At 42.6% G+C, this 57671-nt stretch carries 51 protein-coding genes, 1 CRISPR repeat array and 1 riboswitch (2 of these 53 cut by a window edge); of the genes, 20 read left to right on the top strand and 31 right to left on the bottom strand.

The annotated features are described in order from the left end of the window. The 10 genes from trxC to pbpG form a co-directional block, all read right to left on the bottom strand. A protein-coding gene (gene trxC, locus PQR79_RS07240; protein ID WP_238106800.1) for a thioredoxin TrxC crosses the window boundary here: on the bottom strand, positions 1-133 show its 5' end (the start). 290 nt of this gene lie to the left of the window's left edge; only the first 133 of its 423 coding nucleotides appear in the window; it begins with the start codon at positions 131-133; its stop codon lies off the left edge, out of view. Positions 134-336: 203 nt separating this feature from the next. Continuing rightward, positions 337-705: a PH domain-containing protein gene (locus tag PQR79_RS07245; RefSeq protein WP_238106799.1), complete on the bottom strand. Its 369-nt coding sequence runs from the start codon at positions 703-705 to the stop codon at positions 337-339. 371 nt (positions 706-1076) lie between these two features. Then, positions 1077-2054, bottom strand: a complete 978-nt coding sequence (locus PQR79_RS07250) for a transposase (RefSeq protein WP_238107201.1) — start codon at positions 2052-2054, stop codon at positions 1077-1079. 174 nt (positions 2055-2228) lie between these two features. Then, entirely contained in the window at positions 2229-2765 is a 537-nt protein-coding gene (locus PQR79_RS07255) for a type II secretion system protein (RefSeq protein WP_238106798.1), read from the bottom strand. A 216-nt stretch (positions 2766-2981) separates the two neighbouring features. Next, positions 2982-3626, bottom strand: coding sequence for a YitT family protein (locus PQR79_RS07260; RefSeq protein WP_238106797.1), 645 nt, complete (start codon positions 3624-3626; stop codon positions 2982-2984). Positions 3627-4017: 391 nt separating this feature from the next. Beyond that, positions 4018-5304 carry an acetyl-CoA hydrolase/transferase family protein gene (locus PQR79_RS07265; RefSeq protein ID WP_238106796.1) on the bottom strand — a complete coding sequence of 429 codons (1287 nt, stop codon included), beginning with the start codon at positions 5302-5304 and terminating at the stop codon, positions 4018-4020. 375 nt (positions 5305-5679) lie between these two features. Continuing rightward, positions 5680-6156 (bottom strand): hypothetical protein, encoded by a 477-nt coding sequence (locus tag PQR79_RS07270; protein ID WP_238106795.1) that lies wholly within the window; start codon positions 6154-6156, stop codon positions 5680-5682. A 42-nt stretch (positions 6157-6198) separates the two neighbouring features. Then, on the bottom strand, positions 6199-6549 hold the full coding sequence (locus PQR79_RS07275; protein WP_238106794.1) for a HopJ type III effector protein: 351 nt from the start codon (positions 6547-6549) through the stop codon (positions 6199-6201). A 193-nt stretch (positions 6550-6742) separates the two neighbouring features. Continuing rightward, positions 6743-7387, bottom strand: coding sequence for a cupin domain-containing protein (locus tag PQR79_RS07280; RefSeq protein WP_238106793.1), 645 nt, complete (start codon positions 7385-7387; stop codon positions 6743-6745). A gap of 217 nt (positions 7388-7604) precedes the next feature. Then, entirely contained in the window at positions 7605-8513 is a 909-nt protein-coding gene (pbpG, locus tag PQR79_RS07285; protein WP_238106792.1) for a D-alanyl-D-alanine endopeptidase, read from the bottom strand. A gap of 289 nt (positions 8514-8802) precedes the next feature. Here pbpG and PQR79_RS07290 point away from each other — a divergent pair, with 289 nt between their 5' ends. The 3 genes from PQR79_RS07290 (at position 8803) to rpiA (ending at position 11675) form a co-directional block, all read left to right on the top strand. Next, positions 8803-10128: a hypothetical protein gene (locus PQR79_RS07290; protein ID WP_238106791.1), complete on the top strand. Its 1326-nt coding sequence runs from the start codon at positions 8803-8805 to the stop codon at positions 10126-10128. A gap of 11 nt (positions 10129-10139) precedes the next feature. Next, the gene (locus PQR79_RS07295) at positions 10140-10952 is read left to right on the top strand and encodes a mechanosensitive ion channel family protein (RefSeq protein WP_238106790.1); all 813 of its coding nucleotides are present in this window, start codon (positions 10140-10142) and stop codon (positions 10950-10952) included. 63 nt (positions 10953-11015) lie between these two features. Then, positions 11016-11675, top strand: coding sequence for a ribose-5-phosphate isomerase RpiA (gene rpiA, locus PQR79_RS07300; RefSeq protein ID WP_238106789.1), 660 nt, complete (start codon positions 11016-11018; stop codon positions 11673-11675). A gap of 72 nt (positions 11676-11747) precedes the next feature. On the opposite strand, the gene PQR79_RS07305 is transcribed toward rpiA, so the two are convergent. Beyond that, a complete protein-coding gene (locus PQR79_RS07305) occupies positions 11748-13610 on the bottom strand; it encodes a methyl-accepting chemotaxis protein (protein ID WP_238106788.1) in 1863 nt (620 codons plus the stop codon). 279 nt (positions 13611-13889) lie between these two features. On the opposite strand from PQR79_RS07305, the gene PQR79_RS07310 reads away from it, so the two are divergent. From PQR79_RS07310 to PQR79_RS07320, 3 genes are read left to right on the top strand one after another with little or no spacing between them, the layout of a single operon-like run. After that, positions 13890-14444, top strand: a complete 555-nt coding sequence (locus tag PQR79_RS07310) for an RNA polymerase sigma factor (RefSeq protein WP_368389126.1) — start codon at positions 13890-13892, stop codon at positions 14442-14444. Then, positions 14441-15037 (top strand): hypothetical protein, encoded by a 597-nt coding sequence (locus PQR79_RS07315; protein WP_238106787.1) that lies wholly within the window; start codon positions 14441-14443, stop codon positions 15035-15037. The genes PQR79_RS07310 and PQR79_RS07315 overlap by 4 nt, the downstream gene beginning before the upstream one ends. Then, positions 15034-15969, top strand: coding sequence for a DUF4097 family beta strand repeat-containing protein (locus PQR79_RS07320; RefSeq protein WP_238106786.1), 936 nt, complete (start codon positions 15034-15036; stop codon positions 15967-15969). The genes PQR79_RS07315 and PQR79_RS07320 overlap by 4 nt, the downstream gene beginning before the upstream one ends. Before the next feature lie 77 nt (positions 15970-16046). Here the strand turns inward: PQR79_RS07320 and rsuA are convergent, their stop codons facing one another. Next, positions 16047-16739 carry a 16S rRNA pseudouridine(516) synthase RsuA gene (gene rsuA, locus PQR79_RS07325; RefSeq protein ID WP_238106785.1) on the bottom strand — a complete coding sequence of 231 codons (693 nt, stop codon included), beginning with the start codon at positions 16737-16739 and terminating at the stop codon, positions 16047-16049. 301 nt (positions 16740-17040) lie between these two features. Between rsuA and PQR79_RS07330 the strand changes: the two genes are divergently transcribed. The 4 genes from PQR79_RS07330 to PQR79_RS07345 all read left to right on the top strand — a co-directional run bounded on the left by PQR79_RS07330 (position 17041) and on the right by PQR79_RS07345 (position 21176). After that, complete coding sequence (locus PQR79_RS07330; RefSeq protein WP_238106784.1) at positions 17041-19128, top strand: M13 family metallopeptidase; 2088 nt, start codon at positions 17041-17043, stop codon at positions 19126-19128. Positions 19129-19338: 210 nt separating this feature from the next. Beyond that, positions 19339-20118 (top strand): RelA/SpoT domain-containing protein, encoded by a 780-nt coding sequence (locus PQR79_RS07335; RefSeq protein WP_238106783.1) that lies wholly within the window; start codon positions 19339-19341, stop codon positions 20116-20118. Positions 20119-20242: 124 nt separating this feature from the next. Next, positions 20243-20644: an SMI1/KNR4 family protein gene (locus PQR79_RS07340; protein ID WP_238106782.1), complete on the top strand. Its 402-nt coding sequence runs from the start codon at positions 20243-20245 to the stop codon at positions 20642-20644. A gap of 31 nt (positions 20645-20675) precedes the next feature. Beyond that, the gene (locus PQR79_RS07345) at positions 20676-21176 is read left to right on the top strand and encodes a DUF4447 family protein (protein ID WP_238106781.1); all 501 of its coding nucleotides are present in this window, start codon (positions 20676-20678) and stop codon (positions 21174-21176) included. 116 nt (positions 21177-21292) lie between these two features. Here the strand turns inward: PQR79_RS07345 and PQR79_RS07350 are convergent, their stop codons facing one another. Both PQR79_RS07350 and PQR79_RS07355 read right to left on the bottom strand, forming a co-directional pair. Then, complete coding sequence (locus tag PQR79_RS07350) at positions 21293-21910, bottom strand: glutathione S-transferase family protein (RefSeq protein ID WP_238106780.1); 618 nt, start codon at positions 21908-21910, stop codon at positions 21293-21295. A 79-nt stretch (positions 21911-21989) separates the two neighbouring features. Beyond that, on the bottom strand, positions 21990-24554 hold the full coding sequence (locus PQR79_RS07355; protein WP_238106779.1) for a TonB-dependent receptor: 2565 nt from the start codon (positions 24552-24554) through the stop codon (positions 21990-21992). Positions 24555-24787: 233 nt separating this feature from the next. Here PQR79_RS07355 and PQR79_RS07360 point away from each other — a divergent pair, with 233 nt between their 5' ends. The 5 genes from PQR79_RS07360 (at position 24788) to PQR79_RS07380 (ending at position 30383) form a co-directional block, all read left to right on the top strand. Further along, a complete protein-coding gene (locus PQR79_RS07360) occupies positions 24788-25327 on the top strand; it encodes a PH domain-containing protein (protein ID WP_238106778.1) in 540 nt (179 codons plus the stop codon). Positions 25328-25341: 14 nt separating this feature from the next. Then, positions 25342-26604 (top strand): Nramp family divalent metal transporter, encoded by a 1263-nt coding sequence (locus PQR79_RS07365; protein ID WP_238106777.1) that lies wholly within the window; start codon positions 25342-25344, stop codon positions 26602-26604. A gap of 11 nt (positions 26605-26615) precedes the next feature. Next, positions 26616-27656 (top strand): serine hydrolase domain-containing protein, encoded by a 1041-nt coding sequence (locus PQR79_RS07370; protein ID WP_274408431.1) that lies wholly within the window; start codon positions 26616-26618, stop codon positions 27654-27656. 84 nt (positions 27657-27740) lie between these two features. Further along, on the top strand, positions 27741-28205 hold the full coding sequence (locus tag PQR79_RS07375) for a YehS family protein (RefSeq protein ID WP_238106775.1): 465 nt from the start codon (positions 27741-27743) through the stop codon (positions 28203-28205). Positions 28206-28694: 489 nt separating this feature from the next. After that, complete coding sequence (locus PQR79_RS07380; protein ID WP_238106774.1) at positions 28695-30383, top strand: NAD-dependent malic enzyme; 1689 nt, start codon at positions 28695-28697, stop codon at positions 30381-30383. 69 nt (positions 30384-30452) lie between these two features. Here the strand turns inward: PQR79_RS07380 and PQR79_RS07385 are convergent, their stop codons facing one another. Further along, positions 30453-30887 (bottom strand): DUF3069 domain-containing protein, encoded by a 435-nt coding sequence (locus tag PQR79_RS07385; protein WP_238106773.1) that lies wholly within the window; start codon positions 30885-30887, stop codon positions 30453-30455. Between the two features lie 450 nt (positions 30888-31337). On the opposite strand from PQR79_RS07385, the gene PQR79_RS07390 reads away from it, so the two are divergent. Both PQR79_RS07390 and queG read left to right on the top strand, forming a co-directional pair. Beyond that, on the top strand, positions 31338-33164 hold the full coding sequence (locus PQR79_RS07390) for a tetratricopeptide repeat-containing diguanylate cyclase (RefSeq protein ID WP_238106772.1): 1827 nt from the start codon (positions 31338-31340) through the stop codon (positions 33162-33164). Between the two features lie 40 nt (positions 33165-33204). Then, on the top strand, positions 33205-34431 hold the full coding sequence (queG, locus tag PQR79_RS07395; protein WP_238106771.1) for a tRNA epoxyqueuosine(34) reductase QueG: 1227 nt from the start codon (positions 33205-33207) through the stop codon (positions 34429-34431). 151 nt (positions 34432-34582) lie between these two features. After that, a CRISPR array of direct repeats spans positions 34583-37740; the repeat unit is 33 nt; unit sequence GTTTCAATCCACGCGCCTGCGGGAGGCGCGATT. Positions 37741-37913: 173 nt separating this feature from the next. Here the strand turns inward: queG and cas2 are convergent. The 9 genes from cas2 to PQR79_RS07440 all read right to left on the bottom strand — a co-directional run bounded on the left by cas2 (position 37914) and on the right by PQR79_RS07440 (position 47230). Continuing rightward, positions 37914-38207 (bottom strand): CRISPR-associated endonuclease Cas2, encoded by a 294-nt coding sequence (gene cas2, locus PQR79_RS07400; RefSeq protein ID WP_238106770.1) that lies wholly within the window; start codon positions 38205-38207, stop codon positions 37914-37916. 12 nt (positions 38208-38219) lie between these two features. Then, positions 38220-39251, bottom strand: a complete 1032-nt coding sequence (gene cas1c / locus PQR79_RS07405) for a type I-C CRISPR-associated endonuclease Cas1c (RefSeq protein ID WP_238106769.1) — start codon at positions 39249-39251, stop codon at positions 38220-38222. Next, entirely contained in the window at positions 39248-39871 is a 624-nt protein-coding gene (cas4, locus tag PQR79_RS07410; RefSeq protein ID WP_238106768.1) for a CRISPR-associated protein Cas4, read from the bottom strand. The genes cas1c and cas4 overlap by 4 nt, the downstream gene beginning before the upstream one ends. Continuing rightward, a complete protein-coding gene (gene cas7c / locus PQR79_RS07415; protein WP_238106767.1) occupies positions 39871-40740 on the bottom strand; it encodes a type I-C CRISPR-associated protein Cas7/Csd2 in 870 nt (289 codons plus the stop codon). Before cas7c ends, cas4 begins: the two co-directional genes overlap by 1 nt. A 16-nt stretch (positions 40741-40756) precedes the next feature. Then, entirely contained in the window at positions 40757-42724 is a 1968-nt protein-coding gene (cas8c, locus tag PQR79_RS07420; RefSeq protein ID WP_238106766.1) for a type I-C CRISPR-associated protein Cas8c/Csd1, read from the bottom strand. After that, positions 42721-43425 (bottom strand): type I-C CRISPR-associated protein Cas5c, encoded by a 705-nt coding sequence (cas5c, locus tag PQR79_RS07425; RefSeq protein ID WP_238106765.1) that lies wholly within the window; start codon positions 43423-43425, stop codon positions 42721-42723. Before cas5c ends, cas8c begins: the two co-directional genes overlap by 4 nt. A 31-nt stretch (positions 43426-43456) precedes the next feature. Then, entirely contained in the window at positions 43457-45940 is a 2484-nt protein-coding gene (gene cas3 / locus PQR79_RS07430) for a CRISPR-associated helicase Cas3' (protein WP_238106764.1), read from the bottom strand. A 139-nt stretch (positions 45941-46079) separates the two neighbouring features. Continuing rightward, positions 46080-46901, bottom strand: a complete 822-nt coding sequence (locus PQR79_RS07435; RefSeq protein ID WP_238106763.1) for a WYL domain-containing protein — start codon at positions 46899-46901, stop codon at positions 46080-46082. 122 nt (positions 46902-47023) lie between these two features. Continuing rightward, positions 47024-47230 (bottom strand): dodecin, encoded by a 207-nt coding sequence (locus PQR79_RS07440; protein ID WP_238106762.1) that lies wholly within the window; start codon positions 47228-47230, stop codon positions 47024-47026. A 380-nt stretch (positions 47231-47610) separates the two neighbouring features. Between PQR79_RS07440 and PQR79_RS07445 the strand changes: the two genes are divergently transcribed. Further along, entirely contained in the window at positions 47611-48516 is a 906-nt protein-coding gene (locus tag PQR79_RS07445; RefSeq protein WP_238106761.1) for a LysR family transcriptional regulator, read from the top strand. Here the strand turns inward: PQR79_RS07445 and PQR79_RS07450 are convergent. The 6 genes from PQR79_RS07450 to PQR79_RS07475 form a co-directional block, all read right to left on the bottom strand. Beyond that, positions 48496-49236 carry an HDOD domain-containing protein gene (locus tag PQR79_RS07450; protein WP_238106760.1) on the bottom strand — a complete coding sequence of 247 codons (741 nt, stop codon included), beginning with the start codon at positions 49234-49236 and terminating at the stop codon, positions 48496-48498. The two genes, PQR79_RS07445 and PQR79_RS07450, sit on opposite strands and share 21 nt — an antisense overlap. Before the next feature lie 116 nt (positions 49237-49352). Continuing rightward, entirely contained in the window at positions 49353-51344 is a 1992-nt protein-coding gene (locus tag PQR79_RS07455; RefSeq protein ID WP_238106759.1) for a TonB-dependent receptor, read from the bottom strand. A 129-nt stretch (positions 51345-51473) separates the two neighbouring features. Further along, a riboswitch (cobalamin riboswitch) is annotated at positions 51474-51654 on the bottom strand. Positions 51655-51800: 146 nt separating this feature from the next. Further along, on the bottom strand, positions 51801-52463 hold the full coding sequence (locus PQR79_RS07460; protein ID WP_274408432.1) for a hypothetical protein: 663 nt from the start codon (positions 52461-52463) through the stop codon (positions 51801-51803). Positions 52464-52582: 119 nt separating this feature from the next. Beyond that, the gene (locus tag PQR79_RS07465; RefSeq protein WP_238106757.1) at positions 52583-52894 is read right to left on the bottom strand and encodes a DUF3622 domain-containing protein; all 312 of its coding nucleotides are present in this window, start codon (positions 52892-52894) and stop codon (positions 52583-52585) included. Between the two features lie 126 nt (positions 52895-53020). Beyond that, positions 53021-54937 carry a peptidase U32 family protein gene (locus PQR79_RS07470; protein ID WP_238106756.1) on the bottom strand — a complete coding sequence of 639 codons (1917 nt, stop codon included), beginning with the start codon at positions 54935-54937 and terminating at the stop codon, positions 53021-53023. A 154-nt stretch (positions 54938-55091) separates the two neighbouring features. Continuing rightward, a complete protein-coding gene (locus tag PQR79_RS07475) occupies positions 55092-55658 on the bottom strand; it encodes a phosphoribosyltransferase (RefSeq protein ID WP_238106755.1) in 567 nt (188 codons plus the stop codon). Positions 55659-55957: 299 nt separating this feature from the next. Here PQR79_RS07475 and PQR79_RS07480 point away from each other — a divergent pair, with 299 nt between their 5' ends. Continuing rightward, positions 55958-56650: a DNA-J related domain-containing protein gene (locus tag PQR79_RS07480; RefSeq protein ID WP_238107199.1), complete on the top strand. Its 693-nt coding sequence runs from the start codon at positions 55958-55960 to the stop codon at positions 56648-56650. Between the two features lie 114 nt (positions 56651-56764). Then, positions 56765-57421, top strand: a complete 657-nt coding sequence (locus tag PQR79_RS07485) for a thiol:disulfide interchange protein DsbA/DsbL (RefSeq protein ID WP_238106754.1) — start codon at positions 56765-56767, stop codon at positions 57419-57421. Between the two features lie 65 nt (positions 57422-57486). Here the strand turns inward: PQR79_RS07485 and PQR79_RS07490 are convergent, their stop codons facing one another. Beyond that, positions 57487-57671: the 3' portion of an aldo/keto reductase gene (locus tag PQR79_RS07490; RefSeq protein WP_238106753.1), read on the bottom strand. 787 nt of this gene lie beyond the right edge of the window; the window shows 185 of its 972 coding nt (coding positions 788-972); its start codon lies off the right edge, out of view; its stop codon occupies positions 57487-57489.

A 57671-nucleotide genomic window follows, 5' to 3' on the forward strand; every position in this document is an offset into this window, starting at 1 on the left:
AATTAGCCGCGGTGAGTTCAACGGGTTCCCCCACAAACACCGGCTTTTTACAATGACCACAAGTTGGTTGTTGTTCAAGACGTTCATCTGGCACCCGATTTAAAGTCGAGCAATGTGGGCAAGCAATTATCATGATATGACCTCATCAACTTCATCATTGAGACGATTAAATCATAAACTAAGTTGAGGCAAAGAACGATGATTCATTGATCTTTCTCATTAGCATTTTTCGTTAGCATATGATGACTTACAACCACATGCGCCTCTGATTCAACATCATTTGAACAATCGTCTCATGAGCCGCATAGATAACCTCCATCCTGTCACCTAAGCAGTTTATAATAAGTAGCTCGATATTATTTTTGATATTTCCAACATTGAAGATTTTCCCGTGAACTCAAATTTCACTTTGCCGATAGCCGAGAAATAGATTTCTAATTCAGAATCAAGGTCAAACGTGCCTGATGTCTCAATCGAATAAGCGACAATATTTTTGTAAGGCAAAGAGGTAAAATCTTTTTTACTGCCCGTAATACCTTGAACATTCACCGCAATAATCCGTTTATTGGTAAAAACAACACCATCACGCATGGTTTTATATGAGTCGACTATTCGCTCATCATCTAGCAGTAAATCAGTTACTTTTTCTGCAAAATCAGGGTTTTGCTTAAGCTTAAAAAAGCCTTTATTGTTAAAATCGATCATAAAACATCCTTTTTCTATCTAAAAACCGCATTTAGCTAAATAAACTTCTGACGCAGACACATTTTTTATACAAAAACTTAGGCAATATTTTTCAAATATCTTTCCAATCATGCCACCCATAATTAAATCGTGAGTATAAATTGAATATCTCTTCTAAAATGCCACCCATAGTTAGATCTAACAACATAACGCCTTTCGATTTGAGTTACCAACATTGCTTGTTCTTTTCTCAAAAAGCCAAATCAGCCAAATCATTTACAGCTTCTCACTTAAAATTCACAAAATCAGACGTTTGCCTAAACACTACACAGCAGAAGGGCTTGATATTAATCAAGTATTAAAATGAGAGGTATTCAGGGTGATATTAGCGCTTAAGCACACAGCCAGCGCTGGCAGTTTGATGCACCTTGTCGTCGTTTTCGATCTAAATGCTCGCAATATTCAGTTAATGCGGGTAATGCACCTACGGCACCTTTGAATAAAGCGCCAAACTCTGTAGTAATTTTAAGCCAATTCTCAGCAGGAATATTGAGTCTATTTAAGATATCTTGGCTACTTGAGCTTATCGCGCCATGCTTATCCTCTCGTATAATTCTGCCAGTATCATCAATCAGTTTGATGTAGTCTTTGACATTGAACTTTAGCCCATTAGTCATGTTTAAATGTTCATTACCAACAAAGGGTAATAATTCGGTTGGTTGCTCACCTTTTATCGCTGAATTAATTCGGCGTTGAATGCTGGTGTAATCTGAAGTTTCTGGAGTAGCAGCCACATTGGCGCGAATAGGGTTTAAATCGACATAAGCCATACAAGCCAATAATGCGGCTTCATCAAGCAGTGCTTGAGACTTGAATCTTCCTTCCCAGAAACGACCAGTACATTCATCTTCTTTATTGGCCATTCTTGCTATTGGCTCACTGAGGGAGCGCATAAACCAGCTAATATCAATTAAACGTTTACGATATTCTGTAACGCACTCATCAACTGTTTGGCGTTCAAATTGGTTAAGAGCTTCACCTTTAAGATACTTTTGAGTTAGTAGTGTACCCTTAAAGCCCTTGTGCCACTGTATAAGCACTTCTTTATCTGACCACTGCTTTGCTTTGTCAGTATCAACCTTTACCACCACATGCAAATGGTTACTCATCACTGCGTATGCACAAATATCAATAGCAAAGATGGTCGCCAACTCCAGAATGCGTGAATCGACCCACTCGCGTCGATGCTCAAAATTCTCGCCGGTCACGTTATCAATGCCACACAAAAAGGCTTTACGGACGACACGTGAACAGCAGTGATAATAAGGTGTATCTTCTAAGCTAACGATAGTTTGTCTGGGTCTGGCCATCATTCATTACCTGCAAATAAATAAGGATGTTCAAAGACTAGACTAACGATTAAATATCCGCCAGAAATCTTGGGTGGCCATGTTTAAGAAAGAGGAAAGTTAACATAATACCTCTTGTTTTGGTGGGATAAACGCTACGGCCTTCATGGCCGTAGATTATAAAAAGGCGCGGTGTTAACACCCTGTGGTTGCGGTCGTAATCTCTGGTTCACCTGCACTTTTCCAGTGGTATTGGAAATAACAATTGGTCGCGATAACTTCAGTTGAGGTGGGTTGTGCAACATCCAGCACCAACGTTGGCGCAGCGACAACGGCATAACTGCTGTTTGATACATAAATTCGATACGCCCACTCATTCATGTCTAGACCTGCGGCCTCAAAAATTTCAGAGGGTGTGGTGTAACCAGCATTAAAACCACTGCCGCTGGTATTCGCGGCAGCAGCCCAAGGTTGATAATTACTGCCTTTCACACCCGAAAACTCAACGGTGTCAGTCATCGCACTGCCAGAAGTTAAGGTTTTTGTTTTGAATAATGTCACCGCGGTTTTAATTGACCCAACCGCCCCATTAATCGCTGATATGTGGGCATCAGTCTTTAAATTAATAAACTTAGGCGCTGCAACAACAGCCAAAAGACCTAAAATAATAATAACCACAACCAACTCAATCAGTGTAAAGCCTGCCTGCCCTGAACTAGTTAATTTATTCATATAGCGATACAACCTCAACTCTTAAAAACAGGCCAATTAACCGTTAATGAGCCATTAAAAACATTATATGAGCAATTCTAACCCAATTTTCATTCATAATTACATGGAATTAAGAATAAAAATACATAATGTGATATCGATAAATGATCAATAACTCAGGGGGCAATTAAACCAATTTAGATTGAATTAACAGTAAATAAAGAGACAGGTTTACGCTTATTCTGGGTTTAAACCCACTGTGCTTTTTGGCTTTTTAGGTTCAACATAAGCTTGATAACGGCCAGGCTTATGATTAATCGCAATCAACACATTGAGCATGGCTGCGCCCATGACCGATAAAATGACCACTTCAATCGGGAACATCAACAATGACGAACTTAAAATGATGGTGTCGACTAATAAACCAAAATTCCCCGCACGAATTGAATACTTGTTTTGCAGATACAAGGCTAAAATACCCAAACCGCCTAGGCTCGATTTATGCCTAAACATAATCAGCATGCCAACACCTATGAGCATCCCGCCAACAGTTGCAGCAAATAAAGGATGTACATTGTCGATATGAACAAAGACCGGCATGTAATCTGTCATTACTGAAATAATCGATACGGATATAAAGGTATTGATGGTGAAACGTTTAGATAGTTTGGTCCAAGCAATATAATAAAAAGGCACATTCACGATAAAAAATAACACCCCAAAACTTAACGATGTCATGTGCATTCCTATGATAGCTAAACCAGCCGTACCACCAGTGATCAATTGATTACTGTTGTAGAGCGTTACGCCCAAAGACACCATTACACCTGCACAAAACAAAGCCATAATGTCTTCGTAAAATCGGTGCGTCGGGAATTGCATGTTATGTTTATCCTTCTTTAACCAATGTATTTACACATCATTTAAACCGGTGATGTGCAATGCAACACCACCTCGAAGGCGCGCAGTTTACAGAAATACAGTCGATTTAACAGTGAATAAAAAAAGACAAAAGTTGAATAATAAGCCATCAGCGTACAAAAATGTTTACGCACGGTATGCCGCAGTAAATTAAATGATACACGAATGTGATTTATCAGGTAAAAAGTACGATAAAACGATGCTTCAGCACATAGTTAGGGCATGAATTGCGATCTGCATAATTAATGTAAAAATATTTGTCGTTATAGATCAACAACGGCTCAATATACCGGCCTTGTTTAAGCCCTTTTAAACTCTCGCTGAGTGATTCACTTATTAACGCGAAATGGTATTAAACCCTAAGCTGCCACATTTCAAATGCTTCTTGGCACAGCTGTTCTCTAAACTTAGGGTGAGCAATGTCAATTAATGCCCGAGCTCGTTCACGTAATGATTTAGCGCGTAAATATGCACAACCATACTCGGTAACAATATAATGAACATGGGCTCGAGTCGTCACAACGCCCGCTCCCGGAGAGAGTACTGTCGCAATCCGTGAAACAGTGCCGTTAGCGGCTGTGCTAGGAAGAGCAATAACAGAACGCCCCCCCTCCGACAGTCCTGCGCCACGAATAAAGTCCATTTGCCCGCCCACGCCAGAGTATATTTTTGTCCCCAAAGAATCGGCACAAACCTGGCCCGATATATCGACTTGTAGCGCAGAGTTTATTGACATGACATTAGGGTTTTTACGAATGATAGCCGTGTCATTAACCTGTTCAATATCCATAAAGATCACTGACGGATTATCATCGACAAAATCGTAAAGTCGTTGACTACCAAGTGCAAAACCCGTCACGGTTTTACCTGGGTGTACTTTTTTAAGGCTATTATTTATCACCCCTAACTCAACTAAATTCAGTACACCATCTGAAAACAACTCAGTATGTACACCTAAGTTTTTATGCTGTGTTAAGCACGACAACACAGCATCAGGAATGGCACCAATGCCCATTTGTAAACAATCACCATCGCGCACTAACTGAGCCACATGCTGGCCAATTGCTTGACTGGTTTTATCACTCGAATTAATTAAATGTTGCGGTAATGGCATGCTCTGTTCAAAAACCGCAGCCAACTTGTTGTAGTGAATAAATCCATCACCATGAGTACGGGGCATCATAGGATTAATATGAGCAATAATTTTACCCGCCACCTGACAAGCTGCGAGTGTGGCCTCAACCGAGATCCCTAAAGAACAAATACCATGCTTGTCTGGCGGCGACACTTGGATAATAGCGGTATCAATTTTTTGCTCGCCCGAACGAAATAACTTAGGCACTTCAGACAAAAAAATCGGTACATAATCAGCTTCACCTTGCTGTAAAAGCTCACGCGTTGGTGCGCCACCAAAATAGCAGCGATGACGAATATGCGGTTTTAAATGATCAGCGCTCAATGATTCGGCCCGCTCAGTATGCAACTGTAGCAAGGTCAACCCTTGCTTTGTTAAGGCATGCAGTGCCAGTGCATCGAGCAATACCTTTGGCGTGGCTCCCATAGAATGAGTCCATAAGGTTTCATTGCTTTCAATTAACGAAACTGCTTCTAACGCACTGTGGCAAATAATGGGTGTCATCAATATAACTCAAGGTAATTAAGCTACTTGTAGTGTAAGGAGGAACATCAAGATTTAATAGTTTTTAGCGCAAAGTCGCAGAGTTAATCGCAACAGTTGAGAATGATATCAACCAAATGAATTATTTGAGAGGTCTGCCACAGACTAGCCATTAATCATTCACCATCGCTAATCCCAATAAATTTTCGAGTTATCGGTGATGGGTGATTCGCTGCGGCATAAGCACAATAAAAACACAGTAGAAAGGACACTAAAACAATAGTTGATGCATCCAATCTATTGGAAAGTTAAATAGACTCGATGACTCGCAGCACATTGCGGAGTGAGCTGGGCTTATTTGTTTAAGCCCAGCTCACTCAAGTTGATGATTTAATCTTAAAAGATATCATTAAGGTCTTGGATTGCGTCAATCACCATACCAGTACCTATGCTAATCAATAGCAAATCGGCCCCTACACGGACAATTTTTTGCCCTTCAGGTATGCGACCTAATTGCACGATCAGCTCTGGTTGCACATCATAATAAATCACATCAGAGGGTAAAGGCTGACCTTTACGCCATTTTTTTACTTTTCCAGGCGCTTTACAGCCATTGTTTTTCTTCGCTAATCCTGGTGGGCAACTCTTTGCATCACGACGGGCATAATAGTAATTATTAATAATGACTTTACGATCAGCATTAAAGTAAACCTTATTGTTATCATCTTTATCGTGATTTTTATTTTTTTCATATTTTTCAGACTTGTGTTTACTGTCATCGTCTTTCGAGTCGTTATCTTTTGCAAAGCTAGCTCCCGTAAAACACAGCAAAGTGGTGCTTAACAACATTAACGGCAAAAACTGTAGATTCATTTGAGCCAATCCTTAAACGATATAACAAAATGTGTGGCACGACTATTTTGGCGTTAGCGCCAACTGAGAGAACAATATCCCAGCCCACCCATGTTGCATAAATTGACGAATATTTTGATGGTCATCTCCTTGCGGTGTGGCAACCACATCACGATAATGTTGACCAAATAACTGCAAGGTTTGCTGCTCAGTCAACTGTTGTATTTGCCCAAATGCAAATACTTTACAAGATCCTGAATTTTGCCCAGCTTCATTTAACTGTTCGCCATTTTTAAATGCACTTGGCGCAAAGTCATAATGCGCATCAATCAATGCCATCGTCTCTTCAAACCGCAATTCATTTGCACGTTGGTATAAGGACTCAATAAACAGAGTGATATTACTTGAAACCATAAACAATTTTAGCCATTGATAATGTTATACATCACAGAACTATACATCAATTTAAGCCAGTAAAGATAATACATGCTATTACAATCAGAACCATATATGCCCATGGGCAGCACTGTTTAAACACATAGTTACCTGCAACAGTAAGCTGTTAATCATATATCATTGTCACGCTATATTTAAAGAAACCATCCACTTACAAATGCCCCACTTTCACTAAAATCACCGTGTCTTGTTCTACATAAGGATTATGCTGGCTTAAATGCGGACTGCGGATCCAAGTACCAGCGGGATAACGGCCTAATTCATCAATAAACTCACCTTTTATTACGTAAATCTCTTCACCACCAAAATGGCGATGCGGCTGAAAATGAGTTCCAGCGGGCCACATGACTAACGCGGTCGATTCAGTGCCGTGCTGATGCAATGGCATGACCCGTAATTGCCCATGTCCAGGTAACCATGGCGCTGTATTGGTGTCGATTGCGACTTGTTCATTATCAGTAGGTTGAAACTGATGTAATTTAACCAATAATGTGCAACCTTCAGTACTAAACGGCGCATGTTCAAATCCTTCTGGATTGCGTAAATACGTGCCTGCTGGGTAATCGCCCGTTTCGTCAGAAAACACCCCGTCGAGCACTAAAATCTCTTCACCTAAAGGATGAGGATGCGAGTTAAATTTAGCGCCAGCTTCATATTTAACAATACTGGTAGCATGACCACGCTCAGCCTCTTCACGCGCAAGGCGTTTGCGTAACACTCCCACTGCCGGGCTATTTTGCCATTCCATATCATGAGTGTTGATGACCACTCGTTGACTAAAATCCATATTCAACATACTAAATACCTCACAAACGATGAATGGCAACAGTGTAAAGTGTTAATACGTGATAAAAAAGTAGGTACTTTTTGGTACCTATATACATGACACTGTAGTTGGCCAGCCTGATAATCTCATTATTGTGATTGGCCATATCAGCGAGCTTATGGGATTTTGAATCATAAAAAGCCCACTCAACAAAGGTGACTGGGCTTTAATGCGTTGCGAGTTGGTATTAAATATTGTTTCTTTGTGCTGCTTGACGCTGCTGCTTATAGGCTTTAGCCGATGCAGGGATAGGTGTTGTGCGTCCGGTTTCTAACCAGTTTTTTAAGCGATTTGCATCAGCCATATGAGTGTACTTGCCAAACGAATCTAACACGACAAATGCCACTTTTCGTTTATTCATTTCGGTTAACATAACCAAACAATGACCCGCTTTATTGGTAAAACCAGTTTTAGTTAAGGCAATGTTCCAATTATTTTTAAACACTAATTTATTGGTGTTTTGAAAATCTAATGCATAACGTGGGGACGAGAAATAAACATGCTTTTTAGTAGTAGAACTCAGCTCGCCTAACAACGGATAAGACTGACTCGCTTTAAGAAGTAAAATCAAGTCATTGGCACTCGACACGTTGTCTGGCGACAAACCGGTAGGTTCTACGTAATGAGTGTTTTTCATCCCTAATGCAGCGGCTTTATCGTTCATGGCTTTCACAAACATGTTAAAGCCACCAGGATAATGATGTGCCAATGACGTTGCTGCACGGTTTTCAGACGACATCAACGTCAGCAACAACATGGTTTCACGGCTTACCTCACTGCCTATTCGTACTCGTGAATACACATTACGCATAATGGGTGAGTCGGTAATTTTTATTGATATTTTTTCGTCTAGCGGTAATTTGGCATCAAGTGTCACCATGGCCGCCATTAATTTAGTTACTGAAGCAATCGGCACTGATTGATGTTGATTACTGGCATATAACACTTCGTTAGTGGCTAAATCGACTAACATCGCACTGCCTGATGCAAGCTCTTGTTGAGGAGTGCTTTGAGAAACGGAGGCAGCAAAAGAAACCGCACTAACTAATGTGGTTGAACACAGTAAAGCGCAGGCAAAAAGAAAACGAAACTTCATCACACTCACTTGAAAAAATAGGGCTAATAATCATTGAGTATACGACAAAGGTTTGGCTCAACAATAGATAAATACTACTTTAGAGTAAGTTTTTAGCCATTAATTAACGTAGATCAAGCGTTCAAATTTAGTTATGACTAATATTCGTACAGTTTAGGTCATTAGTCAGGTGAGTCGATGCGCTTAGGGTTAACGTTGATAGCAAGAATGATGAGCCAAATACCGCTTTTGTTGTCTTCATGTTAAGATGAAAATAATCGTTTAAAAAGAATGATAAAAGAGAGTGTAAATGGATATTAACTTGCGTTTATTTAGTCGATTTGGCCACTGGGCAAGCAATTTATTAGCCCCTAAGCGCTCATTAAAATCTGAGTCTGATGATGCGCAACAAGGGCTAATTTCACTCAAAACTATCGCCAATCAATATCCATTGCAAATCGGCCAAGGACAACTTACAGAAGCCGTTCCAACCAGACCATTTTACTCAAGCGATCGTTTCGTAGGGCGAGAGCAGCAGCTTAATCAAATGACAGAAGTCATCAATTTGTGGCGAAATCATCATGGTGAAATCAGTGCTATTGTTGCCCCCGCAGGAGCGGGGTTGTCGGCTTTTTTAGGCTATATGCCAACGCTTTTACAACAGATCCAAGATAATACAGAGCATGCGGTCCCAACCAACGCAAAAGCCCTGCCAAACACTTGGTTAATAATGAGTTTTTATCAAGCACCGTTAAGTGCCTTTGCTGCAATCACCAATTTATGTCATTGCTTTAATATCGCCCCACCGAAGCGCATTTCTGACAGCAGCATTACTGACACCATCTACGCGATTAACCAACAAGCGCCACAGCTCATCATTATTGATGACTTACACAAGTTGATGTTAAGAATGATGGGCAATTACCAAGCATTAGTCACCTTTGCCACCATCATAATGGAAACAAGAAAGCACCATTGTTGGATTTTAGGCTGTGAAAAATATGCTTGGCAACGACTCAGTGCTCAATATCAAATTACTCATTTTATTAAACATATCATCAATATTGATTATTTTAATGCCCAAGAACTGGCTAACATTCAAACCCAACAATTGGTCGAATTAGGTTTAATCAGTGCCGACTACCTTAAACAAAAACCAGCAGAAAAGCCTAATAATCATAAGTCTGACACTCCAGATGACACCAGCGAAACAGGTGTCAACCCTTACGATGAGCAGTTAAAACAACTGCATACCATTAGCCAAGGGCATCCAAAATTAGCGGCGTTATTGTTGCAGCATTCACTTAAGCATCAAGTAGAGACAACATCAGACAACAAGCATAAAATCGACATTTGTAAAATCAACTCATCCGCCTTACAACAGTGCCAAGACAATGATTTATTCTCATTGGCTGAAATTTACGTCCATGGTGGCCTAAAAGTAGAGCAACACGCACATATTTTTGCGCAATCTATTGAACAAAGTAGCTTACAGTTAGCTTACTTAGCCCGTCACGGCTTAATCATTGCCCAATACTCACAGCAAGATTTTGCCCAACATTTTTATTTTATTACTCCTACGTTAACAAAAATTATCGCCAGCCATTTGGTCAACAATAACAAGCTGTTTAATTAAACGAGGCGAACATGGACAACTCTCGCGAGGCGTTAAAAGCATTTTTAGATATTATTTCATTCGATCGTATTTTAAGTATTTTATTGCTGTGCTTATTTGCGTGGCTGTTTTTGGTATTAGTGCAATTTTGTTTAAACCAACTCAACAACAAACTGCCTAAATACCGCCTAATTTGGAACCGGTCTTACCCTTTTGTACGCCTGTTTGTTTGGTTAGGTGTGATCATTTATTCCATCATCGGCATTATAGATCCCCATGAAAACCTAATTTTAGCTGTAGTCGGCTCTATCAGTATTGTGGTGGGCTTAGCCACACAAGAGCCGGCTAAAAATTTGATTGCTGGATTTATTATTATGCTCAACCCACCGTATCGGGTTGGTGACATGGTAACTCTGGCAGGCCATTATGGTGAGGTTATCAAGCTTGAATGGAGCGTAACTTGGCTGCGTACCTTTGATGACAATACCGTCATGGTTCCAAATGCCGAGGCATTAAAAACAGCGGTGTCGAATGCGAACAGCGGTGCATTAGATGAAATGGTCGTGGTCAAATTTACCCTGCCCATGAGTGTGGACCACAATAAAGCCATTGCCCTAGCCCGCGAAGCCACGCAATGCTCACCTTACACCTTTTTAAATAAACCCATCATTGTCAATTTAGGTAATGACTACTCATTTGGGCAATATCAACAAACCATTATCGTTAAAGCTTATGTTATGGACGTAAGGCTCGAAAAAAAGTTTGTCAGTGACATTAATATCAGGGTGTTAAGTGCGTTTAAAAATGCACATTTTTATGATGAACAACAAACGCCACCAACTTAATTTGCGCTATAATCGCGCCAATTAAGTTTAACATTTTAAAAATGACCTACTGGGGATCAAATAATGACACAAGATGAAATGAAAAAAGCCGCTGGCTGGGCTGCACTACAATATGTCAAAAAAGATACCATTGTTGGTGTTGGCACAGGCTCTACCGTTAATCATTTTATTGATGCATTAGCCACAATAAAAGATGATATCGAAGGTGCGGTATCAAGCTCTGAAGCATCAACGAAAAAACTCAAAGAGTTGGGCATTGAAGTATTTGACCTCAACAGTGTTGACGCTATCGATGTGTATGTAGATGGCGCAGATGAAATTAACGACCGCATGGACATGATTAAAGGCGGTGGCGCCGCATTGACTCGTGAGAAAATTGTCGCAGCTGTGGCTAAACAATTTATCTGTATTGTCGACAACACCAAGCAAGTGTCGATTTTAGGTGAGTTTCCATTGCCAGTCGAAGTCATCCCAATGGCGCGCTCTTATGTCGCTCGTGAGTTAGTAAAATTAGGCGGCGATCCGGTTTATCGCCAAGGTGTTGTTACCGATAACGGCAACGTGATTTTAGATGTTTACAACATGCAAATCTTAGATCCCAAAGTGATGGAAACCAAAATTAACGCCATCGTGGGTGTGGTGACCAATGGTTTATTTGCAAACCGCGGCGCAGACGTATTACTCGTTGGTACACCAGAGGGCGTAAAAACCGTTACTTTGTAATGTACCCACAACATTGTTAAACAAAATGGCCTAGCAAACACGCTCGGCCATTTTTTATCTCGCTCAATACCACTAGACTTTAAATTGGCTTACCGCCTCATTCAGTGCTTTGGCACGAATACGCACATCCTCTGATGCTGCGGCATTTTCTTTCGCCGCCTGCGATGATTCATCAGCAATATCACGAATTACCACCACATTTTTATTAACCTCTGCTGCGACCATGCTTTGCTCTTCAATAGCCGCGGCAATTTGGGTGCTCATGTCCATAATGTTAGTCACATCACTGGTAATTTGACGTAAAACCTCACCTGCAATTGCCGCCTGTTCAGCACTTTGTCGCCCTTGTAGCTGACTGTCTTGCATCAGTTCAACTATCGAACGGGTCCGCTCTTGCAAGGTTGAAATAATCGTGGTGATTTGCTGAGTTGAACTTTGTGTTCGCATGGCTAGTGAGCGAACTTCATCTGCCACAACGGCAAAGCCACGGCCTTGCTCCCCAGCTCTGGCAGCCTCAATGGCAGCATTTAACGCTAATAAGTTAGTTTGCTCCGCAATGCCCCTAATCACATCGAGCACGCTGCCAATTGTCACGCTATCGCGCTCAAGTTCAGACACCACAGCTGCAGAGTTGGTTAATTGTTTTGCCAGTAAATTGATCTTAGAAATAGTTTGTTCAACCCCTTGCTGGCCAGCTTGAGCATTGTCGTGGGTTTGGCTTGCTTTGGTCGCGGCTAACTCTGTATTTTGGGCAATTTCATCAATTGTCGCGCCCATTTCTGTCACTGCAGTCGCCACCATATCGGTTTCATTCACTTGTCGTAAAACACCCTCTGAAGCGGTAATGGCATTTCTTGATAAATCATGGCACGAGGCATTCATCGCAGTCACAGATTCATTCACTTGCTGAATCAACGCCTGAAATGTCATCACCATACGATTGAAATGCTTAGCAACAAGCGCTAATTCGTCATCACCAGACTCATCACAGCGCATCGATAAGTTTTTGCTTTGCTCAATTGAAACCATCACCGATGTAATACTTTGAACCGGCTTAATAATGCTACGAATAATCAATAAAGTAGAAATGATGAGCGCCACAGTAATCAGCAAAAAAATACTTAATCCAATCACAAAGGCTTGATTTTTACCTGCGCTAATTTCAGCCAACGTTTGCTGGCGCAATACAATAGTGTCTTCATCGGTTTGATGAATGGTATCGCGTAGCGTGGCCATAATGCCGTCATTATCGGTTAAACCAAATTGCATTTCTTTATTAACAAGATTGCTAAAGTTGACTTGGTAATTTTTAATGTCTGCGGTAATTTCCTGCTTTTGATCAAAGGTCAACGAAGACGCCTGCAATTGCGATAAGAACGAGATAATCCCTTGATCAAAAGCCTGCACGTATTTTATATCTCGGCGCAGCATAAAGTCTTTCTCGCTGCGGCGTAGTTGCAGCATATTAACCATTAATGCCTCTTCGTTATGTTGACTCAATAACGTTTCAACTTTTTTTACCGCTGCTCGTAAATCACCATACAAGCCCGTTTCTGGCGTTAAACCAATGGCGAGTTTAAGTGCCACTACTTCTTTAAAAATAACGTTATATTGATTGAGATTTATTTTGAAATGATCTAAAGCCGCAACATCCATGTTTTGGTGTTCTAATGCGGCACGCACATCAGCCATATAAACCAAAATATCAGTCATGCTTTGAGTAAACTTGTCGACATACTCAATATCTGCACGATGGAGAAAATCTTTTTCCTCTGTTCTCAACTCAAGGACTTTTCTTTCTATTTCGACAATATTATTTGATGTGGTTGATAACTCAGATAAAACTGACTCTGAATAGTGTTGTAATACAAACATAGCAAGAACGGAAATGACAGAAATAGTCGCGCTTAACATCAGTTTAGAACGAATAAGCATATTAATTACCACCTAAGAGTAAAATGCATAAGTCCTTTTAAATTGATTGAAATTAAAACGATCTACCGAAGTGAATCTATCTGTTTGATAATGCCTGTGAACGATAGACAATACATATTTTATTTGTCTACCCTTCCCAGTATAGAACATCGGCTAGCAAGCCTAAAAATAAATAACATCTTACTTACATATTTTTTAACTTAAACTAAACCTTTTACCGACTTACACCTGTCAAATACACAATCATAATGGACCATTTGGAATATTAAGGATGCCGGTATCAATCAGCCTAATTCACAGCCACTAAATCACCTCGCGCAGTTAGACGACAATCAACTTGTCGCCATTGCGACGACTGGGTGTCCGCAGGCATTTGAACAACTGTATCGCCGGCACCACCAGCGAGTATTCGCGATATGTTTTCGGCTAAGCGGCCAAACAAGTTTGGCTGATGATATGACCCAAGCGTGTTTTATTCGCCTGTGGAATAAGTTGGCGCAATTTAAGGGCGATAGTCAATTTACCACTTGGCTTCATCGGTTATGTGTTCGCCAAGCCATTAATGAACTCAAGGCGCAGCAATCGTTATGGCGACGCTTTTTGCCAGCAGAAGAGATAGCCCATCAAGAGATGCCTAGTGTTGAGTTAACCGATTATCATTTACTCGACAAGTGTATCGCCAGATTACCGCAACGAACCCGCATTGTGTTTGTGTTATGTGCAATTGAAGGTTATCAACACAACGAAATAGCAACACTGCTGAACATTGCCGTCGGCACGAGTAAGGCGCAATATCACAATGCCAAACATTTATTACAGGAGATGCTTACATGACCACTAAAAAGCATGACCTAGACCATTTAATTGGCACTTTACCGCCTGAGATTGCGCCAACAACAGATTTATGGAATGGCATAAAGCCACATTTAACGCCGCCACAAACGCCTCAGCACAGTGTCGTTCGCCCCTTATGGGCCATGGCAGCAACACTCGTGGTGTGTTCAATATTATGGTTAACGCAATGGCACGACAAACCAGAGCCAACTCAGGTGCAAACGACAAATGACAGCATGGCAACAACAGGCACATCAACATCAATTGAAGTCGATAATCACTTAATTGAATTGATAAACCAAGTTGCCCAAACCCATCAAAGCCAATTAAATGGATTTATTCGCAATCAATATACCGTGAGCTGGCAGTTATCAGCAGACCACAATGAGCACATTCAAACCGACATTGCCAAAGCACTCGCAGAGCTAGAAAGCGCATCTAACCAAGTACAAGCAGCATTAACACAACAGCCGACTAATCAACAACTTTGGCAATTATGGCGCTGGATAATGCAGCGTCAAATCACCTTACTACAACAAGGGCAAAAATTGCCTTTTACCCAAACACGCCCATCACAAGGAAATACCCTATGAGCAGCATTAAATACGCACTGCTAGCACCACTTATGGCCATAAGCGCTTTTACCATGGCAGCTGAGCCGGTTGACCAACAACAAGATGTTGCAGCTAACCCCAACGTCAGTGTCAAAGTACAGCGTGGCAATGTGTCGTTTGTGAGTTGGGACAAAAACAGTATCCAAGTTAAAGGCGAACTTGACGAACTAAGCGAAGGTTTTATATTTGATGTAAAAGGCAATTCAGTAGTAATAGAGGACAAGCTGCCTCGAAGCTATCAAGGCAACAATAAACAAGGTTCACAATTAACTATCTATTTACCCTCACAGTTAAATTTAAACGCACAAGGCGTATCGACCGAAGTCACCCTCTCTAAACTCAGCGGCCAAATCGCCATCGCACTCGTCAGCGGTAATATCGGGGCTACACAACTGAATGGCAGCAACAAGTTGACCACTGTGTCGGGTAACATTAACAGCAAACAACTCAGTGGAAAAATCAATCTCGAAACCGTATCTGGCGACATTGACGACAATAGCAGTCAAGGCGAGGCAGAATTTAGATTAGTCAGTGGTGAACTAGAGACTCACAGCGACTTTACACAAGTAAGCATTGACCAGGTCTCTGGCGATATAGAGGCGACGCTAAAGCAAATAAACCAGATTAATTTGGTCACCATCAGCGGAGATGCAAATATCAACCTCGGTGTACAACTCAGTAAAGCCCACCTAGAAACCATTAGCGGTGATTTAACAATGGCATTTAGTGCAGCACCTAATCTAAGTTTTATGATAGACGGCGGCCCGGGTGGCAAAATTAATAATCAATTAACTGACGATAAACCCATAAAACAAAAGTACTCATCAAGCCAAAGCTTGCAATTTAAAAGCTTGTCTGGTGATGGTCAGGTCAATATCAACACCATTAGTGGCCGCATTAGCCTGAAGTAATAGCGTAAAATGCCCAGTGATAATCCTATCACTGGGCATCGTTAACCTTAACGAGAGTTCGCTTAATCAAACAAGCATTACTTAACAGAAGTCACTTCTTCATCGGTTAAATAGCGCCATTCTCCGGGCGCTAAATCAACATCTAATTCAATACTGCCTACCGCTTCACGGTGAAGGTTAACCACTTTATTACCCACTGCAGCAAACATGCGTTTTACTTGGTGGTATTTGCCTTCACTAATGGTTAAACGCACCTGAGTTGGCGCAATAATCTCAAGCACAGCGGGTTTTGTTAACCCATCTTCATTACGCAGTTCAATGCCGTTAGCAAACACAGAAATTAAGCTGTCATCGACAGGGTCAGCTAGCTCAACTAAATACCGCTTACCGCAATCTTTTTTCGGTGAGGTGATTTTGTGCGACCATTGGCCGTCACTGGTAATTAACACTAAACCAGTAGTATCAGCATCTAAACGTCCAGCAATGTGTAACGTGTCGGCTTTTTCGATGTCCATTAAGCTCAGTACCGACGGATATTGCTCATCAATGGTGGAACAAATAGTGTCTACTGGCTTATTCATCATCACATAACGATCGCCAACAATACTGATAGACTGACCGTCTAAACGCACATCCATTTGTGGTGATACCTTAAATCCAGAATCTTTAACCACCTCACCGTCGCAGGTCACATCACCACGATGCAGGGCCCTTTTGGCTAATGAACGGGTTAACTCGGTACTTTCACAGATAAATTTGTCTAAACGCACAATGGACCACTCAATCTAAAAATAATGGCACTATTATGCTGCTTACACGCCTAAATAGAAATCAATCAATGATCTTTTTACCCGCGGCGGTAATTTTTGGTTACACATCCGCGCCGCTTCTTGGGCAAAAATGACCAAAAGTGCCTTGTTTTATGGCCTCCTAAGGCCTTAACATAGTATTCACAAAAAAAGTGTTGGTTTTTTCCTTACTAAGTAGCATTTAAGGACCAACAATATAATAAAAATATAAAAATGCTCATACGCCTAAATTAGGCGCCTTAAACAAAGCAAAGGAAACACAATGAAAAAGTTGGTTATTGGAGGCCTTTGTGCCTCACTTATCGCTGGCCTAAGTGCATGTAGCGACGACAAAGCAGTAGTAGTCCCGGCGGCAGACGTAGCAAAAACAGCTGCAGCCGTTGCCGTTGAAAAAGCACTGACATCAGGCATTACTTTCGACAACATCGATAAATCAGTTCGCCCACAAGACGATTTTTACATGTACGTAAACGGTGCATGGATGAAAACAGCTGAGATCCCTGGCGATCGCACTAACATTGGCGCATTTTACGACTTACGTGAACATGCCCGTGATGACGTTAAAGCCATTATTGAAGACTTAAGCGCCACACCTAATCTAGCCGATGGCAGCGACGAGCAAAAAGTAGCTGACTTATATCGTTCATTCATGGACGTTGAAACCCTCAATAAATTGGGTATTACGCCAATTCAAGCTGACCTAGATAAGATTGCCGCATTAAAAGACAAAAAAGAGTTAACCGCGTTTTTTGGTGAAAGCCAAGCAAACGGTGGCGGCACCCCATTAGCATTTTATATCTCTATCGATGCTAAAGACTCAACCCGTTATGCCACTCACATTTGGCAATACGGTCTAAGCCTGCCTGAAAAAGATTACTACTTTAATCAAGAAGAACGTTTCGTTAATATCCGTAAAGCCTTTGTTGAGCACATTGAAAAAATGTACAACCTAGCAGGCTTACCAGATGCAAAAGCAAACGCCGAAGCCATTCTTGCACTCGAAACCCAAATTGCTGAGCAACATTGGGACGTGGTTGAAACGCGCGACAGCACTAAAACGTACAATTTATATCAAGTTAAAGACCTTGCAACACTAGCACCTGACATCAACTGGGAAGGTTATCTTGCAGCGTTAGGTGGCGACAAGCAAACTGACATCATCATTAACCAACCTAGTTTTGTTCAAGGGTTAAATGAAGTCATCAAGACCAATGATCTTGCTGCATGGAAAAACTACCTAACCTGGATGACCCTAACTCATAATGCCAGTAACTTGTCTGAAGCATTAGACAACGAAAACTTTGCGTTTTTCTCTAAAACCTTAAACGGTCAAGAAGAACAAGAACCACGTTGGAAGCGTGGTGTGAGCACAGTAAGTGGTACCTTAGGTGAAGTCGTTGGTAAAGTGTACGTTAAACGTCATTTTGCTCCAGAAGCTAAAACACGTATGGAACAATTAGTTGAAAATCTACGTGGTGCTTATGGTTCGAGCATTGATTCATTAGACTGGATGAGTGCTGACACTAAAGTGGCTGCCAAAGAAAAACTGGCTAAGTTTACCCCTAAAATTGGTTACCCTAACAAGTGGGAAGACTACAGCCAATTAACCATCAAAGCTGACGATTTAGTGGGTAACGCTAAGCGCGCTGCGGTAGTACAGCACACTAAAGAAGTCGCGAAATTGGGTCAACCAATTGATAAAGACGAGTGGCACATGACGCCACAAACTGTTAACGCTTACTACAACCCAACCATGAATGAAATCGTGTTCCCTGCAGCGATTTTACAGCCGCCATTCTTTAACCTAGAAGCAGATGACGCGGTTAACTACGGTGGTATTGGTGCGGTTATCGGCCACGAAATGGGCCATGGTTTTGACGACCAAGGTGCTAAGTTTGACGGCGAAGGTAACATGCGCGACTGGTGGACAGAAGCTGACTTAAAAGCGTTTGAAGCGAAAGGTAAAGCGTTAATTTCTCAGTACGATGGTTATCAAGTATTTGACGATTTACACGTTAACGGTAGCCTAACGTTAGGTGAAAACATTGGTGACTTGTCAGGCGTAACTATCGCTTATAAAGCTTATAAAATGTCACTCAATGGCCAAGAAGCACCGGTTATTGACGGCCTAACTGGCGACCAACGCTTCTTTATGGGCTTTACCCAAATTTGGCGTGTGAAGATGAAAGAAGAAGCAATGCGTAATCGCGTAGCAACTGATCCACATTCACCAGGTCACTTCCGTGCACTTGGCGCATTGTCAAACATGCCTGAGTTCTATACCACTTATGACGTGAAAGAAGGCGACAAAATGTATATCGCCCCAGAAAACCGCGTTAAAATCTGGTAATCAATACTGTAAAAGCTGACCTTGGTCACATTTACACACAAAAAGGGCATCATTTGATGCCCTTTTTCATGCCAAAATATAACGTAAGCAGCTGATATTAAAAATTTTAAAGTGTAGATAGCTGCTTTATGATTAAACCTTGTTCATTAAGCCCCTATTCAGCTAAAAAACGGTAAAGTGATTTCACAGACATTACGCTGGAGCTATTCAATGAATAAGTTGTTTCGTACCTTTTTTATCTTTTTAATTTTACTGTCTACCCGCGGCGCGATTGCTCAACCTAACGAAGTTAAATATAACAAGTTAGCCGAGCCATCTGATTTCAGTCAAAAGTCATATAATGACATTGAGCAATTAATCAGCTTAAGCGAGCAGCATACCGCGCTTGCACAACAAGACACTCAAGATTTGGATGCCTTAATGGCACGTGCCCCACAAGCGCAACAAGAGCTTATTGAGCTACTTAATCATATCAACCACGCGAGTCATACCTCAGCTGTAATCCCAGCAACAAAAAGTTACGCTCGTGCAGCGCAAAAAGTGCAATTAAAGTTTAATGGTGACGCTAGCCAATTAACCGATATCGCACGTGCGAGTGTGGTCGCCAATGATGTTAATAGCCTACTAACCAGTTACCAACAATTACGCGAGTCCACTGATGTGGTGCAATTAAAAAACCGTTTTGCTGAACCAAAAACCTCAGGGTATCGCGACTTAAACGTATTGGTTAAGTTGCCACAAAGCCAAATGGTGGTTGAAGTACAGTTTCATTTAAATGATATCGCCGAGATAAAAAGTGGCCCAGAGCACCAGGTGTATGAGCAAATTCAAGCCATTGAACTGAAAGCGAAAAAGGAACGTAGAACGTTAAACGACTTTGAGCGTGCCAGCATTGCTAAATTACGCCAAGATTCGCATAAGCAATACCACAAAGCTTGGTTGTATTATAAACGCCAAAGCTTGTATCCATCGACCATTCAAGCGGCTTAACCTCCCGTATTGAATCACTCTTTCCACCCTTTAGCGCTCATTGAGCGCTTTTTTTTTACCGAAGAAACTCAGCGTCATTCACATCTGCTATACTCGCGCCAGAGACTAGCTGTCGGACATTGTCATGAACGAAATTATTGACCAATTGCAAGAACTAAGCGAAACCGTACCGGTGCCGCTCGAACTACCAACATTCGAACAAATTGTTGAAGTTGAAGAACAAATCCTAATTGGATTACCTAATGATTTAAAAGAATACCTATTACATGCCAGTGATGTTATTTACGGTGCTTTTGAGCCTGTCACCATTGCCGACCCGTACTCGCACACCTACCTGCCAGAAGTCACCAGTTACGCCTGGTCCATTGGCATGCCACGTGATCAAATTGCCATTTGTCAGGTCGGTGACAGTTTTTACTGTATCGACGAAGAAGGCCAAGTGCAGTTTTGGGAAGACGGCGATTTTGACGAACAGGTTTGGGAATCGTTTTGGGATTGGGTTGAAGACGTGTGGCTTGAGCAATAACCCACGTTAATCATGATTAAAGAGAACACACATGGCTAAAAATACCGGCTTAAACGCCATTGAAATGCAATACTTACGCTTGTCTTTAGGCTTAACGACAGAACAAGTTGCCACGATGACCACGACCAGCAACGAAGACGTACTCGCGTGGGAAACCGGCGAAAAAGACGCGCCAGTACCTGTGCAAAAAAAGCTACTCGACATTGATGACATCATCGAAATGCAGGTGCTTAATACCTGTGATGGCATTGAGGAGCTGTTTAAAAAAGAACCTAAGCGCCGCTTAGCGTTTGTGGTTTATCCAACTCAAGCAGTGTACACCCAGTATAATCCAGAGTTTTTAAGCTCATTACCATTAGCAGAGCTATACAATACCTCTGCATGGCGTATCAAAAAAGAGTGCAAACTGGTGCTTGAAGTCGATGTGACTTTAGTGGCACTAGATGCCGAAGCCTATAAAGCTTATCGTGCAGAAAACGGCATGAGCGAAAACCGTGAAAGCCGTGCTAAATGGGCTGCAACTAAGCTTTAGCTATAGCTTTAACTCAGGCTTTAACTCAGTGTTTAAACCGCGGTAATAACACGCCAGCATCTAAACGGAGCCTTCACACTCCGTTATCATTTAAGAAGCCAATATTGGCTTCTTTTTTATTTTGGGGCTGTTTTTGCTAATGCAGCAGCCAGCGCTGGTCGGTCTTTCACTCTGTCGCGGTAAGCTGACAATTTAGGTCCAATGGATTGTTCAAATCCTAATGCCCAACCTAAGGTTTGGGTTAATAGTATATCGGCAATCATTGGCTCGCTGCCGCACACAAAGCCAGACTCAGGTATCCATTGCTCGGCGATAGCCGCCGCCTGGGCAAACTCCCACTTGGCTACATTTTGCATAGCCTCAAGTCGCCACTCTTTTGGCAAGGCAAAACGGTGTTTTCCCATATTCCATAAGGGCTGTTCAAGTTCGCTAATCACAAAACTCACCCAGCGTTCATGAATGCCCGATGCCTGAGCCCCCGGTGCGGGCAACCAATGGCCTTGACCATATTTTTCAGCAAGATAACGCATAATGGCGGCAGATTCGGTTAGCACAAAGTCACCATCGGTAAGCACGGGCATCTTACCACTTGGGTTTAACGCCAAAAATGACTCGCTTCTATTCTCACCTTTGGCAAAATCAATAAAATGAAACTGCCATTCAATTCCTAATTCTTCTAATAGCCAAGAAACGCGTAACGCACGACTTTTTTGAGTTCCGTATAAGGTAATCATGAGGCCTCTTCTTAATTGATAAAAAAAGCCACATCGCACCTAAGTGAATGTGGCTATTGTTTATATTATGACGCTGAGATTAGAACTTCATTGTGACTTTAGTATAAATGAAACGTCCTAGTGGGTTATGTACTCCCATTGCGTAACCATAAAGGTCAGCATCACCATCGCCAATAGCAAAAGATGGGTCTTCGTCAAACACATTGTTCACACCCACCGATAACTTAATCATCTCGTTGAAACGGTATGAACCTGACATATCAACAAGCAACTGCGCATCAACGGTGCGCGTTTTGTTATAGTCTTCAAACTCACCGATATAACTTAAGTTAATGTTGGCAGCAAAATCATCCATCATCCAGTTAGTTGTTGCTAACCAACGGTGTTCTGGGTATTCATACTCGCCAGTGTAATCAATCGTTTCGCCATCAATTTCTTTTTCAAAACTGATTAAATAACTGTACTCAAGGCCAAACTTAACATCACCATAGCTGTTTAACCCTAGGCTGTAGTGTGCAGACAAATCTACGCCTTGTACTTCTTGTGAGCCAATATTCACAAACGCTGAGTTAATGACGTCAATTGAACCAAAGGTTTCACCTGCTTGCGGCGCATTACGCACACATACTGTGCTGTTTTGATCGCCACAAAATTCATCGTAAAGATCTTGGTTCTGCAATGAATCAATTTTGTTGTCTTGCACAATATTGAATAAGTCAAAGCCGATATCGAACTCTTGGCTTGGTGCCCAAATCACCCCCACGTTCCAGGTTTCAGATTCTTCAGCTTCTAAATCTGGGTTACCAGCAAACACAAAGTTATAATCTAATAATTCACAATCGACGTTGTCAGCAGCACAGCGGTAGCTATCAACTAAAAAGTCACTCTTTTCTGAAGGCCCTAAACCAATTTGCGCAAGCGATGGTGCACGGAAACCTGTCGACCACGAACCACGTGCCGTTAACTCATCACTCACGCCCCATTGGAAAGCAATTTTAGGGTTAGTGGTTGAGCCAAAATCACTGTAGCTGTCGTAACGGCCAGCAAGTTGTAGCTCAAAATTATCAGTAACAGGGATAGAAAACTCAACGTAAGCAGCATGTTGATCACGCGAACCAAACGCCGATACCGCTTCGGTACCAAAAATTAAACCGCGTTGGAACTGCTCATCTGGTACATCACTGACACTTTCTTCACGGTACTCAGCCCCCGCAGCCATCATGATGTCGCGATCGCCAATGGTAAAAGCATGGCCAGAAATACTCGCATCATAAGCGGTAATGCTCGACTTACCTTGTCTGACTAAACTGGTGGTAATACGATCAATGACATCTTGTGAGTTAACAGCTGCGCCAAATGGGTTGTAATTACCGGCATCAATTTCAGCTTGTAAGTAGTCTGTTCTTACCCAACCTTGGGTACGGTCGCCCGTTTGAGTTGATTCGCTACGGCCACGTTGCGCCGACACTTCCCAGTCCCAATCGTTAATCACACCACGAAGCCCCGCCACAATACGCATGGTATCAGACTCGATATCCCAACGACGTGCACCTGCATCAACGGTACGGTAACGGCCGATATCAATGTCTTGCCCAAATGGATTGTCAGGGTGCGTACCTGGAACGGTTAAGCCTGCATCCTCATCTAATGGTGTTGGCGCACCACCAGCTTCAGAGGTGTTGTGTTGAACTGACAACTCTAAAAATGCCGTTAAATCATCAGTCAACATGTAATCAAATTGGCCAATAGCGCCCACGCGCTCAGAGGTCGGAATAGTCATGTTGTATGGACCATAATCAAACAAACAGCTACCGCTAGCGGTCGCGCTGTCAGCTGGGCAATCTGGGTCAATGGTTTTCACGCCATCAACATAAAAGTAGCCAGGATAACCACGAGATGAACGGTAATCTTCACCGCCGTACGGCGATTGATTTGCCGTACCAAAACGGCCCATATCTTCTGCCGATAAGGTGCCATTGGTAAAATAATCTAAAATGATAGACGCACTGCCTTTATCAGCTTTTACGCCCCATACCAAGCTGGCAGTGGTTTCATCATAGCCGGTGCCGCTGTCATCGCCATAACCTAAATTAATTTCAATGCCTTCGATGTCTTTTTTCAACACGATGTTAACCACACCCGCAATCGCGTCAGAACCGTAAATCGCTGACGCACCATCTTTTAAAATGTCGATACGTTCAATGGCAGAAACAGGAATGTTGTTAATATCAACAAATGAGTTTGAAATGCCTTCAGCAAATGCACTCGAGCCAACACGGCGACCATTGATCAATACCAATGTCGCATCTGGGCCTAAGCCACGTAAACTGATTGACGCACCGCCATTTGCGGTAGAATCTTGACTATTACCGCGGGTAGAAAACGCACCAGAGCCATTAGCAGGCATGCGCTCAAGTAATTGCTGCAGGTTGTCAAAACCCATGTTAGCAATATCATCTTTATTGAGTGATTGAACCGGAGATGGGCCTTCAATATCAGTCCGTTTGATACGAGAGCCCGTTACTTCTATACGTTCAACTTTAGCTTCAGCAGTGTCTGCTGCATGTGACACAAAAGCGATAGGGGCAAAAGAGAGTGAAACAGCGATAGCGCATGCATTGCGCAAAAGGTTAGGTTTTTTCATGATCATCCTTAACGTTAATTTATTGTTTTATATCCATGATTACTGCAAACTGCGGTAACAATATTACCGCCTACTACTTTCGCGAAAGCTAATCTACCAGCTTAAGTTAAGTCAAAATTTAACAATGTCAATACATTGTCAAGATAGTGCAGTAATGTAATTGCCATTATCGAGTTAAGCAAGAATAAAAAGTTAAAAAAAGTGAATTTATATTTAAAGCTTAAGGAGGCGTCATGAGTGAAAAAACATTAGTTAGTGCCCACTTTCATCCAAAGCTAGGGCTTTACTGGTTAGTGTCTGGCGCAATATTAATTTCTGTTTCTGTTGTGGGTATTCCCTTGTTATTAATATGGTTTCCCATCGGTTTACTGGCGACTAGTCGCTATATTGCCAACATGAGTGCAGAATTAACCGAAAAGAGACTGATCGTACGTAAAGGCCTCTTAACTCGAACAGAAAATACCGTTCCATTAGATAAAATCACCGATATGGCGCTTATTCAAGGTCCACTTATGCGTTTGTTTGGTATTTATAAGCTCACCGTAGAAACCGCTGGACAATCGGGTACCGGCTCATTGATCAACTTAGTTGGCGTGCTCGATGTGCAAGCATTCAGAGAACAGGTTTTACAACAAAAATCATTACTGACAGAACGCCAATCTACGGTTGTTGATAACGTCGATATCGATCAATTATTGCTTGAGAACCTGCAACAAATGAATGCCACTTTGCAGCGTATTGAACAAGCGTTAACGTCACACTCTCCACAATAGGTTTTTTGCTGTTTATGATGTCGAATACAAATAGATCCAGCTCTTTTGCAGCTCAAATAAATACTTTATTAAAAGCCACAGGTCCGGGAGTGTTAATGGCTGCTGCAGCCATTGGTGCATCACACTTAGTGGCATCGACTCGTGCAGGGGCCGAGTTTGGTTGGCAATTAGCCTGGCTCATTTTGTTAGTTAATATTGTAAAATATCCGTTTTTTGCCGCTGGCGCGCGCTACACAGCTGCCACCGATGAAAGCCTACTACAAGGCTATCAAAAGCAAGGTCGCGGTTATTTAATGCTCTTTACTGGACTGAATGTCATTGCTGCCATCGCCAGCACAGCTGGGGTATGTATGTTAACGGCCGCCATGTTGACTCAGTTTGTCCCGTTATCTATTGATGTATTGGCCTTAATTGTCTTATTGAGTTCATTAGCCTTATTAATTTTTGGCCATTACAAATTACTCGATAAACTCACAAAAGTGATTATGCTTGCCCTCACCTTGACCACATTAACGGCAGTCGCATTGGCGTTTAATCACCAAACAGGGTTTGCCACACCACACACAAGCGAATCTCCTTGGCAATGGGCGTATGTGGGCTTCTTAGTCGCAATGATGGGCTGGATGCCAGCGCCGATTGAAGTCAGTGCCTGGAACTCATTATGGCTCGTTGAAAAACGTAAAAGCCAAACCGTCACTGCAAAACAGGCTATTTTCGACTTCAATTTAGGCTATGTCACCACTGCGATTTTGGCGATTGTATTTTTAGCGCTTGGCGCATTAGTGATGCACGGCAGTGGCGAGCGTTTCTCAGACTCTGGGGCGGTATTTGCCTCACAACTTATTACTCTCTACAGCCAAGTGATGGGCAATGAAACCCGCTACTTAATTGGGATTGTGGCTTTTTTATGTATTTTTAGTACCACAGTTACCGTGATTGACGGCTACAGCCGCACTTTAGACATGGGCTGGAGGCTACTGTCTCACAGCAACTCACCACGCAGTTATTTAACCCCGGTCATGTTAGCGGTAAGTGCCTTGGGTTTATTGCTCATTTTATTTTTTAAAGGCGCTTTATTGCCACTGCTTGAGTTTGTGATGATCCTTGCCTTTATGACCACGGTGATTTTTGCCTGGTTAAACTTCCGCTTAATGACCAGTCAAAAATTACCCAAACAACATCGTTATGGCCCTGCAATGGTCGCGCTGTCTTGGTTGGGTTTAGTGTATTTAATTGGCTTTGCACTGTTGTTTATTTATTGGTATTTAACCAAATGAGTTATATAAAAATGATAAGTAAAATAACAATGCGAGTTTACGCATTACTATTACTAAGCTGCTGCCTAGTGTCATTTTCTGCGTTGGCATTAAATATCACCAACACCGATGTACAAACGATCATCGACCAGAGTTCAAGACCGTTTACAGGACAAATTTTAATCAATGATAACCAACAAACTTATGTCGACCTAACCCGAGGAGAAGGCATTAATGCCGACAGTCGTTTTTTAATTGGTTCTATTTCTAAAACCATCACCGCCACTCTGGTATTACGCGCTGTTGATCAGCAAAAAATATCCTTAAACGATGACATAACTGATTATCTGAATATAGTGACCGAACACCCAATCACTATCGCGCAGTTACTCAATCATACCTCGGGTATATTGCCGCCTAAATCACCGAGCCTTAACGCACAATCGCAGTTTATGCCTAGTAGTCAATTTAGCTACTCAAACTATGGCTACAAACTGCTTGGCGATATTATTAGCCAGCGTTACCAACTGCCCTACGCAGATCTGGTCAATCAATTTGCAGCGCAATATCAACTAGACATCAGTGCTGATGTGGGTGAAATAACCGACTTATACACACAACAACCACGATTAGTGCACGGATTTATGGAGCAACAACAGCAACAAGTGCTGTTAGATGAGTTCACCATAGATAATGGTTTTATTGCTTTTGGTGCAATGCAAGCCAGTAGCCAAGGCATTGCTGCATTTATTGCAGGCCTTAAACAACAGCAGTTTTTATCTGCCACGAGTTTAAAAGCAATGACCTCACCTAGCGCCAAAAGACTGCATCGTTGGGGTGAGCTCGATTATGGTTATGGCTTGCAAATTAATCATCGGGATGGGCTAATCGAATACAGTCACAGCGGTTACCTACCCGGCTACATCAGCCTTATGCTGTATTATCCGCAAGCGCAATTAAGCGTAGTCATTTTAGAAAATACCTCATGGGATTTAGACAATATAGAGCGTGTTTTTGGTTTGCATGACAAAATTCGCCAGACCATAAGAAATCAATTAAAAACTGACGAATAATCTGACGCTACGCTGATAACTCGCTATAATAGCGCTTCGTCACTTGACCTAAACTATTTATGCGCAGCCGCGCCAGAGAACCTTATGATTAACAATGATATTCTTCGCCGTATTCGTTTTGTGTTTGATTTTTCAAATGCCAAAATGATTAACATTTTCAGCCAAGCTAATACCGACATCACCTCAGATCAAATTATTGCACTGCTGAAAAAAGAGGACGAGGAAGGCTATCAAGCGTGTAATGACAAATTAATGTGTCAATTTTTAGATGGATTGATTATCAACAATCGCGGTCTAAAACCAGGTACCGAAGTACCCGCGCCATTAAAGCAATTAACCAATAACCTGATCTTCAAAAAATTACGCGTTGCCCTAGAAATGCGCGAAGAAGATATTATTGCCACCTTAGCCTTAGCAGATTTTGCCATGTCTAAGTCAGAGCTTGGCGCATTGTTCCGTAACCCTGACCACAAAAACTATAAAACCTGTGGCGACCAAGTGTTACGTAACTTTGTAAAAGGCTTATCGATTAAACATCGCGGCAAGTAGTCTCACGACAAATATTGAGATAACGCTCTATAAATGCACAGCTTAGGCTGTGCATTTTTGTTTGTGCGACAGAATTAAAACAAGCCTCACTGAAAGAATGCTTATTGATGAGAACAATAATTCTATACCATTGCGCGTTAATAAGTGATGGCTCAGCGAGAGTTTAACAGGGCTTAAACAAGGCGCATGACTGAATGAATAGTTATTCTCTTTTGAAGTCATACAACGCAGTGTAAGCCCTTTTAAAACTCGCCTAAAAGGAATATCCCAGCAGCTTTTGCTCTACATTCTCGCTATTTGAGGCAGCACCATGACAATACAGCTTAATCGAAAACAGCTGGACGCATTCTGAGTGGTCACTTATTGATGCGGATTGGTATCATCATAAAAAACGTGATTTTAATCACTTAACAGACCACAAAAAACATCAGACGTGATAATCTATCCTGATAAATATTCTAATCACAAACACACACATTAAGGTTCCCCATGGACGATAATAAACGCCCCCTATATCTTCCTTTCGCTGGTCCTGCGATTCTTGAATCTCCTCTGCTTAATAAAGGCACTGCATTTAGCGAAGAGGAACGTATTTACTTTAATCTCGAAGGATTATTGCCTTGGGTGATTGAAACCATTGACGAGCAAGCATCACGTGCTTACGACCAGTTCAAAAGTTTCAATAACGACCTTGATAAGCATATTTATTTACGCAACATCCAAGATACAAACGAAACCCTTTTTTACCGTTTACTGCGTAATCACATCAGCGAAATGATGCCGATTATTTATACCCCGACCGTAGGGTTAGCCTGTGAGCGTTTCTCTAAAAATTATCGCCGTAACCGTGGTTTATTTATTTCATATACCAATAAAGACCGCATTGACGACATTTTAAATAACTCTACTCGTCATAAAGTTAAGGTGATTGTAGTCACAGACGGCGAGCGTATTTTAGGCCTTGGCGACCAAGGCATTGGCGGCATGGGGATCCCCATTGGTAAATTGTCTTTATACACCAGTTGCGGCGGGATCAGTCCGGCATATTGCCTAGCCGTTACCCTAGACGTGGGCACAGATAACCCACATTTATTAGAAGACCCTATGTACATGGGTTGGCGTCATCAGCGTGTTGGTGGTGATGAGTATGCCGAGTTTATTGAAGAATTTATGCAAGCAGTAAGTCGTCGCTGGCCAGATGCGTTAATCCAGTTTGAAGATTTTGCGCAAAAAAATGCCATGCCACTGCTTGAGCGTTACAAAGACAAATACTGTAGCTTTAACGACGACATTCAAGGTACTGCTGCGGTGACCGTTGGGTCATTACTTGCCGCTTGTAAAGCGGCTAAGAGTAAATTGAGCCAACAACGTGTCACCTTTTTAGGCGCCGGTAGTGCAGGTTGTGGTATTGCTGAAGCCATCGTGGCACAAATGGTTGCCGAAGGCATTAGCGACGAGCAGGCACGTTCACAAGTCTTTATGGTTGACCGTTGGGGCTTACTACTGGACAACATGCCTAACCTGTTGCCTTTCCAACAAAAATTAGCGCAAAAGTGCTCAGAAGTTAACGCATGGGACAACTACAGCGACCATATATCACTGCTAGATGTAGTGAACAATGCAAAACCAACAGTGTTAATTGGCGTGTCTGGCGCACCGGGACTGTTTAGCGAAGAAATCATTCGTGCCATGCACAGTCACTGCGAACGCCCAATTGTGTTCCCGTTGTCAAACCCAACCAGCCGTGTTGAAGCCACGCCAAAAGATATTTTACACTGGACATCTGGCCAAGCATTAGTGGCAACAGGTAGCCCGTTTGAACCTGTCGTCATTAATGGCGAAACATTCGAAATCGCCCAATGCAATAATAGCTTTATCTTCCCGGGGATTGGTTTAGGCGTATTATCTTGCGGCGCGAAACGCGTATCAGATGAAATGCTCATGGCGTCAAGCCAAGCGTTATCAGAATGCTCACCATTAGGTAAAAATGGCACGGGCTCGTTATTACCCAAACTGGAAGAAATTCAAGAAGTCAGTAAATACATTGCATTTGCTGTTGCCAGAACGGCTATCGATCAAGGCTTAGCATTACCTTGTACAGACGAGCTGCTTAAACAGTCAATTGACGCAAACTTCTGGGAGCCAGAATACCGTCGTTATAGACGCACCGCATTTTAATTATATTAAGCACCTTGAAACAAAAAAATCCCAGCTTGGCTGGGATTTTTTATGTTAAGTAAACACAAATTAAGCAGACATGACTTGCTTAAAACTGTTTAACATTGAGCGATCGTTGCGGGCTTTTTTCAATTTACGCAAACATTCTTTTAATGACTGCTCAGCTAAACGACCAAACACCCCGTCGTATTCATTGTTATTCATTTCTTCTTCAGAATCGGCACTGTCGGCAATTTCTTGTGCCACACGGCTTAATTGCATCCAGGCATTGGCAATATAAAAGCCATGAAACTCTGCTTTAGTCATTAACTTTTGAGCACTGCCAGGCAATGCATCCCAAGCCTGAGTAAACGCATTGGCATTGTCTGCAAGTAGTTCTTTAAACAAGCCTTCATATGCCTCTAACAGCGTCTCTGGTAGTTGGTCCATCGGTAGCACTTTATTGGCGACATTAAACGAAACTTGCTTGGCGACATCTTGATACTGCTGATCAACATTACTCATGGCTTTCTCTCTAACATGTTAATAGGCCCTAAGTTCGTCACTTAGGCTTGATAACAAAGCCTACTCATCTGTTCAGCTATGCTCATCAAGGCGTCTTTATACCCGGGTGTAAAAGCGAATGCAAATTTGACTTAAAACCTTAACAAGCCGTCTACCTTGATTATGTTAACCATGTTAGTTAACACCCGCTATACTGTGTAGCTCAAGCTGAATCAGTTTTTTAACAATGTAAACGGTAAAATGAGAGATACCAAACGGTTAAAATAATAAATCGAGTGATATTATTTCAATGCTCAACGTTATCCTAACGGGTTATGCAACAAGACTTTTACAATTAAACACGCTACCCTACAAACTGATAGCTCGTTCAATAATAACCACAAATGAGACTTCGCAGCTTTGTTTACGACTAAACTACTCAATATTATAATATTGGTCAGCATCATAACGATGCCCTTCATTGTTAATGCAAACACCATTGATAATCCCCGCGCGGACGAAATTTTCCAACGTATTGATACCGGGGGGTACTCGTCTAATGATGAATTACACCAATTACTCGAAGAATATAAAACAAGCATCGCTGTTGATGATACTGTCCGCCAACAATTACACATAAGGTTGACCTGTTGGAGCCAGCCAGCCAATAGTATTGAACAACTCAATTCTGCCATTCACTACGCCGACAAATACCTAAATATATACAAACAACCAAGCCTGTCTGTCATTCAGCTTGACTTAGCATTATGTAAAACCTGGTTTTTACACCAGCTAGGTAAAAATCAACAAGTATTTGAGCAATTAGACAGCATTATCGACAATGCCTACTTACTAGAGGACCCACGCTTAATTGCAGATAGCCGCACCATTCGTGGCAGCATTTTATCTTACATGGGTAATTTCAGTGCAGCACTAGAAGACCTTATCACAGCGCAAAACTTATATGAGTCGCTCAATCTCGAGTATTGGGCTAACGTCAATTTAGGCCAAATAGCCAATAGTTATCGCCGCTTTGGCGATGCTAAAACCGCATTAACATACCAGGGTAAACTTGAAAGTTTCTACCTAAAAAGCAATCAAGCCTATTCGGCAAATCTAATCAATATTGAAATGGGCATGTCACTTGAAGAGCTTGGGCGTTACCAAGAAGCCAATGAACGCTATCAAAGGGCACGTGAATTTTGGCTTAAAGAAAATGAATTATTAGCCGCAGCAGACATGGCCGTCAGTATCGGGGGCAACTTTATTAACTTAAATCAGCTAGAACAAGCCAAAACCCTGCTTGAGCAAGCCCAAAAACATATCACTCCCGATGTTGCGAGCAGTTATAGTTACATGAATTTATACCTCGCCAAAGTCCACCAGCAATTAGGCAATCACAACCAAGCGCTTGAATATATACAAACAGCCGAAACCGCCTTTAACGAGCACAACAATACTCGTGGTCTCAATCAGGTATTGCATTTAAAAAGCCAAGTATACCAATCATTAGAACAATGGTCTGACGCCTATTATTCCTTATTGGCTTATGTTGACGCACACGAAGCGCTCGACAAAAAAACCTTGTCTGACAGAAACTCCGAGATGCAAGCACGCTTTAACACTGACAAAATTCAGTCAGAAAACGAGTGGCTCATTCAACGAGACAAAGACAAAGAACAACAATTACAAATCCTGCAACGTAATGAACAAATGCAGATTATTATTATTGTTCTCGTGGCCATTATTTTAGCCATTGTATCAATATTCGCTTACAAACAACTTATGCGAAAACAACAGTTTAAGTTTTTAGCATTAACCGACGAGCTCACTAAACTGTCAAACCGACGTGACACTTATGCGCAAGGACAACATTTTTTAAAAGCGGCTCAACAATCGGCTAAGCCCTTCTCTATTATCTCTTTCGATGCCGATCACTTTAAAAAAGTGAATGACAACTTAGGCCACGAGATAGGCGATAAAGTACTCGTCAAATTAGCCTCAATTTGCTCAAGTATGATGCGCGAAACAGATGTGGTTGGCCGAGTGGGCGGCGAAGAGTTTTTGGTGTTATTACCCAATATCGATAAAACCAAAGCCATTGAAATTGCAAATCGCTTAATTGACACCATCGCCAATTATGATTGGAGCCAAATTTCACCCCACTTACAACAAACAATCAGTGCAGGGGTCACAAGCTACAGTAACGAAACTGAGTTATCACCATTATTACTTAAAGCCGATAAAGCACTCTATTCTGCCAAAGCCGCGGGTAGAAACTGTGTCAAAGCCGAGTAAAACGCGTATAATTTCTGCTTGTTTACTCAATAATAGTACTATGACTGCAACGACCCCAGCTTCAACGCCAGAGCAACATATCGATCTCACTAACCAAACAGTTGAGCCGTGTCCTTTAACGGCGGCTCAACTTGACGTGCTCAATCGGCAAATAAAGCAGTGGGGAAAAGAGTTGGGGTTTGCCCATGTTGGGGTTAGCGACGTTGATTTAAGTCAGCACGAGGCCAGTTTGCAACAATGGCTGGATAATGGCTACCACGGTGAAATGAACTACATGGCGAGCCACGGCATGATGCGCGCACGCCCTCACGAGCTACACCCCGGCACCTTACGAGTGATTTGTGCACGCATGGATTACCTGCCACCTGAGGCAGGCTTTGCCAGTAATTTAACCCACCCCAATTTAGGTTATATATCTCGGTACGCAGGCGGGCGTGACTATCATAAAATGATCCGTCAACGGCTTAAAAAACTCGGCGATAAGATTACTGAACACTGCAAAACCCTAGGGTTTGATGCTACCGACTTTAGGCCATTTGTTGACTCAGCTCCGATACTCGAGCGACCATTAGCTGACAAAGCAGGCATAGGTTGGACCGGTAAACATTCGCTGATTTTACACCCCGAGGCTGGCAGTTGGTTTTTTCTCGGTGAACTGCTCATTAACCTGCCCTTACCGTTAGATATTCCAATAGAAGAAGGCTGCAACACCTGTGTTGCCTGCATAAAATCATGCCCAACCGATGCCATCGTGGCGCCTTACGTTGTCGATGCGCGCCGCTGCATTTCATATTTAACCATTGAGTTACAAGGGGCGATACCAGAAGAATTTAGGCCTTTAATTGGTAACCGAATTTACGGATGTGACGACTGCCAATTAGTGTGTCCAGTCAACAGCAAAGCGCCACTGACCGCAGAGTCTGACTTTCATACCCGCCAAGCGCTTATTCAACCTGAGCTAATCGATTTATTTACTTGGTCAGAAACCTTTTTCTTACGCCAAACAGAAGGCAGCGCCATTAGACGAATCGGCCATAAACGCTGGTTACGCAATATCGCCATAGCATTAGGCAATGCCCCTGCAAATCCAGAGATCATCGCCGCACTAGAGCAACGCAAGCTCAGTGATGAAGTCGACGACATGGTAATCGAACACATCGACTGGGCAATTGCACAACAACAGCAAAAAGCACCACAAGAAACGATTTCACGTAAAACCCAGCGCGTCATTAGAGCAATACAAAAAGGCCTACCGAGAGATGCTTAGGCTTTTGTAAACAAATCACTAGGCAATATAAATAATCGTATCAAAACTGCCTATGCGACAGTGAACCATTGTCAATAAATCTAACCAGGGCAAGCCTTTTTCTGAGCTGCCTGTGCGGCAGTGAAGAGAATTTTTAGGAATCCTTTCAAATAATTCCATCCACGCGCCTGCGGGAGGCGCGATGTGGGTGAGTAAATTAACTATTTGGGCTAGAGGTTTCAATCCACGCGCCTGCGGGAGGCGCGATAATGCTGAAATTGTGTTTGATAGTGGTGATTTGGTTTCAATCCACGCGCCTGCGGGAGGCGCGATTACAATAGGTCAAGCTGTTAATGAGTATCATCACGGTTTCAATCCACGCGCCTGCGGGAGGCGCGATTACATAGTTGCCTACCTTGAGAATAAATTAGATGTGTTTCAATCCACGCGCCTGCGGGAGGCGCGATTTGCTCTGCTTAATGATGCGGACGGTAGGCAGTGGTTTCAATCCACGCGCCTGCGGGAGGCGCGATTTGCTTCGGTGAATGCTGCTGTGCCTACTAAGAAGTTTCAATCCACGCGCCTGCGGGAGGCGCGATTATCCATATCAATAAAAATAATAAGTTCATGGATGTTTCAATCCACGCGCCTGCGGGAGGCGCGATTATCTTGGTCATATACGTTTGTTGTATCCACATCTGTTTCAATCCACGCGCCTGCGGGAGGCGCGATTGGTGCTAACCACAAGTGACAGTGCATGATTAGGGTTTCAATCCACGCGCCTGCGGGAGGCGCGATTTAATACAAGTATAACCGTAAGGTTTGCCGTTGTAGTTTCAATCCACGCGCCTGCGGGAGGCGCGATTCTTCGAACTCTGGGCGTTCGAATTTAACGTACGGGTTTCAATCCACGCGCCTGCGGGAGGCGCGATTAAATGTATTATGACGTTCTTGTCAACACGCAACGGTTTCAATCCACGCGCCTGCGGGAGGCGCGATTTAAAACCAGACCAAATGCCGGAATCAGGTTTAAACGTTTCAATCCACGCGCCTGCGGGAGGCGCGATTCCAATCAAGCTCTTGGATGTTATACAAAACTCTGTTTCAATCCACGCGCCTGCGGGAGGCGCGATTTTTTGTTGTTTCAGTCATCGATCCTAATGGCAATGTTTCAATCCACGCGCCTGCGGGAGGCGCGATTCAACAGCAACAACCGAGGAGCTAGCCGAACGATTGTTTCAATCCACGCGCCTGCGGGAGGCGCGATTCCAACAGGTTTGGCCTCGATAACGCGCAATAGTGGTTTCAATCCACGCGCCTGCGGGAGGCGCGATTGAGATCCAAACCAAGCTGAGACGTTGGAGATCAGTTTCAATCCACGCGCCTGCGGGAGGCGCGATATATCTTTAACGCCCAGCTTACTGGTTCGCTCGTTTCAATCCACGCGCCTGCGGGAGGCGCGATTACCCTGTGATTGTTGCCACAATACCCGTTGTAAATGTTTCAATCCACGCGCCTGCGGGAGGCGCGATTATCGCGTCAAGGCATCGTGTTCTTTGACGTTGATGTTTCAATCCACGCGCCTGCGGGAGGCGCGATTTGCGGTATGCCAAGGCGCCAGACCAATGTCAACGTTTCAATCCACGCGCCTGCGGGAGGCGCGATTGTCGTTGATGCCGTGCCGCTTCGGTATATTTCAGTTTCAATCCACGCGCCTGCGGGAGGCGCGATTAATGGCCAATGATGAGACAACGGGAAATCAATTGTTTCAATCCACGCGCCTGCGGGAGGCGCGATTGCATATATACGAGATAATATGCCGCATTTGGAGGTTTCAATCCACGCGCCTGCGGGAGGCGCGATTTTCGCGCTGATAACATGCGTGACATGTCATTCTGGGTTTCAATCCACGCGCCTGCGGGAGGCGCGATTCCATTAGATATGGCGACCCAAAATTCACTGTGCAGTTTCAATCCACGCGCCTGCGGGAGGCGCGATTGCAAAGGCAAAATAAGAGATTTGAGAGCAATGGGTTTCAATCCACGCGCCTGCGGGAGGCGCGATTAAAAGGCAATCACGCTAAGGTTAAATTAAACATGTTTCAATCCACGCGCCTGCGGGAGGCGCGATTATTTATGGTTTGATCATGATGATTTGGGATACGTGGTTTCAATCCACGCGCCTGCGGGAGGCGCGATTCGTTCGCGCCAGTTAATTTTTAAAGGTGTTATATGTTTCAATCCACGCGCCTGCGGGAGGCGCGATTCAGCCTTAATAGCTCGTGTATCGCCCTTGACGGGGTTTCAATCCACGCGCCTGCGGGAGGCGCGATTAAATTTTATTAGGTAAATATACGTAATTTACTAGTTTCAATCCACGCGCCTGCGGGAGGCGCGATTCCGCTACATACCTGACCAGCAATTGATAGACATAGTTTCAATCCACGCGCCTGCGGGAGGCGCGATTTGCTGCGTATGATTTTAATTGCATTTCTGTAGAGTTTCAATCCACGCGCCTGCGGGAGGCGCGATTATGAATTGCCAATAAGGGCGGATTTATGGAGATGTTTCAATCCACGCGCCTGCGGGAGGCGCGATTATGCTTTTCACACTCACGGTTAAGCTGAGCAAGTGTTTCAATCCACGCGCCTGCGGGAGGCGCGATTTGACCGCTCGACAGTGAATTACGACTATTACGTCGTTTCAATCCACGCGCCTGCGGGAGGCGCGATTATATTTAATAATATCTGATTGTAATCATCAGTTGTTTCAATCCACGCGCCTGCGGGAGGCGCGATTCGAGGCTCAATTAGACCTGCTGATGAAAAATCAGTTTCAATCCACGCGCCTGCGGGAGGCGCGATTAATTGACGCCATTGTGCCAACGGCAGACGCTTGGTTTCAATCCACGCGCCTGCGGGAGGCGCGATTATGCCAGCCATTAACACCGTAACGAACCTCAAAAGTTTCAATCCACGCGCCTGCGGGAGGCGCGATTAACGGGTGAACTCTACGCATCTGTTCAAGTCTTGTTTCAATCCACGCGCCTGCGGGAGGCGCGATTAGGCAAATCAACATCAATATAGATTGTGCTCTGAGTTTCAATCCACGCGCCTGCGGGAGGCGCGATTTCTTCTGCACAATACTCTTCAAACTCTGCAAATGTTTCAATCCACGCGCCTGCGGGAGGCGCGATTCATCAAAGGCGCTTTAATTATTCCGCTTATAAATGTTTCAATCCACGCGCCTGCGGGAGGCGCGATTATGCCAGCCATTAACACCGTAACGAACCTCAAAAGTTTCAATCCACGCGCCTGCGGGAGGCGCGATTAGCCTTCAAGGAAAGCTAGATACGACATAGCATAACTAAGCTATTGCCGCTAACTTATACTAAAAACTGTTACTTTCGAAAAGTAACCAATCAAATTAAATAAAAGTTTTATTTTTAAAGAACTTAAAAATCGCTAGATCACTAGGATTTTAATGAGAGCTGAGGCATAGCGGCTAAAGTATTAAAAGGTCCCTAAAAATATCTAAGGCGACTTTGGCACCATGATGTTCAACTTTAGTTTTCCAGTTCTTACCTAATTTATAAAAACGTAAACTGTCTACTTCTGAGTCGTAAATTGATAACAGCTTATCTTTAAAAATGAGCCACTGCGTTGCATCTATTTCACATTCAAATACAGAGTATTGCACTCTTACACCATAGTCTAAGCATACTTTTGCAAGTTGCCTGAGGCGTTTTTGACCGTCCTCACTAACAAAGGATACATCGTAAGTGACTAATACCATCATGGTAGTCTTTCCTTATTTTTTGATCACAAATGGAGGATAATGGGCTAGGTCACCACGTATATGCCGTGCGAGTAGCATGGCTTGAACATGCGGTAATAAACCAATTTGCACCTTTTCTTGCAAAAAAGGGTGCATAACTTCTTCTTGTTTTTTAGCTTGATAAGCCTGAAAAACTATCTTACGCGCTTCGTCTTTTATGGTTACACCACCGAGACAATCTGTGTCAAAGTCCTTCGTGGTGAGTGTTTTATTGTTAAAGAGTTTTAAGGCAATGCTATCGACAATGTAGGCTCTAAACTCTTCTAATAGATCGAGTGCTAAACTATTTCTGCCTGGTCTTTCTTTGTGTAAAAAGCCGACTTGCGGGTCAAGTCCTACACCTTGTAATGCGCCACTAATCTCTTGCCCTAACACAGAGTAAAGTAGTGAAATAACAGCATTAACAGGATCTTTGGGTGGCCTGCGTGTGCGCTTACTGAATAATTGTGTATTGTCGTTGTCTTTAAACATGTCAGCAAACGCTAAGAAGTAATGTGATGCCGCCTCTCCTTCAAGCCCTAAAATTGTCCCGTAGTCGGTCACTCCTTTTAGTTGCTCGATAATTTGCTTTAAACGCTTAATGGCTTTTTCTAACTGTGCTGTACTGCTGTGATTGCGCCTAAAGCGTAAAAGCAACATACGAGATGAGCGTATTTTTGCGGCGACAATATGTTTGGCAAGTTCATTTGCAGCCTGCTCTTGAACACTAAATTGCTGCCTACGCAGCAATACATTACCCGTTTGTTTACCAACAACATTTGCTAGAAAACGACCATGCATATCAAAAAAAGCGAGATGCGTGCCATTTTCACCACAAAAGCCAAGTAACTGCGGCGAAACCATAATATTGCCAAAACAAAATATGCTTCCAATAGAATGAATAGGAAGCTGCATCAGTTTTTGTTTTTCGCCATCCACTTTTTGTTCAATCAACAAGGTTTCGCGTTGCTTATGCAAATAAACGCCATCTTTGGTGATATAAAGCGAGTTTTGCAGTTTTTTCATTCAACCTCCATGTCAAATAATGCGGCTACGTATCCGCTTGAACCATCATTATTGGTTAAATCTGGCTGACATATCTCAATCAAAGAACATGCCTTACAGTGTTTACCTTTTATTGGCGGAGGCGTTTTTCCGTTTATAAATAACTGCTGCACTTGTGCTATTAAGGCTTTTGTTTGCGTTCGTAGTGGGTTATCGAATTCAACATCTATTCGCTTGCGTGTTTGCCAATACCAAAGTGCGCCATTTGGAACTGAAACTGATAGCATTTCTTCAATACAAAGTGCTTGCGCGCACAGCTGTACTTTGTCTATATCGCTGGCTTTTGGCTTACCTCGTTTATACTCAACAGGAACGAATTGATTACTTAGTTTATGGTGCTCTAATAAGTCTAATTTACCTGTTACACCTAATTGTGGCGCAGTAACTACTACGCCACGTTCAAAGCGCACACCTTTACGGGTTTCTGGTTCGCCGTTATCAACTCGCTCATGTAACTGCCGCCCATGTGCTGTTAGGTAGTTTTCTTGCCACACTTGCTCTAAGTGGATCAGCGCACATTGGCGCTGACAAAAAGCAAAGTGTTGCAGTGCTGAGATATTAACTAGGCGAACCTCATCCATTAAAAACCTTCTATCACTTCTGGACTTAACCCTTGCAATGACGACATTAATGAATCATTAAGTGCCGATGTTTCGATAGGTAAACCTTTTTCAATATACTCACGTAACGTGTTGTGTACTTTTGCAGAAGAGTATTGCCCAGATTTGGAATCGTGCTGCCACCAGACAAGATGTGAAATTCCCATAGAACCTTCTGGGCGTGCTGATGATGCATCTCCTTCAAAGAGTTTTACCAACACCGCTTTTATCTTAGCTGCATCTTCATTGCTAAAACCTGTTTTTTCAGCCAATTGCGGCGTCATTGCACCAAAAGCAACATAGGTTGCTTTGTCCACTCGATGTTTCATCCCCATGGTATCTGATGACTTTTTAGTTCCGTCACCTTCGCCACTGACGCTTTTAGTAATTTGTGTGCTAGTAATACTGACGGGCTCGATACTAAAAGCGCTTTGAATAGTCACAGGACCTCTAACAGGTATTGAAACACCATCAGAGCCTGTGCCTTTAAACGCAAACACTTGGCCAAATGCACGCACATCAAACCATTTCTCACAGCATAATTGAGCAGCTTTGTGTGGCGCTGTTTTTTTACTGTTGAACGCGTCTTTACCTAAACCAAATTCGTCAGATTCGGCGCGATTTCGCAAGCTTGTCATGCTATCGGTTTTCTTTTCATCCGATTGCACAAAAATGCTCTCACCCGCTTCTTGTAAACGATCTCGAATTTTACGCTTTAAACACACATCGGTAATTTCGCCAAAGCCATCGTAATCGGTACGCGGGCGATTGCCATTAAGTGGATCGCCATTTGGGTTAGCGTTTAATACGTTAAAAATTAATGCAAAATCGATTTTATTTTGTAATGACATAGTGATGTTCCTTTTCTTAAACTGTTTCTTCTAGGGATTCTGTTGTTTGCTCAGTAGTAAGTTTTTTAACCCACTGACCTTTCTCGACTTTATGGGTTTCTAACCACATCATTTGGTTATGAAAACCAAGCAAAAACTCAGGGCTTAGTTTTTGGTTTGAGGTAAAGTCAACAGGATTAAACATATCGGTTATTTGACTAATCAATGTTTTCGTTACTTTGTCATACCCTTGATAGTTATTAAAAAGTCGTTGCTGGTAAGGCACTAGGGCATTGCTGATGTTTAACCATGTTGAAGCAGGCTTATTAACAAATTGCGTCATAAAACGCTCTGCCGTTGTTAAACGGTTTGCTTCGCTACTTGAGAGCGCAATTTTTTCAACCTTGTTCGCCACTGCCAGTAAACGACCGAACAAATAGTCGCGACTGGCATTCTCTAGTTGTAATGCCATTGGGTATTCCTTTTGAATAGTTGAATTGGGTGTTCGGGTGTAAAATCCTTTGATCAGCGAGCAAGCAATACCTAAATTTTGTAACCAAAGCCAAGTATGATCAGATTTATAGGCGACACGATTAATTGCTCGGTGAAACGCGCTTTGCATTATGTCTTGTGGAATAGGTTTGCCCTCAACAATACACGGGTATAAACGAGTTATGAGGTTCTTCTTTAAAGTATCCGCTGATTTAAGTACGTCGCCGTAAACACCGTCAAGCGCTCTGAATAAACTCGGGGCACTGTAAACCCATTGCCACTGCTCGTTGATTTTGACTCTCTGTTGCCAACCAAGATCGAGTTGCCATTGCTCTAATCGTGCTAAAAACTCTTTTGCAATGGTTTCTCGATAATACAATATCCCCATCCTTCCGGGCGTGGCGGAATCTAGCCCCAGCAACGCAATTTGTTCGTTATCATCCAACTGGTGTTTAGTTTTTATACCGTTAAAGTGACGTTTTAACTGATTGGCGTATGCGCGGCCTAGATCTTGTGAGTGATCTACGCTGTCTGTTTCTTCTAAGAAACTGGCAAAGTCATTAAAGTCTGGTTTGGTTGGTTCAGGCACCTCTTTCGCCGACACCGCCCAAGCTAAATAAACTTGATCACCATTTCTGAAAACACTTTGCTTGGTTAACAAGCAACGCAGTGCATTGTGCGCTTTTTGTGTTACTTCAAAGCTAATGTTGCAAGCCTCTTCATTTGATAAAAAACGTCCTCGAAAGGTATAACCGCTTTTGTCATTGGCAGAAATTAATTTAGCTTTATCGCCACTGTGGCGAATTTTGGCTGGATGATTACTCGCCACAAGTTTGTCTTCGCCTGTGGCATAACATAGAGCGTGGCTTTCACCATTTTGACTATCAAAAGCAATCCAACTTTGTTGAATGCTGGAGTCAAGCCAAGTTTTTGATTGTGGTTCGCCCGGTACTTCAACGCTCCAACATACAAGCGCAGAACCTTGATCAAACAACCCTTTTTCTTTCGGTAGAATTTTTAATAGTGCAGGAGTTTCGCCCTCATCTTGCCATGTTGTAAGCAGTTGCCCACTGTGTTCATGTAGAACTTTGTCACCAATTAAGTCTGCCACCACAGTGCCTTTGGCAATATATTGGTACACTGCTCGCACTGCGGGGTGGCGATACTGAGACTCGCACCAAGCTTTTAATTGTGCTTGATAGAGCTCAAATCCTGACTTTTTAATGCCACCAAAAACAGCGTAGTCTTTCGCAACATATTGAATTTTGTCTGCCAATGCATGTGCACATAGACCACTGCTGCGCCCAGCTGACTGCTCAGTTGCAGGTAAGACTACTTGTGCTTTTTCAAGCACTTCAGCACGAATAAACTCACCTTTATTGTTGATAGCTATATGAATATGCGCATTTTGCAGAGTATGACAAATTGGCATCACTTGTTGTTCAAATGGCATGGTGTCATTGAGTTTTTCAAGCTCACCGTAGGTTTTATAAAGCGTTGTTAACCAAGTCATAAGCAAGTCTCCGTTTGCTCAACACTTTGCACGTTTTGTTCAAGCTCAAAACTTTTGGCGCACATATTTCTCACGTGGCGCATTACTGGACAGGCTGTAACAACTGGATATTCAATTACGCCGTTTCTCATTACGCCATGCCAGAATCGACTAATCAGTTCGTCGTTGCCTGTTTCATCTGGGTAACCAAAACTGTGAAACATTAAGCCAAAACCTAGCTCGTCAATATTATCGTAAGCGCCTTCGCCTTCGCCAAACACACAGGGTTCAACGTAACCTTGGCAATCTCGAGTGCCTAAAAAGATGTCTTGTCGGCCACCTTTTTCAAGCATGCGTTTAGCAATAGCAAAGTGTTTACCATCGACTCGATCTTTCGCAAGTTCGGGTCGATGCTCATTCCACTCAAAATGCGCTTCAACTTGATATTCAACGTCATGCAAAAAGGTGTAATACGCTAAAGTATTACCCCCTCCCCAGTTCAATGGTTTGGTGCCTTTGGTTTGAGTACGTAGTGGTTTTATCACCCTAACTCTATCAACATGCCAAACGAGTGTTGGTTTCCAGTAGATCGATTTTAAAACGCCTTTTATCGCCTCGTAGGTGGGAATGTGATAGGTACACTTTTCACCTCCGACTTTGGTGATAGGGTCGGTAAACAACGCATACCTGCCCCATAATCTAAAACTAATACTGTTTTTCACATGGCTCTCCTTGTTAAAAACGTGGTCGTATTTAAACAATTAAATCTGACTGAACATTGGCTACCTCTAAGCTCAAACCAAAGTCTTGCCTGTAAAATTCCTCACTTAAATAAAATACGGCTTCGTCTTGTGCTATTGGGTACACTGCCTGCTGATCAATGAGCTTTTGCCAAACATTGGGAAATATATTCACACTGTATTTTTGTGCGGCTTTTAACAGGCAGCGATAACTTGATGCATCAAAGCGCTTATCTAGCGCACATAACTGCGTGATGATGACTTTTGCTTCTTCATTGAACGGCACGATCACTGAATGCACGGGCGCATCAATGGCGTTAAACTGTTTGGCAGCCGTCATAAAAGACTGCTTCAGGGCAAACGGTGTTTTATTGATATTTCTTAGATTGCTACTTAATAAATTAAGCAAGGTTTGGTCTTGCTTCGCCGGATAGCTCATCTCTTTGTGGCGCTCATAAAAGTAGTATTGAAAATACCGGTTCATCGCTTCTGGTTTAAGCAAGTCGTTCTCGTTAAACTCGGCGAATATTCTTATTGTGGCTGCAATACCCGTTTTAATATCGTGGAGCATGCCAATATTTTCTTTAACAGGATTAAGCACAAAAACATGGCCTTTTTGCTGCTTGCCATTTCGGTTGCAACGCCCTGCCGCTTGAGCGATTGAGTCAAGCCCTGCAACAAATCGAATTACACAGCCAAAATCAACATCCACCCCCGCTTCAATAAGCTGTGTACTAATACACAAAGTTGCCAACCCGCTTGCTAACCGCTCTCTGACTTCATCTAAAATTTGTTTACGGTGAGCCGAACACATACCGGTACTTAAATGGAAGATTTTTGTTTCATCAGTAACTTGGCTTCCAAACGATTGAAATAACGTTTTCGCCCACGCCTTGGTATTTACAATCACTAAACAGCTTTTTGCCGCTGATAATTGCTGTTGAACTAATTCTGTGATTTCGGTTTCATTCCAACCGCCTTTTTTTGTTATGTTTTTTAAGCTCACTCGTTCTAGCTGTTGATAGAGCTTGTCGATATTTGGGGTAAGTTCATTTTCTTGCGATAATTGCAGTTCACCAAATGGCTTTATTGGGTCGGGTAACTGATTGAGTAAAGGTTGGGTAGCGGTACACATTAACGCCGTGGTGTTGCAGAACCGCGTTAGGTAGTTAATCGTGTTATTAAATAGATGCACACAACGAATAGGAAGCGTTTGAATTTCATCAAAAACCAGTACCGCATTGCTGAGTTGGTGCATACGCCTTGACCCGCGAGTACCACTGGCAAACGCACTTTCTAAAAACTGCACCATGGTTGTAAGTACTATGGGCTTATCCCAATTTTCACAGGCAAGTTTTGAGCGCCACGTTTGTTGCTCTGGTTCTAGGCTTGAATGATGCTCTAAAACCCAATCATCAGTATTCACCTCATCTAAAACCCCACGAATGGCATTGGCATTTTGTTCAATGATCGAGGTAAATGGGATTATGTAAATAATCCTATCTAGGTTGTGTTTTTTGGCATGATGCAAAGCAAAGCGCAGGCTAGCATATGTTTTACCGCCCCCAGTAGGCACGGTTAAACTGTATATTCCTGTTTCATCTTGCGCACGATGAAAACAATTATCTGATATTTCAGCTCGAATATGATCGATTGGATTAACTGGATCAAACTGAACGATAAAGCTTTCAATTCTATCGCAAGCAAACGCCCAATCAGGCAGCTTAAAGCGCTCAAGTTTATTGCAAGGTTGCTCAAAATCAGCACTGTCAATTCGGTCAGCATCTATTAGGCAACTAAACATCATTTTGGTAAACATGCCAAGATAATAGTCATGCTCAATTGCTGAAAGCTCGAACCTATCGAACATAGCTTTAAGATGTTTGCTGCTTTCTAAAATAAACTCAAAACTCGCGAGTAACTGCGCTTGCGAAAGTAACTCAGGATCAGCGTTTTTGCTACATTCTTTTAGGTGAGTTAATTCATCATGCTTTTTAATTCTGTTTGTAAAAACGTTTTCACTTTCTGACAAACTATCTATCAGCCCACTATGGTGTGATGCAATACACATACTGAGTGCTTGAGCAATTGCTAGTCCGTACGGTGTAAGTGTTTGGTCTTGTTGCTGCAATTTCCCTATGTGAGGCCACAGAGCTTTTAATACCCATTGAGCACCGGCGCTTGAATGGTCGATTTTACCTTTTAAACTTTTGCTCGTTGGACTTTCAGAGCTACCCTCATCATTATCAGGGTTATAACCTGTTTGCTCTGTAATAATAAGACGCATGTAATTTTGAAATGCACTGCTGTATTTTCCAAAGTCATGCATTAAACCAATGAGTTGGCCTTGCTTTTCAAAACCCACCTTCTTAGATAGTTTGCCAGCCAACTCACTCACAGCCCATAAATGCGCCTTGACACTTTGATGCTGTTTACCCTTAAAGTCTGGATGTGCTACGTAAATCGTTTTTAAATCCGATAGGCTTAAGTCGTCCATATTCACCTCTTTGTGCCAAGTCCTTGCACTGTATACCGTTTAATATTTACTCATCTATACTGTTGTTTTGCACAGGTAAAGTCAGTTTACCTTTGGCTAAGTGACTACAGTGATTTTGCTGCGTTTATTGGCATTCGCATTAAAATAGCCACTGTTTTATGTCATCTTGGTTTACAAGCACCCATTGTTGGGCCTCTGGTGTGCCGTCTAGCATTTTGATATTGATCTGCATTTCGCGCAGAACATAGTGTGCTAATGCAGCCCGTGTTTTAATGACCAATTGACCATCTGTGAGGGTAAAATCGTTACCAAGCACCCATTTTTGCGCGTCGGTTAAACGGTAATCTGGCTGCAACACGATTGGAATAATCGTTTGCCATGCATGGTCCCCAGATACCGGATGTGTTGAGTTATCGAGTAATTCAGCCTCACCTTTAAAACGACTGATCACTAAGTCTCTGTACGCTTGTGACTTTTCACAATAACCTCTTACATGCCAGCGTAAGCCTGTATTGACAAAAGTATGGGGGTGAAAAATACGACCATCGTTTTCTGGATGAGATAACGATACATATTGAACATCTATGCGTCTTTGTTGCTCCATGGCAGCAACAAGTAATCGTATTATTTGTACTGATACAATGCGATCCGGTATCGACACATGTGCCACTTGAGGTGATTGGTAACTTTTATCGAGAATGGTGTGGGTTTCGTACCAGTGTAGATACTGGCCGAGCTCACCAGAAATAAACTGAGGGGAAAATGTTTGTGCAGGAATATACCCTTGTTCTGTTTTCAGCAGATTAAGCGGGTATTTGAGGATATATTGCTTAAAATCGTTGTAGGTCTGTTGGCGGCTTATACCAAATTGCAGCATAAGCTGTTTGTTACTTATGCTGCCTTGCCACCATGCTAGCATTTCTATAAATAGAAAGCGTTTGTAAGACAAATCCTTTGCCATTCACGTCACTGTGTTTAATGTGCCCTTAGCCATGTTATAAATCGCTTTCACGATTCGGTCAATCATATTGTTCTGCAAATACAAGTAGGTGCATTAATTTCACTGACGTTAAACCGCAAACATTAACTTTCCAAGGTAAACCCAACTTTAATAGTGACTTGCCAATGAGCAACTAAGCCTTCTTCTAAATGACCACGGGTTTCGACCACTTCAAACCAACGCAGATGCTTTAGTGATTTATTGGCTGACGCAATGGCGTTTTTTACCGCCTCGTCACTGCTGATGGGTGATGAACCAACAAGCTCTATTATTTTGTAAGTATGACTCATGCTTAACTCCTTATTTTCAGCTCATTCAAGCGCGACTGATAAATGATTAATCCTTTATCAGTATAGTCTTAAGCTTGTCTGTTCGCCTTTTTCTGTCGCTCGAGACTTTAGAGATATGGTTTCAATCATGTGATGCAGGCAAGCGTCTTCTCTTCAAATAAGTGCTTGAGTTAATCGTGTAACGGGTTTTGTAATAATGGAGAACTCAGTTATTGAATATTGTATACAGCAAAGTCGCTTTATTAACTAAAATTAATAGTTAAATATGTAAAAAAACTCATACAGGCGTCTGGACGTCTAGAAGTTTATTGTGTTATTCTCCCGTCAAGCAATCGAATTGATTTCATCAGCTAGTTGAGCAAGATTCATGTGGAGAGAAAATGATAGAGCTTAGACACCTTCGCACCTTGATGGCGTTAAAAGAAAGTGGCAGTTTGGCGGGTGCAGCTAAAAAACGGTTTGTAACCCAGTCGGCGCTTTCTCATCAAATAAAAGAGTTAGAGACTCGTATTAACTCAGCGATTTTTGTTCGAAAAAGTAAACCGTTAACTTTCACCCATGAAGGTGCGCGACTGCTGAATTTAGCAGAAGAAATTTTACCAAAGGTGATTGCAACTGAATCTGATCTTAAACGTGGTCTTGAAGGTGAAAGCCAGCAGTTAAAGTTAGGCATTGAATGCCATAGTTGTTTTCGTTGGTTGATGCCGGTGATTGAACAGTTTAAGCAACATGCTCCCGATGCGCAGGTTGATATTTCAAGCCGTCATTTGTTTGATTCGCTCAATGCACTGCAAACCGGTGGATTGGACATTGTACTGACCTCAGATCCTGTACCAGGCCACAGTGTGGCGTATCAACATTTGTTTGATTTTGAGGTAAAGCTAGTCACATCAAGCGAACATCCGCTCGCGAAGAAAGCGTATGTGACACCGCCTGATTTGGCTAAAGAAACAGTAATTAGCTACCCTGTGCCATTAGCGCGCTTAGACATTTACAAACACTTTTTAGAGCCTGCGGGTGTTGAACCTGGCGAACAAAAGCAATGCGATTTGACCTCAATGTTATTGCAACGAGTCGCCTGTAATGATGGTGTCGCGACGCTACCCACATGGTCAATTCGCGAGAGCCAAGGCTTGAGTTTAGCGGCAGTGAAATTAGGTGCAGAAGGACTGAAACGCCCTTTGTTTGGCGCTTATCGCAGAGACGCCACTAATGCAAATTTGATTCAAAAGTGGCTTGAGCTTGTCGCAAGTGAAGGGCTCGCACTACAACGGATTAATCAATAGATTCCGTTTAGATAACACACGTCTAAGCACAAGTCCTGCCGAGTCAGGATTTTGTGTTTGACGTAAGTTATGAGCGATTAAAAACTCATCACGTAAATCATCATCCAGTCCTAGCGACTCAAATGCTTCTAACGACAGTTTTTGCTGCTGTTGTTCTATTAGCGATTTAAGCACTTTTAACGATACAGGCCTTGGTAGCTCTGCGTTTAAATAGGCAAAAGCCGTCAACGCAATCACTTGGCCAAACACACTGAACAAAGCTAAAGTTTGCACTTCATCGGCATCAACTTTGATTGCCGTCCCCGCTTCACTCTCTAGACGTAATAATTCGATGCACTCATGGGCTATGGCTTCGTTTAATGCCCAGTAACCTTGTACTAATTTTTTGTAAGGCTCGGCAAGTTCATCAAGCCGCTCTTTTAAATAAAACGAAAACGCATAACGGTAAATATTCACCTGCCCTAAGCGGATTAAGGCATCTTTCACGCTGCGGCTTTTTGTTGACACAACACCGGCATTTTGGGCGGTATTACTGCGTTGTAATAAATGAGCGGCGAGTGCAGGATCCGCCGAAACGGTATCGATGACAATCCGAATATCGGCTTCGTTAATTAAGGCCTTTTTTAACGGGATCAAAATACCACGGCGACCAATGACCTGTTCTTCATTGCCAATAATAGCTTGAACTTGAATCAGTACTTGTTGTTCAAGATTTGTCATATGCATCAGTTACCTTTGGTGAGTCAATCTGGGTATAAATTAATTTAACGATATATTAAAACGAAAGCCAGTAATAGTTTACTGGCTTTGGTGTTCATACCGCTTAGATTTACCTTTTAAAAGCGGTAACCGGCAGTGATCCTAAATGAGCGGCCTGTACCTGAGTAATAACCATTACCATAAGCTGAATAATAACCTGTACCAACATAATCTTCATCTAGCAGGTTATCGACACGCACACTGGCTGTCCATGCATTACGGCGATAATTTAACGCGAGGTTAGTCAGTACATAACTGTCAAGTTTGTCGTCGGCATTACTGTCATCGCCTTCCATGTATCGCTCGCCTGTGTATATGCCTTCAACAAACGTTTGCCAATGTTCTGCAAAGTCGTAACTCATAAACACTTTACCAGAATGTTCTGCCACCCAAGATAACGCTTTGCCATCGTTGTCACCTTGAGTAAATTTGGCATCAATATAGTCATACGATGCACCCATCAGCCAATCTTTAGATAACTGTACTTCGTAGCTTGAACTGATACCAAAACGGCGCGACTCATCAGCATTAACGTTAGCACCTCCACCATAAGGTCCATCGGTACGACTACTGTCGTAAACGATTTCATCTTCTAACTCGAGTTGGTATGCATTGATTTTTAACATTTGAGTGGCAGTAGTGTAATCCCAACCGGCTTCGTATGAGCGACCTGTTTGTGGGTCTAATCCCTGCACGTCTAATGGTGTGTAAGCTTGCTCATCCACTTTAGCAAAACGGAAGTTATCATTGGCGCGTACATAAAAACGATGCTCAGCACTTGGACGGTAATTAAACCCAAGCTCCAGTGCGTGTGCGTCATTGTCGAGTTCAATTCCCTCTGGGTAAAGTAATTGATCTGATAAATCGTCAGTCACTTCAGAATAACGACCACCGACAACATATGACAATGTTGAACTTAGCGGCACAGTGGCTTGAACATAGGCGCTTTGCATCGTTTGTTCGTTATTACGTTGAATATATAAGGTATCAAAGTCAGCTTCACCGCGGCTCACATCAATCCCAGTGACTAATGTCAGCTCACCATGAGCCAGTTGATAGTGAGCCGTTGCTTTTGGCGAAAAACTCAATAAATCACGCTCAATTCGCCCTGCTCCACCATATAACAAACTGGTTGTGAGTGAATCAGAATAGGTTAAATCAGCACCTAATGCCCATACGTCGGTCACTTGATATTGATAGCCACTGCGAAGTGCTGTTGTCATTTCATGTGAGTATTCACCCTCAGAAAACGAAGCAACTTGGCGAGGGTTATCTTGGTATTGTGCAAGAGTTAATGCGCCAGGCGTCTGGCGATCGTTGTCGAAGTAGTTTACTTCAACAAAAAAATCTTCTACGTCTGTTTGATACTGAATACGGCCTAAAATTGAGCCGGTTTCATTTTCGTTATTGTCACGGTAATTGTCACTTTGATTATAGCTACCAGCTAAAAAGTAACGCCAGGTGTCGTTGATAGCACCCGAGATATCACCTTTGGCTTCATAGGTATCAAAGCTGCCACCACTGACTTGCAGGCCGCCAGAAGTTTGTGTTGGTGCTTTAGTAATAATATTAATGACACCACCAACAGCCTGATCGCCATACAGCACGCCAGCACTGCCTGACAAAATTTCAACACGTTCAATAAGATTAAGTGGAATGGATTCAACGCTTGGGGCTGAAATATCAATGTTATTTAAACGACGACCGTCGACTAAAATTAACGTGTTGTTTACGGCTTGCGAAGCCGAAAATCCGCGCATCGAAAATACCGCACCAGAGTTGTTATCTGATACTTGTATACCTGATTGACCACGGAGTAAATCGGTTAAATTAGTGGCACCGCTGGTTTCAATATCGGCAGCATCGATCACATCAACATTGGCAGCAATATTTAACGGATTAGCCTGATTACGACCAATAACCACAATCGTCTCGTCCATTGTCACATCAGACTCGGTTGACGCACTAGGTATTGATTGTGTCGAGGTTGGTGCTGCAACAGCGTTAAGGCTCGTTGCGCAAAGCATTGCACTGATTAATAGTGCGAGTGTAGTTGGTTTAGTACCCATTTACCTTTAACTCCTAAAAGGAAAAATGGGGCAAAAGCGCCGCAATATTGACCACCACTTTGCGGCTTACTCATCTGAGTAAACCAAAAACGGCATAACATCACATCTCGAGATCTGCCCACCGAAATCATCGAAATCACCTTTATGGCCGGTCTCCGGACTGAGGTTGTGGTACTTAATCAGTACACGCGAACTTAGGTAAGTTCTCACCCATCACCGTTGCGGGGGCAGTACCAGACTTTCACTGGTTTCCCGATTCTCCAATGGGTCGAGTAAACTCAACATTGGCACCGTAAAGGTTGACTAAATTATTGAAGATTTTGCTTATCTACCTAGCGTTATCACCTAGGTTTGTACAGTATAAACAGCAGCGGGATTATAGCGGAAGCACAGCTTAGCTGATAGTCACAAAACAAAAAACAACTCGCAGATTATTCACGTTAATGTTTGAGTGAATTACTCAGCCATAAAGTCGCGATAGTTGTTTTGATTAATAGGCGCCGACTCAGCACTAAACACTGCGGTACGAATAGATTTATGTACGAGGTAGATATCATTATCATCGCTGATCACCGTAAAGTATCCCATCTCACCACGTGGACTAGTAATGTAAGAAGTTGAAGCGATAGCTGACGTGTTATGAATATTAGGCATGCTGGTGCACCCTAATAAGCCATGTACGGCTTCCAGCCCCTCCACTTTTAAGCTGCCCAATTGCTGATAAATGACTTCACCTTGGCAATGCTCTTGATAGGTGTTAGCCATGGAGTCTAAAAATTCAGCGGGGTCAACATCTTCCGCTAAGCCTTCAAAACCTTGCATACATACTAGGTTTGACCAATTGTTAAGGGTTTCATTAGCAGGAATAAATTCAGCCATGGTCATATCGCCGCGCTTTTCATTAAAGGCGAGCTTCCACGCTAAGGGAGGTAAAAAACCGAAGGTTTTAGAGACAGTGATAAGCTTTTGTACATCGCTCGACATAACGAGCACACCGGATGCGTCACTTTGGGAGTCCAAGGTAACTAATGCTGGTAATGTTGCATACGCGGCATGAGGCAATAGACAGGCTATTCCAGCGCACCCCGCGTAGCAGATAAATGCAGCGACTTTGTTCATCCCAATGACATCCTTGCAAGGAATTAGTTAGTTTAAAAATCATTCTAATTAAGTATATCCTATCCTGAACATACCGAAATTAAAACTTATCTATAACATTTACCTATTTTGAGCAGCATTTAGTTGAAGTCGTCTTCGTCTTCTTCGTCAATGATTTCGTCTTCATCAATAGCGGATTCTGCAGCGATTGCAGCCGCTAAGCTTTTTGCTTTTAAGTGCTTTTCAGTTTTACGCTTGTTACGGTCAGCTTGCTTTGACAAGAAACCCTGTAATGACTGCTCGCCCCATGCAATGGCTTCTGCTTCTGTGGCAAAACCATCTTGGCTTTTTGATACGACGGTTTTAGTCGCTGTCATACGACGAGTGATTTCGGTTTTCCACGTGTTTTCAACTTGTGTGACACGTAAACCATACTTTTTGCTATCGCTCATAATCTTTTCTATCCTACTTTGGGCATCGCAATGCAAAACCCATGAAATTCAGCCGCGCAGTGTACTCGATACTCACGAGTTTGGGCAGCTATTATTGGTTATTTTTAACGCTTTTTTGTGAGCGCGTTATGGCTGCTTCACTAACTGGTTTGAACCCACAATCATCATTTCACATTTATGGCAATCAAACACCAGCTTTAACTTGTCTTTACCCACGTCTAAAAACATAGGATCGGCTTTGATACCCTCAACTTCTTTAGGGCATAAATTAAAGCTATAGCGTAAGCAGTGTTTGGTCACCATTAATGGCGCATCATGGAGTACGGTGTTCTTTTCGTAGGTGTCTTCAATTTGAATCACCCCATGTTGCTCATAAAACGATTTGGCTTTTTCGTTGGCGACGTTAGACAAAAAGCTTAACGCCTTCTGTGGGAAACGCGCTTCTTTATTATGCACCCAACGTTCTGGACGTTGATATGCAGCCACTCGTGCCGCCATTAATGCGCTTACGGTATCGCGGCGCAGTTCATTCACCATCGACGCAGGTAAAAACCACATTTGCGCGGTGTGTAAGTTGACCTTGTTTAACACAAAATCACTGCTGCCTAATTTGCCCAGCTGCTTTTTAAGATTGTCAGCGGTTTTTGCTTGATCGTTTGCGGGGGCTTTGTCGCATGTGAGCGTTGCGGTGGCGCTAATATTGTGTACGTCGGTGATGGTTAACCCCACACCGTCATCGGTATCAAAAAATTGCATATCAACAGTAATTTTACGGGTTGCCGAGTCCTTGTTTAGTGTTGATTCAAACTTATGGTCAAAGTTACGGAACATCATTACGCCGGTTTTTAAGTCTTTTGGTACCTCAGTTAAATACAAGGTATTACCGTCGGCGCGGTTAACGCGTAGACCTGATAATTTGTCGTCAGACAGGCGCTGAGTTTCATAATGTTCAACGAAATAACACAGGCCGTCACCATTATTAAACTGAATGTCTTTGCCGCTTTCGCTGGTATCAATTTTGATAAAATCTTTTCCGACCTGGGTAATGCGACCAATTTTTTCACCAATAAACTTTGGCGAGCTAAAATGCTCAATGGCTTCTGTGCGCTCATTAACAAAGTAATCGGTTTTACCGCGGTTAAAGCTTTTATCTGGGTCGGGCGTAAAGTTAAACTCGCAGCGACCATGGGAAATTGATTCCAAATCGTTACGTTTAGCAATAATGGCATCCAATTGCTGGCGATAGTGAGCAGTAACGTTTTTAAGATAGGTAATGTCTTTTAAGCGACCTTCGATTTTGAACGAGCTAATTCCGGCATCAATCAAGGCTTCTAGGTTATCGGTTTGGTTATTGTCTTTAAGTGACAATAAATGCTGGTTTTCAGCTAATACGTCACCGTCACGCGTGGTTAAATTACACGGTAGGCGGCACATTTGCGAACATTCGCCGCGGTTAGCACTGCGGTTTGAGTACGCATGGCTTAAATTACACAAACCACTGTAACTTACGCATAAGGCCCCATGAATAAAGAACTCTAACTTCATTTTGGTGCTAGCAGCGATATCACGAATTTGCGGAATGTTCAGCTCGCGAGCCAATACCACCTGAGAAAAGCCAACCTGCTCTAAAAACACCGTTTTCTCTGGGCTGCGGTTATCGGTTTGCGTACTTGCGTGCAAGGCAATGGGCGGTAAATCCAGTTGCAATACCCCCATATCTTGAATAATCAAGGCATCGACACCGGCTTCGTAAAGTTCCCAAATGAGCTTTTGCGCTTTGTCTATCTCGTTATCCATTAAAATAGTGTTTAATGCCACAAACACCTGGGCATGGTAACGATGAGCAAACTCCGCTAAACGGGCAATGTCTTCAACGCTGTTGCCCGCATTATGACGCGCGCCAAACGCAGGACCACCAATATAAACCGCATCAGCACCATGACGAATGGCTTCAATGCCGTAATCAGCATTTTTGGCCGGTGCTAGCAGTTCAAGTTGGCGCTTTACCGGAGCCTCGGGGGTAAACAATTCTACAGAAACCATAATGTTAACTAAATTTCGCTCAATTCGGATAAAAAAGTGCGCCAACGTACTGATATCGTCTCTTTGATATGAGTATGTTGACGCACTCGCATAGTCTTGTATTTTAGCAAACTTTAATCAAAGTTCTAAGAAAAATTGCGACTAACTCGCTTGTTTATAAAAACAGCTCTTGGATGTTTTTAAAGTCCGATTTTCCTTCAGCAATTTCTTTTGGATCCAAGCCCGACACCTCGTGCGGGAACACCAACCAATCTTCTGATGAATGAATAAAATAGTCAGGCTTTAAGTCAACTTTGGTGTTTTTTGGCTTGTAGTAAGGACAAGCAATGCGAATATCGTTTGGTACGTTTAGGCGCATAAACTTTTTAAGCTTGCCAATTAAGGCATCAATACTGCGACCTGAATCGAATACGTCATCAACAATTAATAATCCGTCGCTGGCATTGGCATTTTCAATAATGTAATGCAAGCCGTGTACTTTAATGTTTTTATCTTGCTTGTCGGTGCCGATGCCATAATACGATGAAGTGCGCACTGCAATGTGGTCTGTTTCGACTTTTTTAAAGTCATAATATTCTTGCACTGCAATACCAATCGGTGCACCGCCACGCCAAATACCGACAATAAACTGCGGTCTAAAACCACTGTCATATACTTGCGCAGCCAGTCGAAATGAATCTTCAAGAAGTTGTTGCGCGCTAATATAGTGTTTATCAGTCATTGGTAAGGCCTCTGGTTATTTTAGTGCGGCGAATTTTATACCAAATAAAACGATCTTGCCTGTAAGAATCAGAAATAATTGATCAAAGTCAGCATAAAGTTATTCGGTTAACGCTTAACTTATCATCAAGTGGTGTAAATGAATAAATTAATCCTTATGCTCGTGCGCCTCTCTGAGCCCAAATAGGCTGAATGGGCAGCATTGACAACAAAAATCTACTTGTCATTCACCATGGCTATGGCATAGTGTTTTTTAACCATTTGTTAACTATATCGCCAATTCAGGATGAATACGCCATTATGCTGCTCGACAAAAATACCCAAAATCATTCAGCAAATGCTCTGTCTCACTCCACTGATGCTCGCGCGATAAGAGAGCCTAAAGGTGACAATCCGCTTATTTGGCCTTTGTTAACCTTACTCAAATCATCACGTCAAAGCTGGAAAGTGCATCACTTAGCCAGTGAACTTCAAACTAAAGGGTTAATGCACGACCTCGACCCAATGCCAGAGAAAGATCTCTTCAAACGTAATTTCTTGCTAATGAATGCCCTTTATGAGCTACAAGACATGCTATTGCCAAGGCAATGGCTGCAAGTCAAAGCGATGGAGATTCAAATTTTTAGAGTCATCCCTGCGAATGCAGATATTCAACATGTTAGAGACGGTGCGCTACGTGATTATTATTTAGACTGGAATAACTACGATGCCAGCGTCAATGTGGTGCGTGAAATGCTTGAATCATTTTGGTCGAGCTATCAGCAATTTATTGGCGTTAATGCTCAATTAATGCATAAAGGGCATGCTTTAAAAGTGTTCGAGCTAGATGAAACCGCAACCGACAAAGACATTCGCAAACAATGGCGCAAGCTGGCCCTTAAATGGCACCCAGATCGTGACGACGGTGATGCTGATAGGTTCCGCGAAGTATGCGAAGCATGGCAAACCCTGCGAGACAGAGCCTTAGGCAGCGCTCATCAGAGTAATGCGTAAACCAATTCGCGCAAATCACAGCTAGATCACACTAATTTTGCTACTACACTTGGTTATTTATGCCATCATTAGTGGCAATATTGTCTTTAAATTTATCTCCATTTTGAGGTCTTCATGTTTAAATATTTAGCTTTAGCCGTCACCTTAGCGGTTGCCCCTATTACCAGTTTTGCAGCGCAGTTTGTTGAAGGAACCCATTACACTCAAATCTCAAACAACATGGCCCCTAGCGAACCTAAAGTGACTGAGTTTTTTTCTTTTTATTGCCATAACTGCTTCAACATGGAAAGCCAATATCTACCAGAAATTAAAAAAGGCTTAGACAAAAGAGTGGCATTTGACAGCAAACACGTCGACTTTATGAACAGTGATTTAGGCACAGAAGTCATGCGTTCATTAGCGGTTATCCACGAATTAGATAACAAAGAAGCATTAAAAATTGCCATGTTTGGTGCCATTCAAGGTAAAGACAATAACGCTGGCCATGATCATAGCGCGGCAGGACATGAGCATAAATCGCTGATTAACAGCCGTGATGACATAAAAAAAGTGTTTGCTGAATTTGGTGTTGATGCCAAGCAGTATGATGACGTTGCCGACAGCGCGGCAACCGATAAAAAACTGGGTTTATGGCGTCAGCAGCAAGTCATGTACGCGGTACAAAGCGTGCCCGCTTTTATTGTTAACGATAAATACGCAATTAACTTAAATGAAATGCGTACCCTTGATGACATTATTGGCTTAATTAACTATCTCGCATTAGAAAAGTAATTAACCTTATAAAATAAAAATGGCTATCCAGTGGATAGCCATTTTTTATTGAACTGTGCAGCCTTTTAAGGAAGCTCGTGCCCTTTAGCACTAACATACAATGCATACCAGTGCTCGCGGCTTAGGGATATTGCTCCTACTTGCGCGCAAGCCGTTATCCGTTCGAGGTTGGTTGTGCCAATAACAGGTTGAATTTGGCTTGGATGTAACATTAACCAACTGAGTAAAATGGCTTCTGGGCTGACTCCGT

The sequence above is a fragment of the Shewanella metallivivens genome, assembly GCF_028750675.1.
In the GTDB taxonomy this organism is placed as follows: domain Bacteria; phylum Pseudomonadota; class Gammaproteobacteria; order Enterobacterales; family Shewanellaceae; genus Shewanella; species Shewanella metallivivens.

Bases quoted from the DNA above. Each gene is read 5' to 3' on its own strand.
- PQR79_RS07315 (WP_238106787.1), top strand. From the start codon at position 14,441: ATGACCACTAAAAAGCATGACCTAGACCATTTAATTGGCACTTTACCG.
- PQR79_RS07320 (WP_238106786.1), top strand. From the start codon at position 15,034: ATGAGCAGCATTAAATACGCACTGCTAGCACCACTTATGGCCATAAGC.
- pbpG (WP_238106792.1), bottom strand. From the start codon at position 8,513: ATGAAGTTTCGTTTTCTTTTTGCCTGCGCTTTACTGTGTTCAACCACA.
- PQR79_RS07330 (WP_238106784.1), top strand. From the start codon at position 17,041: ATGAAAAAGTTGGTTATTGGAGGCCTTTGTGCCTCACTTATCGCTGGC.
- PQR79_RS07440 (WP_238106762.1), bottom strand. From the start codon at position 47,230: ATGAGTCATACTTACAAAATAATAGAGCTTGTTGGTTCATCACCCATC.
- cas4 (WP_238106768.1), bottom strand. From the start codon at position 39,871: ATGGATGAGGTTCGCCTAGTTAATATCTCAGCACTGCAACACTTTGCT.
- PQR79_RS07335 (WP_238106783.1), top strand. From the start codon at position 19,339: ATGAATAAGTTGTTTCGTACCTTTTTTATCTTTTTAATTTTACTGTCT.
- PQR79_RS07280 (WP_238106793.1), bottom strand. From the start codon at position 7,387: ATGTTGAATATGGATTTTAGTCAACGAGTGGTCATCAACACTCATGAT.
- PQR79_RS07385 (WP_238106773.1), bottom strand. From the start codon at position 30,887: ATGAGTAATGTTGATCAGCAGTATCAAGATGTCGCCAAGCAAGTTTCG.
- PQR79_RS07345 (WP_238106781.1), top strand. From the start codon at position 20,676: ATGGCTAAAAATACCGGCTTAAACGCCATTGAAATGCAATACTTACGC.
- PQR79_RS07275 (WP_238106794.1), bottom strand. From the start codon at position 6,549: ATGGTTTCAAGTAATATCACTCTGTTTATTGAGTCCTTATACCAACGT.
- PQR79_RS07375 (WP_238106775.1), top strand. From the start codon at position 27,741: ATGATTAACAATGATATTCTTCGCCGTATTCGTTTTGTGTTTGATTTT.
- PQR79_RS07380 (WP_238106774.1), top strand. From the start codon at position 28,695: ATGGACGATAATAAACGCCCCCTATATCTTCCTTTCGCTGGTCCTGCG.
- PQR79_RS07365 (WP_238106777.1), top strand. From the start codon at position 25,342: ATGATGTCGAATACAAATAGATCCAGCTCTTTTGCAGCTCAAATAAAT.
- cas7c (WP_238106767.1), bottom strand. From the start codon at position 40,740: ATGTCATTACAAAATAAAATCGATTTTGCATTAATTTTTAACGTATTA.
- PQR79_RS07255 (WP_238106798.1), bottom strand. From the start codon at position 2,765: ATGAATAAATTAACTAGTTCAGGGCAGGCAGGCTTTACACTGATTGAG.
- PQR79_RS07435 (WP_238106763.1), bottom strand. From the start codon at position 46,901: ATGGCAAAGGATTTGTCTTACAAACGCTTTCTATTTATAGAAATGCTA.
- PQR79_RS07460 (WP_274408432.1), bottom strand. From the start codon at position 52,463: ATGAACAAAGTCGCTGCATTTATCTGCTACGCGGGGTGCGCTGGAATA.
- PQR79_RS07370 (WP_274408431.1), top strand. From the start codon at position 26,616: ATGATAAGTAAAATAACAATGCGAGTTTACGCATTACTATTACTAAGC.
- PQR79_RS07265 (WP_238106796.1), bottom strand. From the start codon at position 5,304: ATGACACCCATTATTTGCCACAGTGCGTTAGAAGCAGTTTCGTTAATT.
- cas8c (WP_238106766.1), bottom strand. From the start codon at position 42,724: ATGACTTGGTTAACAACGCTTTATAAAACCTACGGTGAGCTTGAAAAA.
- rpiA (WP_238106789.1), top strand. From the start codon at position 11,016: ATGACACAAGATGAAATGAAAAAAGCCGCTGGCTGGGCTGCACTACAA.
- PQR79_RS07295 (WP_238106790.1), top strand. From the start codon at position 10,140: ATGGACAACTCTCGCGAGGCGTTAAAAGCATTTTTAGATATTATTTCA.
- PQR79_RS07445 (WP_238106761.1), top strand. From the start codon at position 47,611: ATGATAGAGCTTAGACACCTTCGCACCTTGATGGCGTTAAAAGAAAGT.
- PQR79_RS07290 (WP_238106791.1), top strand. From the start codon at position 8,803: ATGGATATTAACTTGCGTTTATTTAGTCGATTTGGCCACTGGGCAAGC.
- PQR79_RS07450 (WP_238106760.1), bottom strand. From the start codon at position 49,236: ATGACAAATCTTGAACAACAAGTACTGATTCAAGTTCAAGCTATTATT.
- PQR79_RS07350 (WP_238106780.1), bottom strand. From the start codon at position 21,910: ATGATTACCTTATACGGAACTCAAAAAAGTCGTGCGTTACGCGTTTCT.
- PQR79_RS07270 (WP_238106795.1), bottom strand. From the start codon at position 6,156: ATGAATCTACAGTTTTTGCCGTTAATGTTGTTAAGCACCACTTTGCTG.
- PQR79_RS07260 (WP_238106797.1), bottom strand. From the start codon at position 3,626: ATGCAATTCCCGACGCACCGATTTTACGAAGACATTATGGCTTTGTTT.
- PQR79_RS07360 (WP_238106778.1), top strand. From the start codon at position 24,788: ATGAGTGAAAAAACATTAGTTAGTGCCCACTTTCATCCAAAGCTAGGG.
- PQR79_RS07465 (WP_238106757.1), bottom strand. From the start codon at position 52,894: ATGAGCGATAGCAAAAAGTATGGTTTACGTGTCACACAAGTTGAAAAC.
- PQR79_RS07485 (WP_238106754.1), top strand. From the start codon at position 56,765: ATGTTTAAATATTTAGCTTTAGCCGTCACCTTAGCGGTTGCCCCTATT.
- queG (WP_238106771.1), top strand. From the start codon at position 33,205: ATGACTGCAACGACCCCAGCTTCAACGCCAGAGCAACATATCGATCTC.
- PQR79_RS07480 (WP_238107199.1), top strand. From the start codon at position 55,958: ATGCTGCTCGACAAAAATACCCAAAATCATTCAGCAAATGCTCTGTCT.
- PQR79_RS07340 (WP_238106782.1), top strand. From the start codon at position 20,243: ATGAACGAAATTATTGACCAATTGCAAGAACTAAGCGAAACCGTACCG.
- PQR79_RS07355 (WP_238106779.1), bottom strand. From the start codon at position 24,554: ATGAAAAAACCTAACCTTTTGCGCAATGCATGCGCTATCGCTGTTTCA.
- cas2 (WP_238106770.1), bottom strand. From the start codon at position 38,207: ATGATGGTATTAGTCACTTACGATGTATCCTTTGTTAGTGAGGACGGT.
- PQR79_RS07250 (WP_238107201.1), bottom strand. From the start codon at position 2,054: ATGGCCAGACCCAGACAAACTATCGTTAGCTTAGAAGATACACCTTAT.
- PQR79_RS07470 (WP_238106756.1), bottom strand. From the start codon at position 54,937: ATGGTTTCTGTAGAATTGTTTACCCCCGAGGCTCCGGTAAAGCGCCAA.
- cas3 (WP_238106764.1), bottom strand. From the start codon at position 45,940: ATGGACGACTTAAGCCTATCGGATTTAAAAACGATTTACGTAGCACAT.
- PQR79_RS07305 (WP_238106788.1), bottom strand. From the start codon at position 13,610: ATGCTTATTCGTTCTAAACTGATGTTAAGCGCGACTATTTCTGTCATT.
- PQR79_RS07455 (WP_238106759.1), bottom strand. From the start codon at position 51,344: ATGGGTACTAAACCAACTACACTCGCACTATTAATCAGTGCAATGCTT.
- PQR79_RS07245 (WP_238106799.1), bottom strand. From the start codon at position 705: ATGATCGATTTTAACAATAAAGGCTTTTTTAAGCTTAAGCAAAACCCT.
- cas1c (WP_238106769.1), bottom strand. From the start codon at position 39,251: ATGAAAAAACTGCAAAACTCGCTTTATATCACCAAAGATGGCGTTTAT.
- PQR79_RS07390 (WP_238106772.1), top strand. From the start codon at position 31,338: ATGCCCTTCATTGTTAATGCAAACACCATTGATAATCCCCGCGCGGAC.
- PQR79_RS07475 (WP_238106755.1), bottom strand. From the start codon at position 55,658: ATGACTGATAAACACTATATTAGCGCGCAACAACTTCTTGAAGATTCA.